Consider the following 44,703-nt stretch of genomic DNA (forward strand, 5'->3'; position numbering starts at 1 on the left):
TCAGGTTCACGAGGTTCTCGGCAAATACGCTCAGGACCAGGGCTACCAGCGCCTGTTCCTGCTGGCCCCGAACTATCAGGCCGGCAAGGATTCGCTGGCCGGATTCAAGCATTCCTACAAGGGCGAGGTGGTCAACGAGATCTACACGCCGCTCGGCCAGCTCGATTTCTCGGCCGAGCTCGCGCAGATAGCCGCAGAGCAGCCGGACGCCGTCTTCACCTTCATGCCGGGCGGCATGGGCGTGACCCTCGTCAAGCAGTATCGGCAGGCCGGGCTCGACAACATTCCGTTCCTGTCCGCCTTCACCGTCGACGAAACGACGCTGCCCGCCCAGCAGGATGCGGCCGTCGGGTTCTACGGCGGCGCCAACTGGGCGCCGGACATGGACAACGAGCAGTCGAAGGCCTTCGTCGCCGCCTATGAGGAAAAATACGGCAGTGTGCCCGGCACCTACGCCATGCAGGCCTACGATGCCGCGCAGCTGATCGACAGCGCGGTCAAGGCCGCCGGCAAGCTCGACGACAAGGATGCCTTGCGCTCGGCGCTCGAGGCCGCCGACTTCCAGTCGCTGCGTGGCGATTTCAAGCTCGGCAACAACCACTACCCGATCCAGGACTTCTACCTGGTCAAGGTGGCCAAGCGCGACGACGGCAAATACCAGACTGAGATCGCCGAAAAGATTTTCGACGACTACCAGGACAATTACGCCGCCGAATGCAAGATGCCGTAGCGGACTGCTGCTGAAGCCGGCGGGGGACCAACCCCCGGCCGGCGCCGAGCGGGTGTCGATCTTGACGTCGAGCGCCGCCGTTCTGGACTGGCGGTGCCAGGATGGCATCATGGCCGTTTGCCGCGATGAACGAGCCGCCGAAGGGCACGGATGTTCAACCTTTTCCTTCTCCAGGCGCTGAACGGGATCCAGCTCGGCATCCTCTTGTTCCTCGTCGCCGCCGGGCTGACCCTGATCTTCGGGGTCATGGACCTGATCAATCTCGCGCACGGCGTTCTGTACATGGTCGGCGCCTACCTCGCGGCGACCTTCACCGCCTTCACCGGTGATTTCTTCCTCGGGCTCGCCCTTGCCCTGCCGGCGACGCTCGCCTTCGGTATCGTTCTGGAATTCCTGATCTTCCGACGTCTCTACGACCGCGATCATCTCGATCAGGTGCTCGCCACCTTCGGGCTCATCCTGATCCTCAATGAGAGCGTGAAGATCATTTGGGGCGCGGCACCGATGAGCGTGCCGATCCCCGATATCCTTTCCGGCTCGATCCCGCTCATCGGCAATATGCGGTATCCGTTCTTCCGGGTGGCCATCATCGCGTCCGGTCTCCTCACTGCGCTTGGCCTTTATCTGATGGTCAATCACACGCGGATCGGCATGCTGCTCAGGGCCGGCGCCACCAACGGGCCGATGGTCTCGGCGCTCGGCGTCGATATCGGCCGGCTGTTCATGCTCATCTTCGGCCTCGGGGCGATGCTGGCGGGCTTTGCCGGTGCCATGGTCGCGCCGATCCTTTCCGTCGAGCCCGGCATGGGCGACAGCGTCCTGATCCTGACTTTCGTCGTCATCGTTATAGGCGGCGTCGGCTCGGTTCGCGGCGCCTTCGTCGCGGCGATCCTCGTCGGCCTGGTCGACACGCTCGGCCGCACCTTCGGGCCGATCCTGTTGCGCAGCCTGATGGATCCGTCGGCCGCCTCGCAGACCGGTCGAACCCTGGCGCCGATGCTGATCTACATCCTGATGGCGGCGGTACTGTTCTTCCGGCCCTCCGGTCTGTTCCCGGCCAAGGGGGCGGCGCAATGACCACGGGCCTGTCGGACGCCGCCGCCTCCACTTCGCGGGTCGACATCGGCCCCATCCGTCGCCCGTTTTTCGGGCGCCATGGCGCCAGCGTCGCGGCCGCCGTCATCTTCGCCGCTCTCGGGCTCTTGCCGTTGCTGGCCTGGGTGCTCGGCGATCCTTTCCTGCTCGTCACCGCCACCCGCCTGACGATTTTCGCCATCGCGGCGCTCTCGCTCGATCTCGTCCTCGGCTACGGCGCGATGGTTTCTTTCGGCCATGCGGCCTTCATCGGTCTGGGTGCCTATTCTGTCGCGATCCTCGCGGCGAACGGCATCGAGGACATTTTTCTTCAGACGCTCGCCGCCATCCTGGCTTGCGCGTTCTTCGCCCTGATCACCGGGGCGATCTCGCTGCGGACCAAGGGCGTCTATTTCATCATGATCACCCTCGCCTTCGGCCAGATGGCATATTTCTTCATGGTCTCGCTGTCGGCCTATGGCGGCGATGACGGCATCACTCTCTCCAACCGTTCAACGCTGTTCGGTACGGATGTGTTGGAGAGCGATCTCGTCCTTTTCTACGGCGCCCTCGGCTTCCTAATTCTCGCTTTTATCAGCCTGAGGGCGCTGGTCGCCTCACGTTTCGGCCGGGTGCTCCGCGGCACGCGCGACAATCGGCTTCGCATGCAGGCGATCGGCTTCGCACCCTTCCCTTATCAGCTGACCGCCTATGTCATCGCGGGCGCGATCGCCGGCGTCGCCGGGGTCTTTCTCGCCAACCAGGCGGAGTTCGTGTCGCCCGCCTACATGAGCTGGCAGCGCTCCGGCGAGCTCATCGTCATGGTCGTGCTCGGCGGCATGGGCACCCTGATTGGCGCGATCGCCGGGGCGATCGCCTTCCTGCTGCTCGAGGACTGGCTGGCGCAATTCTCCGAGCACTGGAAGCTTTGGCTCGGCATCCTTCTGGTTCTCATGGTCCTCTTCACCCGAGGCGGGATCGCCGGCCTCGGTCGTCGGCTTTTCGGGAGAGCGGGACCATGAGCGCGCCGCTGCTCGAACTCCGCAATCTCAGAAAAAGCTTCGGCGCCCTCGCCGTCACCGACGATGTCAGCCTTGACGTCGCACCTGGCGAACTCCACGCAATCATTGGGCCGAACGGCGCCGGCAAGACGACGCTGATCCATCAGCTCTCCGGCAGTCTGCGCAGCAATTCCGGCACGGTCCGCTTCGCCGGCGAGGACATCACCCGCCTGTCCATGGTCGAGCGGGTGCGCCGCGGGCTCGCGCGATCCTTCCAGATCACCTCGATCCTGGACGGCTTCAGCGTCCTGGAGAACACCGCGATGGCCGTGCAGGCGCGGACGGGCTCAAGCTTCCGCTTCTTTGCGCCGGCGGCGCGCGAAAGGCGGCTGAACGACGAGGCGATGGCGGCGCTTGCGCGCGTCCGGCTGGACGACCGGGCCGACCGCCGGGCGGGCAGCCTGTCGCACGGCGAGAAGCGGCAGCTCGAAATCGCGATCGCGCTCGCCACGGGAGCGCGCCTGCTCTTGCTCGACGAGCCGCTCGCCGGCACCGGCCACGAGGAATCGGCCATTCTCGTCGACCTGATGCGGGAGCTGAAAGCCACCCATACGCTGGTGCTGATCGAGCACGACATGGAGGCCGTCTTCGCGCTCGCCGATCGGGTGAGCGTGCTCGTCTACGGCCGGCTGATCGCCACCGGCGCGGCCGAGGAGGTGCGCGCGGACGCCGAAGTCCGCAATGCCTATCTCGGCGAAGAGGAGGCGACCTGATGCTGGCGATCGAGGCGCTGGAAAGCGGCTATGGCGACTCCCGCGTCCTGTTCGGGATGGAGTTTTCGGTCGCCGCCGGCGAGGCCGTCACGCTGCTCGGCCGCAACGGCATGGGCAAGACCACGACCGTCAAATCGCTGTTCGGGCTCTTGAAGCCGCGCGGCGGCAGAATTCTCATCGACGGCGACGACGTCACCGGGTGCCCGCCCCACGTCATCGCCAAGCACGGCCTTGGCCTGGTGCCGGAAGGGCGACAGATCTTTCCGACGCTGTCGGTCGAGGAGAACCTCGTGGCCACCCACCGCGCCGGTACGGGGCCCGCCGAATGGACGCTGACCAAAATTTACCGGCTGTTCCCACGCCTTCAGGAACGTCGGCGCAATATGGGCAATCAGTTGTCCGGCGGCGAACAGCAGATGCTGGCGATCGGTCGCGCGCTGATGACCAATCCTCGCCTCGTCGTCCTCGACGAAGCGACGGAGGGCCTGGCTCCGCTCATCCGCGAGGAGATCTGGACCTGCCTCGCCGCCATCAAGGATGCCGGGGCGGCGATCCTCGTCATCGACAAGAACGTCGATGCGCTCGCCCGTTTTGCCGACCGTCACGTCGTTATCGAGAAGGGCCGCGTCGCCTGGACCGGAACGACGAACGAACTCAGATCGACACCGGGGATCAAGGACCGGTTCCTGCACGTCTGAGACCAACCAACACGCGATGTCGAAGGGAGATATGCGATGACGATCATGACCGCCGGGGTGACAAAGGCCGACGAAGGCATCGACGGCATCCGCTGGAACATTCTCGGCCAGACCTACATCCCGAAGCAGCACTGCGAGAGTTCGCTGTCCTGGCACGCGACGTTTCCGGTCGGCACCTTCGTGCCGCCGCATATCCATCCGACCCAGGATGAGTTCATCTACATGTTTCAGGGCCGGCTGGATCTGGTCCTCGATGGCCAGGAGACCTTCGCCCAGCCGGGCGATACGATCCGCCTGCCACGCGGCATACCGCACGGTATCTTCAACCGCAGCGATGCCGACGTGAAGTGCCTCTTCTGGGTTTCGCCGGCGCGCCGGCTCTACGATCTTTTCTGGGCGCTGCACAATCTCGGGCCGGAGGCAGATCCGGCCGAAGTCGTGGCGATCTCCGCCAAGCACGAAGTGGATTTCCTGCCGCCGCCGGATGCCGAGTGATCCACACGGCCGAGGGACTGGAGGACAGACCATGAAAGTGATCATCGTCGGGGCCGGCATCGGCGGTCTGACCGCCGCGCTGATGCTGCACAAGCGCGGCATCCGGGCCGAGGTCTACGAGCAGTCTTCCGAAGTTCGCGAAGTGGGGGTCGGGATCAACACCCTCCCCCATGCGATCCGGGAACTCGCCGAGGTCGGGCTGCTGCCGGCGCTCGACAAGGTCGGCATCCGCACCCGCGAGCTCGTCTACTACAACCGCCAAGGCCAGGAGGTCTGGCGCGAGCCGCGCGGCACCGACGCCGGCCACCCCGTGCCGCAATTCTCGATCCATCGCGGAAAACTGCAGAAGGTCATCCACGACGCCGTGATCGAACGGCTGGGGCCGGACGCGGTGAAGACCGGGCTGAGCCTTTCGGGGTTCATGCAGGACGAAGGCGGCGTGACCGCGCATTTCACCGACGCGGTGAAGGGCGACGCGGGAACGACGGTGCGGGGAGACATCCTCGTTTGCGCCGACGGCATCCACTCGGCCGGCCGCCGTCACTTCTACCCTGACGAGGGAGCGCCTTGCTGGAACGGCGTTCTGATGTGGCGCGGCGCGACCGAATCGACCGCGTGGGGCGACGGTCGGACGATGGCGATCGGCGGCGGCATGGGCGCCAAATTCGTGCTCTATCCCATCGCCGAACTCGGCGGCGGCAAGCAGCTGATGAACTGGGTCGTCAACGTCAAGATGGCCGACGGCAAGACCTCGCCGCCGCCGCCGGAAAGCTGGTCCCGTCCGGCACTGCGCTCGCTGGTGCTGCCCTACGCCAAGCGCTTCACCATTCCCGATTTCGATGTCGCGGCGCTCGTCGAGGCGACGCCGCAAGCATTCGAATATCCGATGTGCGACCGCGACCCCCTCCCCCGCTGGACCTTCGGGCGGATTACGCTGCTCGGTGACGCGGCCCATCCGATGTATCCGGTCGGCTCCAACGGCGCCTCGCAGGCAATCCTCGACGCCCGCTCCCTCGCCGACGCCCTGCATCGCGCCGAGCACCCCTGCCAAGCCCTGTGGGAATACGAACGGGACCGGCTGCCGACGACCGCCGAGGTGGTGCAACTCAACCGAAAAGGCGGCCCCGAGCGGGTCATCGACGAAGTCGAGAAGCTGGCGCCGGGTGGCTTCGATCACGTCGATGCCGTGCTGACCCGCGCCGAACGCCAGGCAATCGTCAGCTTCTATGCGGGCAAGGCCGGCTTTGCCGCCCAATCGAGTGGTCAGGCGGAGCGCAAGGCCGCCAACGCCTGAGACAAGTTCTCCAAGGGGAGGACGAGTCATTCACGATGCTGATTGCAAGTGCGATTTATTAGTTTAATGTTAAAATAGTTTCTGGATGCAGGATGATCCCGTGACCATCGAACGAAGGCCCCGACATATCCTCGTCACCGGCGCCTCACGCGGCATCGGGCGGACGATCGCCGGGCGCTTTGTCGCTTCGGGCGATACGGTGACAGTGCTGGCACGCTCTCACGATGGGGCCGAAAAGGTTTGCGCCGAACTCGGAGCCGCGGCCGCCGTCGCGGCGGATGTCACCGATGCCTCGGCCTTGGAAGAGGCGCTCGGCATGGCGGCCAAACGCTCTGGCCCCATCCACATCCTGGTCAACAACGCTGGTGGAGCCGAGACAGCCCCGGTCTCCCGGCTCGACGTCGACCAGCTCCGGCGGATGATGGCGTTGAATGTCGAGCCGGTGCTTACCGCCATACGCTCGGTATTGCCGCCCATGAAGGAGCGCGGCGTCGGCCGGATCGTCACGATTGCCTCGACCGCTGGGCTCAAGGGTTATCCCTATGTCGGCGCCTATTGCGCCGCCAAACATGCCGTCGTCGGACTCACCCGGGCGCTGGCATTGGAACTCGCGCCGACGGGCATAACCGTCAACGCCGTGTGTCCGGGTTACACGGACACCGACCGCGTATCAGGGTCGCTCGATCGGCTGGAGCAGAAGACCGGGCGCGCGCGCGCCGACCTTCTCGCCGAATTCACCGGCGCCAATCCTCTCGGTCGGCTGATCCGCCCAGATGAGGTGGCCGATTGTGTGCATTGGCTGGCTGGCGCCGGCGCCTCGGCCATCACCGGCCAGGCGATCACGGTCGCGGGAGGTGAGCTGTGAGCAATGCCAGACGCGAGACGGTGGACCCAATCGATGCCGAATCCAAGGTGCGTGAAAGTCCGCAATACCACCGCGCCGAATTGCGCCTCTGGCTGCGGCTCCTGACCTGCGCCAATCTGATCGAGGCCAGGATCCGCAAACGGCTGCGCGAGGAGTTCGACACCACGCTTCCGCGCTTCGATCTGATGGCGCAGCTCGAGCGCTCGCCGGACGGCATTCTCTTGGGCGAGCTGTCCCGCCGGATGATGGTCTCCAACGGCAATGTGACAGGGCTCGTCGATCGTCTTGTCCAGGAAGACCTCATCGAACGTCAGGTCTCCGAGACCGATCGCCGTGCGGTCCGTGTTCGCCTGACAGCCAAGGGACGATCGGTTTTCGCGACGATGGCGGAGGCGCATGGCAACTGGATCGCCGAGATGCTCGGGGAACTCGCTCCGACCGAACAGGAGGCGCTCTGGAACCAGCTGGGCGATCTGAAGGCCTCCGTCCGCAAAGCGGGCAACAGCGCACGGACGCCGACCATCCGCGGAGAGACATCATGAAACGCCAGAACGCGGTCGCCGCGCCACTCGCCGACTTCGCGCCGGAGCATTTCCGCCTGTCGATCGAGGGCGGGATCGCGACGGTGATGCTGAACCGGCCGGATCGGAAGAATCCGCTGACCTTCGAGAGTTATGCCGAGCTGCGCGACACCTTCCACGCGCTGCGCTTCGACGACACGGTGACGGCCGTCGTGCTCACCGGCGCCGGCGGCAATTTCTCCAGCGGCGGCGACGTTTTCGAGATCATCGAGCCGCTGACCAAGATGGGTGCGTCGGAGCTCCACGCCTTCACGACGATGACCGGCGATCTGGTCAAGGAGATGCGGGCTTGCCCGCAACCGGTGATCAGTGCGGTCGAGGGTGTGTGCGCCGGCGCCGGTGCGATCATGGCCATGGCGTCGGATATGCGGGTCGGAGCGGCGGGCGCCAGGGTCGCGTTCCTGTTCAACCGCGTCGGCCTTGCCGGCTGCGACATGGGCGCCTGCGCGATCCTGCCGCGCATCGTCGGCCAGGGCCGCGCCTCCGAGCTTCTTTACACCGGCCGCTTCATGAGCGCCGAAGAGGGCGAGCGCTGGGGGTTCTTCAACCGCCTTACCGACAAGGGCGGCGCACTCGATGCTGCCATGGAGATGGCCGAAGCGCTGACCGAGGGGCCCACCTACGCCAATTCGGTGACCAAGCGCATGCTGCAGATGGAATGGGCGATGGGTGTCGACGAGGCCATCGACGCCGAGGCGATCGCCCAGGCGCTGTGCATGAAGACCGGCGATTTTCGCCGCGCCTTCGAGGCCTTCGCCGAGAAGCGGCGGCCGGTCTTCCAGGGAAACTGAAACGATGGCGGACAAGAGCTTCCTCGCCTGGCCGTTCTTCGAGGAGCGCCACCGCCGGCTGGCGGACGATGTCGAGCGCTGGGCCGCAGATAAAATCGCCGCTCTCGCCGATCATCACGACATCGACGCCAGCTGCCGCCGGCTGGTCGAGGCGATGGGCGCGGCTGGCTTCCTCGTTCATGCTGCGCCGGAGGATGGTCGTTTCGACGTCCGCAGCCTGTGCATCCTGCGCGAGACCTTCGCGCGTCACGACGGCCTGGCCGATTTCGCCTTCGCCATGCAGGGGCTCGGCACCGGGGCCCTGACCCTCTCCGGGTCCGACGAGCTGAAGCGGCGCGTTCTGCCGGGCGTGCGCGCCGGCGAGACGATCGCGGCATTCGCCCTGACCGAGCCCGAGGCGGGGTCGGATGTTGCCCAGATCGCGCTTAAGGCCACGCCCACCGACGGCGATATGATCAGGCTCGACGGCGAGAAGACCTGGATCTCCAATGGCGGCATCGCCGATCATTACGTGGTCTTCGCTCGCACCGGCGAGGCGCCGGGCGCGAAGGGGCTTTCGGCCTTTTCCGTGCCTGCCGACACGCCCGGCCTCGTCATTGCCGAGCGGCTGGAGACGATCGCGCCGCATCCACTCGCGCTGCTGCGTTTCAAAGATTGCCGGATACCGGCGGCGAACCGCATCGGCAAGGGCGGCGAAGGCTTCAAGATCGCCATGGCGACGCTCGACGTGTTCCGCTCGACGGTCGGCGCCGCGGCGCTCGGCTTCGCCCGCCGCGCTCTCGACGCAACGCTGGACCGGGCGCGCACCCGTCAACTTTTCGGCGGGCCGCTCGCTGATCTGCCGCTCACCCAGACCGCATTGGCGGAAATGGCGACGGCCATCGATACCTCCGCCCTCCTCGTTTACCGCGCCGCCTGGACTCGCGATGCCGGCGCGCCGCGGATCACGCGCGAAGCGGCGATGGCCAAGATGGTGGCGACCGAAAGCGCCCAGAAGGTCATCGACCGTGCCGTACAGATCCACGGCGCCGAAGGGGTGCGTTCCGGGTCGGTTCCCGAGACGCTCTATCGCGAGATCCGCGCGCTGCGAATCTATGAAGGCGCCACGGAGGTCCAGAAACTCATCATCGCCCGCCAACTCCTGTCGCAAGTCGCTTGAGGAGAACGCTATGACCGACACGTGCCACGTCGATACCTATGTCCTCGACAATTTGCCGCCACCTCACCTGATGCCGGACTTCATCACCCTCGATCGTCTCGGCTATCCGGCGCGGCTGAACGCCACGGTCGAACTCGTCGACAGGCACGTCGCCGAGGGCCGAGGCGAACGCGTCGCGCTGATAGGCCCGGACGTCTCCTGGACCTATGTCGAACTGGCCCGGATGATCGACCGGATGGCCAATGTGCTGGTCGGCAAGCTCGGCCTCGTCCCCGGCAACAGGGTGCTGCTTCGCTCGGCCAACAATCCGACGCTGGTGGCGCTGTATATGGCGGTCATCAAGGCCGGCGGTGTGGTCGTGGCCACGATGCCGCTCCTGAGGGCAAAGGAACTCGTCAAGATTATCGACAAGGCCGAGATCGGATTGGCTTTTTGCGATGCATCGCTGATCGCCGAGATGGATAAAGCCGCCGTCGCGTCGCCTGTGCTCGCCCGCGTCGTAACGTGGTCCGGAACTGCCGACGGGGAGTTGCGCGAGCTGATCGAGGACGTTTCCGACCGGTTCGAAGCGCCGGCGACACGGGCGGACGACCCCTGCCTTCTCGGCTTCACATCGGGAACCACCGGTCTGCCCAAGGCGACAGTCCACTATCACCGGGATCTCCTCGTCATTTGCGACGGCTATGCAAAAGAGGTGTTGCGGGCGAATGCGGACGACGTCTTCATCGGCTCTCCTCCCCTCGCCTTTACCTTCGGCCTCGGCGGACTGGTTCTGTTCCCGTTCCGGATCGGCGCGACGGCCGTGCTGATCGAAAAGGCCGCACCGCCGGATCTCGCCAAGGCGATCGGCGATTATCGCGCGACCGTCTGCTTCACCGCCCCGACCGCCTATCGCGTGATTGCCGCCAAGAGCGGCGAGTTCGATCTGTCGTCCTTACGCAAATGCGTTTCGGCGGGCGAAACATTGCCACCGCCAACCTATTGGGCGTGGCTGGAAGCGACCGGACTCAAGCTGATGGACGGGATCGGCGCGACCGAAATGCTGCATATCTTCATCGCCGCGCGCGAAGACGAGATCCGGCCGGGCGCCACCGGCAAGCCGGTTCCAGGTTACGAAGCGCGGGTGATCGACGCCGATGGCAAGCGCTGCCCGACCGGCACGCCCGGCCAGCTCGCGGTGCGCGGGCCGATCGGCTGCCGCTACCTCTCCGACGACCGTCAGACGGCGTATGTGAGGAATGGCTGGAACATCACCGGCGACACCTATGTCGAGGACGCGGACGGCTATTTCTGGTTCAAGGCGCGCGACGACGACATGATCGTGTCCTCGGGCTACAACATTGCCGGGCCGGAGGTGGAAGCCTCCCTCCTCGCCCATCCGGCCATCGCGGAAGCCGGAGTCGTCGGCGCCCCGGACGCGGATCGCGGCTGCATCGTCAAAGCCTATGTGCGGCTGGCGGAGGGCCACACCGGCGACGACGCCTTGGTCGAAGCGCTGCAAAACCATGTGAAGCAGGACCTGGCACCCTTCAAATACCCCCGGTCGATTGTTTTCGTCGAGGCGCTGCCGAAGACCGAATCGGGCAAACTGCAACGCTTCGCGCTACGCCAACAGGCTCAGCGGGAAGCCAGCCAGGGAGAAATGGCGTGAACCTGACCCGTCCGGTCGTCGGCGAGGCCGCGACATCCGATCGCCCGACCGCCGGGAGTGGTCTCACCGCTTTGCAACCAGCGGGTTGGCCGACGCCAAAAGGCTACGCCAACGGCGTGATGGGACGGGGCAACATGGTCCTGACCGGCGGGCTGATCGGCTGGGACGAAAATAAGGAATTCCCCGAGGGTTTCGTCGACCAGGTCGAGCGGACCCTGACGAACGTGCTCGCAGTCGTGGCGGAAGCCGGGGGTGGACCCGAGCACATCGCGCGGCTGACATGGTATGTCAGGAGCATTCCAACCTACCGCGCTTCGCTGGCCGAACTTGGGCCCGTCTATCGCCGGGTCATGGGCCGCCACTATCCGGCGATGGCGCTGGTCGAGGTCTCCGATCTGGTCGAGCCAAAGGCGCTGGTCGAGATCGAGGCCACTGCCATCGTGCCGGACTGACGAAGGATCGAAACGCGCCATGATGCAATCTTTCCGGCGGCAGGATACGGGCCCATTGACCGACTTCGACGCGGCCTACGCCAACAGTGCCGCGATTGCCGGATCGCAGTCCTATCCGCCGCGATGGGCCGCCGCCGCCGCCGCCTTCCGCGAGTATCTCGCCCTGGATGGACGCGCCCAGCTCGATTGCGTCTATGGCAACGCGCCCCGCAACCGCTACGATCTGTTTCTCCCGGACACGGCTCCGAGCGGTCTCGTCGTCTTCGTCCATGGCGGCTACTGGAAAGCGTTCGACAAATCGCTTTGGTCGCACCTAGCAGAAGGGGCGCTGCAGCGCGGCCATGCGGTCGCGATGCCGAGCTATACGCTTTGCCCCGAAGCGACAATTGGCGCGATCACGCGCGAAATCGGCGCGTTCCTCGATCACGTCGCCGGCGAAATCTCCGGGCCGATCCGCCTTTCCGGTCATTCCGCAGGTGGCCATCTCGTCTCGCGCATGCTCTGCACCGACGCGCCGATCGCGCGCGCCACCGCCGATCGTATCGACCGGACGGTTTCGATCAGCGGCGTTCACGATCTTCGCCCGTTGCTCGCGACCGGCATGAACGACACCCTGCGGCTCGATCTTGCCGAGGCGCGGACCGAAAGCCCGGCGCTTCTCGAACCGCGTACGAATATCGACATCACCTGTGTGGTCGGTGGGGACGAACTCGACGAATTTCGCCGCCAGAACGCGCTGCTCGCCAATGTCTGGCATGGCTTCGGCGTACGGACGCGAGCGATCGAACGGCCAGGAAAGCATCATTTCGACGTCATCGACGGACTCCGCGATCCGGCGGGTGAAATCGTCGCGATCTTGACGGGCACCCCGAACTCCTGAAACCGTCATGCACAGACAGATGAACCCATCGCCGCATATGCGGCAGGAGACTTCATGAAAGCGATCTTCGTCCAGTTCAAATGCCGGCCCGGCATGGCCTACAAGGTCGCCGACAGCCTAATCCAGGAAGTCCCGGAAATTTCGGAGGTCTATTCGACCTCCGGTCATTACGACCTGATCGCCAAGTTTTATCTGGCCGACGAGCAGGACATTGGTCATTTCGTCACCGAACGGCTGCAGGTAACCGAGGGCGTCGCCGACACGTTCACGCTGGTTGCCTTCAAGGCTTTCGGCTGAGGCGCCGGCCACAGCCCGCCCCTACTCCGCCGCCTCCCGTTTCTCTTCCTCCGCCCGAGCATCGGCACCATGCGGTCGCGGCCTTGCCTTGCGCCGGGTCTCGATGTCCTGCTCGCGTTTCTTGGCAAGTTCGCGATGCGCCTGGTCGCGTCCGGCGAGATACTGCTTCGGCCAGTGCTGGTTGCGCGCGTCGTACCAGGCCGCGGCATCGCGTGTGAAATACGGGTTCCACAGGTGCGGACGACCCAGTGCGACGAGATCGGCGCGGCGCGTGTGCAGGATCGTGTTGACCTGGGCCGGCTCGGTGATCGCCCCGACGGCCATCACCGCCAGTTTCGGCACGTTGCGGATCGCCTCGGCGAACTGGACCTGAAACATGCGGCCATAGACCGGCTTCTGGTCGGCGACCGTCTGCCCGGCCGAGACGTCGATCAGGTCGCAGCCGGCCTCGGCGAAGGCTTTGGAGATCGCGATGCTGTCGGCCTCCTCGATACCCCCCACCTGCCAGTCGGTCGCGGAAATGCGCACCGACATCGGCTTATGCGCCGGCCACACGGCGCGCATCGCCTCGAACACCTCCAGCGGATAGCGCAACCGGTTCCGGATTTCCCCGCCATATTCGTCCTGGCGGGTGTTGGTTAGCGGCGACAGGAAAGAGGCCAGCAGATAGCCGTGGGCGCAATGGAGTTCGACCATGTCGAAGCCGGCCCGTTCCGCCCGCTCCGTCGCCTGAACGAAATCCTCGCGGATGCGGTCCATCGTGACGCGGTCGAGCTCCGCCGGGACCTGGCTGACACCCTCGAAATAAGGGATCGGCGAGGCCGAATAGATCGGCCAGTTCTTCGTTTCGTCCGCGAGCGGCCGGTCCATCTGCTCCCAGCCCAGCTGGGTCGAACCCTTGCGGCCGGCATGGCCGAGCTGCATCACCATCTTCGTCGTGGTGTTGGCGTGGACGAAGTCGACGATCCGCTTCCATTCGGCCTCGTGCCGGTCGGTCCACAATCCAGCGCAGCCCGGCGTGATCCGCGCGTCGGCCGAGGGACAGGTCATTTCGGTGAAGACGAGGCCCGGACCACCGAGCGCGTGCGAGGTATAGTGGACGAAGTGCCAATCGGTCGGATTGCCGTTCGCGTCGGCCGAATATTGCGCCATCGGCGACATCACCACGCGGTTCGCGATCTCCATGTCGCGGAGGCGGAATTTGGTGAACATCGGCGTCGGCCGGCTATCACGGTAATCGTCACCGGTCTCACGGTAGAGCTGCTCGTAGAAGGCGGTATCGACCTGCTCGACGAAGCGCGGATCGCGGACGATCAGGTTGTCGTAGGTGATCGCCTTCGCCCGGCACATGACGACCATCGAGAACTGTTCCGGGCTCATGTCCCAGGATCGGTTCATGTGCTCGAACCAGGCGAGCGAGACGTCGGCATTGTGCTGGATGATCTGGCAGGGCGTGCGCCGCTCCGCGTCATAGGCCGCAAAGGCGTCCTCGACGCTCGTCTCGCCATGTTCCACGACAGCGTCGGACAATGCGATCGCGCATTCCATCGCGAGCTTGGTGCCCGAGCCGATGGAAAAATGCGCCGAGGCCTTGGCGTCGCCCAGAAGCACGATGTTCTCGTGCGACCAGCGATGGCAGAAGATGCGGGGGAACCGGCGCCACTGCGACCGGTTGAGCAGCAGGCCGTGCCCATCCAGATCTTCCTCGTACAGCGCTTCGAGCCTGGCGCGGGACTCTTCCTCGTCGCTCTCCGAGAAGCCGTGGCCCTGAAAGCAGGCCTCGTCCATCTCGAACACCCAGGTCGAGCGGCCCGGTTCGTACTGATAGCAATGGGCGCAGACGATGCCGTGTTCGGTTTCGCGGAAGAAATAGTTGAACTCGTCCATCGGCCGGGTCGAGCCCATCCAGCAGAAGCGGTTGGACTTGATCGTTACCTCGGGCTGGAAGGCCTCGCGAAAATGCTCGCGAATGCGCGAGTTCACCCCATCCGCGGCGACGATGACGTCGGAATCGGCGAAGCGGGTGGCGATGTCCTCCGGTGCGACTGCCTCGGAAAAGTGCAGCTCCACCCCCTCCTCCCGGCAGCGCTGCTGCAAGATGGCGAGCAGCTTCATCCGCGAGATGCCGGCAAAGCCGTTGCCGGAACAGCGCATTTCGGTGCCCTGCTTGTGGATGGCGACGTCGTCCCAATAGGCGAATTCGACGCGGATGCGATCGAAGGATTGGCGGTCCCGCGACAGGAACTCGTGCAGCGTCTCGTCGGAGAACACCACGCCGAAGCCGAACGTGTCGTCGGCGCGGTTCTGCTCGTAGATCTCGACCGACCAGTCCGGCCGCCGCTTCTTGGTCAGGAGGGCGAAATAGAGGCCGCCAGGACCGCCACCGACCACGGTGATACGCATGGGCTCTCTCCTGTCGGGTCGAACGGATCGTCGCACAAGATATTTTATAATTAAACTATATCATTGCAAGTTCCGACTTCGGCGCGCTTCCCCACGGTGGGGAGTCATCGAAACTGACATTACGCCGCCTGGCGATACCTATCCGCTCGGCATCGATCAGCGTTCGCCGCGTCGGTATGGCTGCATTAGAGCTTGCGGCACCCGCGCCCGCCGGGCCATCACCACTAGCGCCACGATCGATAAAACGTAGGGGATCATCAAAAAGAGCTGATAGGGCACCGCATTGCCGATGACCGTCTGAAGCCGAAGCTGGTAGGCGTCGAACAGGGCGAAGAGGATTGCGCCCAGAAGCGCCCGCCCAGGCCGCCAGGATGCGAAGACGACCAGCGCGATCGCCACCCAGCCGCGGCCCTGTACCATGGTCGGAAAGAAGCTGTTGAAGGCCGACAGCGTCAGGAACGACCCACCGAGGCCCATCAGCGCGCTGCCCGCGACGACAGCGCCGATCCGTATCTTGATTGGATCGAGCCCCTGAGCCTCCGCCGCGTGTGGATTCTCGCCGGTCATGCGAATGGCGAGGCCGAGCGGCGTACGCGCCAGTATGTACGCGAGCAACAGCGCGAGGAGGATCGCGAGATAGGTCGGCGCCGTCTGGTTGAACAGCGTCGAGCCGAGCAGCGGCAGTTCGGACAGCATCGGAAAATTGATCGGCTGGAATGGCGCGATGGTCGGCGGGGTCCCCTGGACCGGCACGACCAGCCGGAAGACGAAGTAGGCGAGACTCGAAGCAAACAGCGTGATGCCGAGTCCAGTAACGTGTTGCGACAAGCCGAGGGGAACCGTCATCAAGGCGTGGAGCAGCCCGAACATCGCGCCGCCGAGCGATGCGGCGAGGAGCCCGAACCAAAGGCTGCCGCCCTGGAACACCGCCAGCCAGCCGATCATCGCGCCGAAGGTCATGATACCTTCGATGCCGAGATTGAGAACGCCTGCCCGCTCGCACAGGAGCGCGCCGAGCGTGCCGAAAATCAGCGGCGTGGCGATGCGCAGGACGGCCGCCCAAAGGCCGGCCGACGCGAAGATGTCCAATGCCTCGCTCATCGGCGGATCCGGTAGCCGGTGAAGAACAACGCCACCAGCATGGTCAGCAACGACAGCGCCACGGTGACGTCGGCGATGAAGCTCGGTACGCCGAGCGCGCGGCTCATGCCGTCCGAGCCGACGAACATCGTTGCCGCGAACAGGGCCGCGGCGACGACGCCGAGCGGATGAAGATTGGCCAGCATCGCCACGACGATGCCAGCATAGCCGTAGCCCGGCGACAGATCCGTCGTCACATAGCCTTTCACGCCCATCACCTCGATCGCTCCGGCCAGACCCGCCAGACCGCCGGACCAGCAGGCGACCTTGACCAGTGTCGCGCCGAGCGGCACACCGGCGAAACGCGCCGCCGACGGATTGAGGCCGACCGCGCGCGCCTCCATGCCGAACACGGTGCGGGATTGAACGATGAACACGATGACGGCGGCGATGACGGCGAACACCAGGCCGATATGCAGACGGGAGCGCTCGACCAGCTTCGGCAGCAGCGCGTCGCCGACAACCGGCACGGACTGCGGCCAGCCGAAGGCGAGCGGATCCTTCAGCGGCCCCTCGATCATCATCGAGACGAACAACAGGACGATGAAGTTCAACAGCAGCGTCGTCACCACCTCGTCGACGCCAAAGCGCAAGCGGAGCGCCAGCGGTAGCAGCAAGAGGATCATCCCCGCCGCCGCGCCGACCAGCATCAAGGCCGGGACGAGCGCATAGCCCGGCAGCGCGAGCCCTTGTTGCGAACCGAACGCCGCCGCGGCGAGCGCGCCGGCATAGAACTGACCTTCGGCACCGATATTCCAGACCCGTGCCCGGAACGCGACGGCGACCGCAAGGCCGGTCAGGATCAGCGGTGTCGTTCGCGTCAGCGTCTCGGTCGCGGCCAGCCGCGAGCCGAACGCCGAAACCAGAATCCGCTGATAGGCTTCCAACACCGGCGCGCCGGCCAGCGCGATCAGGATGCCGGACAGGCCCAGCGCGACCAGGATCGCGACGACCGGTGCCGTGACGACGAGACCGATCGAGCGATGTTCCCTGCGCTCCAGACGCATCAGGCGGCCTTCCCCCATTCGCCGGCCATCATCAGCCCGAGGCGGCGGGCGTCGATCGCGTCCGTCGCGACCGGATCGGACAGACGTCCCTTAACGATCGCCTGAACTCGGTCGGCAAGCGCCAGCACCTCGTCGAGATCTACCGATATGAGCAAAACGGCCGTGCCCGCCCGCCGTGCCGCCAGTATCTCCTCATGGACGGCGGCGATGGCACCTTCGTCGAGGCCGCGGGTCGGCTGGGCGGCCAGAAGGATTTTCGGCGCCGTCGCCAGATTGCGGCCGAAGATCAGCTTCTGCATGTTGCCGCCCGACAGAAGCCGCGTCCTTGTGTCGCTGGTTCCGCCGCGAACATCGAAGCGTTCGATGACGCCGGCGCAAAAAGCTTTTGCCGCATCGCGCCGGACGAAACCGAAGCGGGAGAAGCGCGGTTGGCGGACACGTTCCAGCACGGCGTTTTCCCACAGCGCGAAATCACCGATCATGCCCTCGCTGTTGCGGTCTTCCGGAATGCGGCCAATGCCGAGGGATACCAGCCGCCGCGGGTTCTCCCGTCCGCGGCGGACGCCAAACATCGTCAGCTTGCCCTTGTTGGCGTGGACCAGGCCGGACACGAGATGGGCCAGGGTGGTCTGGCCATTGCCCGAGACGCCGATGATCCCGAGCGTCTCGCCGGCCCGCAGCGTGAAGCCGCAATCGACGAGCCGGCGCACGCCGTCGACCCTTACCGCGATCCCCTCGGCGGTCAGCATCACCTCCCCTGGCGCTCCTGCTTCGCGGACAGGCCGGGAGACCCGGCGGCCGACCATCAGCTCGGCCAGCTCGTTCTTGGAGGTGTCCCTCGCCGCCCGCTCGGCCACCACGCGGCCAGCGCGCAGCACGACGACCCGGTCCGCCGCGGCCAGAACCTCGTGCAGCTTGTGCGAGATGAAGATCAGCGACAGCCCTTCGGCCGCCATGACACGTAGGATCTCGAACAAGCGCTGCGCCTCGGGCTGGGTCAGCACCGCGGTCGGCTCGTCGAGGATCAGGATACGGGCGTCGTTATAGAGTGCCTTGAGGATTTCGACGCGCTGCTGCTCGCCGACGGACAGATCGCCGACCCTGGCGTCGAGATCGACATCGAGGCCGAAGCGTTCCGCCAGAGCGGTCAGCTTGTCACGGGCGGCGCCGGCCCGCGAGCGCCAGCCGAACAGGCTTTCGGTGCCGGTCATGACATTTTCAAGCACGGTCAGATTGGGCGCCAGGGTGAAATGCTGATGCACCATGCCGACGCCCGCGTCGATCGCCGCGCGCTTTTCCTCCATCGGGTCGACCGCGTCTGCCGGCACCATCGATTTTTCAAAGACGATGTCGTTGCCGCCTTCCTTCATCAAGCTGAAGGGGGTGTAGTTCTTGCCGGTCGGATTGCCGGCCTGCATGTCGGCGATGGCGGCGTCGAGGATCGGCCGGAAATACCACATGGCGTTGGCGAAGACCGTGTCGGGGTAGCGCGGCGTATAGTCGATCAGCGATCCGATCGCCTTGATGCCGCGCTCCTTCGCCGCGTCCGCGGTACCAATCCGCTCGCCGAACAGGATATCGGCGCCGGCGTCGATCTGCGCCAGGCCCGCCTCGCGCGCCTTCGGCGGATCGAAGAACGTGCCGATGAAGCCGATGAGATGCTTGGCGTCGGGTCGAACGGCGTCGACCCCGGCCCGGAAACCGTTGATCAGCATATTCACCTCGGGGATCGGGATTGCCCCGACCGAGCCGAAGATGCCGCTCTCGCTCATCTTGCCGGCCAGCATCCCGGCGAGATAGGCGGCCTCGTGGTTCCATGTGCCGAAGGTGCCGAAATTGTCGCCGGCCGGGCCGCCGCTCGACCCCATCAGGAACGCCGTGTCAGGATAGTCGGCCGCCACCTGGCGTGCCTCGGATTCGACCGCGTAGGACTCGCCGACGATCAGCTTGGCGCCTTGCTCGGCGTATTCGCGCATGGCGCGGGCGTAGTCGGTGCCGCCGACCCCCTCGGAGAAGACATAGTCGATGGCGCCGTCCCTGGCCGCTTCCTGAAGCGCCTGATGGAGACGCGAATTCCAGGCGTTCTCTACCGGCGAGGCATGCAGGCCGGCGACTTTCAGCGGCGCCTGCGCGAAGGCGCGCGGTAGAAGCAGTCCAGTGCCGACCGCGGCGCTTGCAAGCAGAAAACCGCGCCGTCCGATCGTCCCGATTTTAGTCATGCCTTCTCCCTCCAGCGGTGCCACCATGGCTCATATCGGGGCAATCTGAGGGGCTGCCCAATTCATTGTCAACCGCGATCATCGCGTATCAAGTGATCAATGGGCGTCGCGTTCGGCTTGCGGCGCATAGGCGGCGGCATCGACAATCGCGTCGCGGCCGTCGAGGAACAATCGGCACACCCGCGGCTCCGATCGCGCGATGATCCGCCCGCGACGCACGACCGCCAGCCGATGCGCCTTGAGGCGGATGGCCTCGATCGGATCTTGCGCCTGCAACACAACGAAATCGGCGTTGTCGCCCACAGCGAGGCCGTAACCGTCGAGCCCCATGACCCGAGCGGAGTTGATGGTGACCGCTTCGAAGCAGGCGCGCATGGCCTTGCGCGACGTCATTTGGCCGACATGGATGGCCATGTGCGCGACTTCGAGCATGTCGCCGGAGCCGAGCGAGTACCAGGGGTCCATTACGCAGTCGTGGCCGAAGGCGACGTTGATCCCGGCGGCCATCAGTTCCGGCACGCGGGTCATGCCGCGGCGCTTGGGATAGTTGTCATGGCGACCCTGCAGCGTGATGTTGATCAGCGGGTTCGGAATGACATGCATTCCGGCGTCGAGGATCAAGGGGATCAGCTTCGAGACGTAGTAATTGTCCATCGAATGCATGGAGGTGAGGTGCGAGCCAGTGACTCGCCCTTGCAGCCCGTGCCGGATGGTTTCGGCCGCCAGGGTCTCGACATGGCGCGACAGCGGGTCATCGGATTCGTCGCAATGCATGTCGACAGGAAGGCCGCGCTCGGCCGCGATCCGGCAGAGCGCGACGACCGAGGCGGCACCTTCCGCCATCGTCCGCTCGAAATGCGGGATGCCGCCAACGATATCGACGCCCATGTCGAGGGCGCGGGCGAGCGCGTCGGCAGCGCCGGACGCGCGCAGATAGCCATCCTGCGGAAAGGCAACGAGCTGTAGATCGAGATACGGCCTCACGCGGTCCTTGACCTCGAGCAGCGCTTCGACGGTGACGAGGCGCGGATCGCTGACGTCGACATGGCTGCGGATGGCGAGCAGGCCTTGCGCGACCGCGAGATCGCAGTAGCGGAGCGCCCGCTCGACCAGGGCCTCGCGGGTCAGGAGCGGCTTCAACTCGCCCCACAGCGCGATGCCCTCCAGCAGCGTCCCGGACCGGTTCATCCGGGGCAGCCCGAGCGATAGGGTCGCGTCCATGTGGAAATGCGGATCGACGAAGGGCGGCGAGACTAAGCGATTGGAGGCGTCGATGGTCTCTCTGGCTTCGGCGCCGATGCCGCGCTCCACAGCCGCGATCCGGCCATCGCGGACTGCGATGTCGATCCCGGTCCGGCCATCGGGCAAATTGGCGTTGGTGACGATGAGGTCGAACATCGAATCGCTCCAGCGCGCGGGGGGTCAGTCCTGGCGACGTCGTCGCGGCATAGGCAGGGCGTCCGGACCGGGACGCCCTCGCGCAGGAATTGCAGCGACGGCGTCCTCGGCCCGGGAGCAAACAGCTAGATCGTCAAGACGGTCGCGCCGGTGGTTTTCCGTGCCTCGAGATCGCGGTGCGCCTGCGCCGCTTCCGAGACTGGGTAGGTCTGACCGATGGTGATTTTCACCACGCCTGATTCGATGACGTCGAACAGTGCCTTGGCCGAGGCGTCGAGTTCATCGCGATTGGTGTTGTAGCCGAACAGGCTCGGCCGGGTCGCGTAGAGCGATCCCTTCTGGTTGAGAATGCCGAGGTCGATATCCGGCAGTTTGCCGGAGGACTGGCCGAAGGCGACCCACAGACCGCGATTCTTCAGGCAATCGAGGCTGCCCGGAAAGGTATCCTTGCCGACCGAATCGTAGACAACGTCGCATTTACGACCGTCGGTGATCTCCCGCACCCGCTCGACGAAATCCTCTTCGCGGTAGTTGATCACATGGTCGTAGCCATTCTCGCGGGCGAGCTTGCATTTTTCCGGCGTGCCGGCGGTGCCGATGACGGTCGCGCCGAGATGCTTGGCCCATTGTCCGGCGATCAGCCCGACCCCGCCGGCTGCGGCATGAAACAGAAGAACGGTCTCAGGCCCCACCTTGAAGGTCCGCCGCAGGAGATATTCCGCCGTCATGCCCTTCAGCATGACCGCCGCGGCGGTCTTGAAGTCGATCGAATCGGGCAGCTTCACGGCCTTGTCCGCCTCGGTGACGAGCCGTTCGGCGTAACTGCCGGTAACGCCGTTATAGGCGACGCGGTCGCCCACCTGGAAGCGGTCGACCCCCTCCCCGACTTCGGCGACGACCCCCGCGCCCTCCTTGCCGAGAACGAAGGGCATCGTCGGCGACTTGTAGACGCCGGTGCGGAAATAGACGTCGATGAAGTTAAGGCCGGCGGCCTTCTGATCGACCAGGATCTGGCCGGGACCCGGCCGACCCGGATCGTGATCCTCCCACTTCAGGACCTCCGGGCCACCCACTTCGTGAACGACGATCGCCTTGCTCATGCTTCACTCCCGTTATTCTCAGATCACAATGAAATCGGATCGTTCGCTCCGGTGTCATCGTGATCGAATCCACTAAGTCGGCGCGGAATGCGCGCGGGAAGCCGGTTCCCACTCTTCTTCATTCCGCGCTAGTCGTGTGACACGCCCCGCAGCCGGTCGATGATCTGAAGGACGCCGCCGATGGCGAACAGATAGAGGCCGGAGGCGACAAGTCCCCATTCGACCCACCAGGGCGAGGCGAAATTCATGAACAGTGCCGCGAGCCCCAACACCGACCAGACGGCGAAAACGCCGAGATTGACCGGGCGCAACCGCTCGACGCGCACAGGGTGCAGAAACTTGATCGGCAGGAACGTCGCCACGGAGCAGAACGCCACGAAGGCGAAGGCGGTCCACTCGTTTGGCTGGATGGCGAAAAACGTGAAGATGACCATGTTCCAGGCGACCGGAAATCCGCGAAAGAAATTGTCCTTCGTCTTCATGCGCAGATCGGCATAGTAGATCGCGCTGGATATGACGATCAGCGCCGCGGCGACGAACGACCATGGCCGGCCGATCATGCCCGAGAGATAGAGCGCGACGGCGGGAATCATGACAAAGGTCGCATAGTCGATGATCGAATCGAGGAGATCGCCCGACCAGTTCGGCAGTACGCGCTTGATCTCGATCCGGCGAGCCAGAGGGCCATCGATGCCGTCGACGAACAGCGCGAATCCCAACCAGCCGAACATCGCCACCCAGCGCTGTTCGGCCGCCGCAATGACCGACATGAACGCGAGAAACGCCCCGCTGGCGGTCAAGAGATGCACGCCGAAGGCACGCCACTTATCGAAGGCGCTGACTGCGTCTGTCATGAATCCCCACGCTGCGCCGTTGCATTTTGCCGCCCCTCGGCAAACCACCATTGCCATCCGCTGTAACCGGCGTATGTCGGGATTCCAAGTGAAACGAGCGACATCGTTCGCAGTTTCGGACCATTTCACTGGACAAGCCGGCGGGAGATTGTGCAATTGGCAACAGAGCGTAGAGAGATCGCCGTCGTTGGAGGCGGATTGGCGGGAACGGCCACCGCGCTGGCTTTTGCCGACCGCGGCTTCGACACCGTCCTGATCGCGCCGAAATCGACGCCGGATGCGCGCAGCACCGCGCTTCTAGGCGATTCCGTCGCGTTTTTGGCCAACCTCGGCGTCATCGATCGGCTCGGCGCCAAAGCGGCCCCTCTGGCAGTGATGCGGCTCATCGACGACACCAGGCACCTGTTTCGTGCGCCGGTCGTGGAGTTTCGCGCCAGCGAGATCGGCTTGGCTTCGTTCGGTTACAATGTTCTCAATTCCGATCTCCAGGCGGCGCTGAACGCCGGCGTCGCGGAGGCGCAAAGGCTGGAGGTTCGCGAGACGGCGGCGCGGGGCTTCACGATCGATGGCGACCGCGCCGTGGTGACGCTCCAGGACGGTGGGAGCTATCGCGTCGGTCTGGTCGTTGCGGCGGACGGACGGCGCTCGCCGATGCGCGAGGCGGCCGGCATCGGCGTGCGGCAATGGATCTATCCGCAGAGCGCCATCGTCTTCAACTTTCGCCATCGCATCGATCATCATTCCGTCTCGACGGAATTCCATACGCGGGCCGGCCCGTTCACGCAGGTGCCGCTGCCCGGCCGGCGTTCATCGCTCGTTTGGGTCGAGGAGCCCAACCTCGCCGAGCTCTACGTCGATCTAAAGCTGGACCGTCTCGCGCGCACGGTCGAAGACAAGATGCATTCGATCCTCGGCTCGGTTGAAATCGAGGAACCGATCCAGCGTTTTCCGCTGTCCGGCGCTTCGGTCGACCGGATGACCGGCGAACGACTCGCTCTCGTCGGGGAAGCCGGCCATGCATTTCCGCCGATCGGTGCACAAGGGCTCAATCTCGGCTTGCGCGACTGCGAGGCAATCGTCCGGTTAGCCAGTGAGAGCCGCGGAGATCCGGGTCAGCGGACCACCCTGTCGCGTTACGAAGCGGCCCGACGCGCGGACGTCCGCTCGCGCACCCTAGGCGTCGATCTTCTCAACCGCTCGCTTCTTGCCGACTTCCTGCCCACGCAGCTCACGCGGACCGTGGGACTGGCCGCGATGCGAAGTGTTCCGCTCCTGCGTCAGTTTGCCATGCGCGAAGGTTTGTCGCCCGGCGCGGGCCTGACCGGAGTGCCCCGATCAATACGCGAAGGGATCGGCCGGAACGATCCCTGAGGAGATCAGGAAGAGTAACAGCGTGACCGAGGCGACGGACACCACCGTCGTGACCAGGACCGAAGCCGAGGCGCGTTCGACCCACACGCCGTATTGCTGCGCGATGACGAAGACATTGGTGGCCGTCGGCAGGCTGGCGAGCAGGATCGCGCTCTTCACCCAGACCGGATCGAAGTTACCGAACAGTCCCAGCAGCAGCCACACGGCGAGCGGATGCAGCACGAGTTTGATCGGCACGATATAGCCAAGTTCCACCGGCACCCGTTTCAATGGCCGCAGCGCCAGCGTCACCCCCATCGCGAACAAAGCGCAGGGCGCCGCCGCGTTGGCGAGAAGCTGGAGGAAGCGGTCCACCGGCTCCGGCGGCGTGGCCCCGAGGATCGCGGCAGCGACCCCCAGGGCGGTCGCGATGATAAACGGATGCGTGACGATCTTGACCACCACGCCGAGCGCGATTTTCGCCGGCGATCCCTTGCGATCGCCGCCCAGCGCCATCATCAGCGGCGCCATGGTGAAATGCAGGGTGTTGTCGAAACAAAAGATCAGTGCCACCGGAACCGCGGCTTCCGGGCCGATGGCGACAAGCGCCAGTCCCGGCCCCATATAGCCGATATTGCCATAGGCCCCGGCGAGCCCCTGAATCGTGGCGACGGGAATGTCGCCCCGCGTTCTCGCCAGTGCCACCGCGAAGCCCAGGGCGAAGATGAGGAAGGTCGCCAGTGTCGTCGCAACGATGAAACCGCCGCTGGCGAGCTTTTCGACCGGGGTTTTCGACAAAAGCTGGAAGAACAGCGCCGGTAGCGCGATATAGATGATGAAGACGTTGAGCCAAGCGAGCCCGTCCACCGGATGACGGACGATCCGGCCCGTGACGAATCCGAGCGCGATCAGGCCGAAGAACGGCGAGATCAGCCCGACGATCGCGATCAACGGGCAGTCCGGGGCATGAGGGGAAGCGTCATCGGCTTGCGGTTCGTCGGCGGCTGCGACCGACGCGCTTGCGTTGTCGCTTCGAGATTGGCTATTGCCGGTCCCATAAGGGAGTCGTGAATTTGATGCAAACTGCCCGCTTCTTCATCGGACAAGTCGTCTGCCACCGCATGTATCCGTTCCGCGGTGTCATCTTCGACGTGGATCCGGAATTCGACAACACCGAGGAATGGTATAATTCAATCCCCGAAGAAGTGCGGCCTCGCAAGGACCAGCCGTTCTACCATCTCTTCGCCGAGAACGCGGAGAGCGAATATATCGCCTACGTCTCGGAGCAAAATCTCCTGCCCGACGAGACCGGGATTCCGGTTCGCCACCCCCAGATCGGCGAGATCTTCGACGGCCCCGTCGACGGCGCGTACCGACTGAAAGGCGCCCACCGAAATTGAACGCAACTCGGTTATGCTGCGGGCGACAAACGAACGGCGGCTGAGGCCGCCGTTGCATTTATCGAGAATGCCGATCCAAGAGGCGCATCGCCTACTGCGCGGCAGGATTTGCCTCACCGGTATTGTCCTTGGCGGCTTTCTGGGCCTCCTCGAACTTCTTGCGCCGTTCCTCGGCCTGCTTCTGCAGCGCTTCGTCCAGCTCCTTCTGGCGCTGCGCTAGTTCAGGCTGAGCCTTCGGAGCACCATCATAGGCCTGGGTAAAGCCGGACAGGCTGACCGGGATCGGGTTCGCCTGGCGCTGGAAGTTGATCGAGGTCACCGTCATCTGCTTGCCCCGCTTCATCGAGGCGACCATGGCATCGGTCAATTCCGCCTCGGCGATACAGCGGTCCGTGAAGCAGACCGAATAATTCAGAGTCTGCGGCTTTTCGTCGTCGACCTTCATCTGAACACCAGCCGGAATGACCCGGCCGGTCGGCACGACGGCCTGGATAACCTTCTGGTTCACCTTGCCCTTGACGTCGATCAGATTGACCGCGGTGAGCAGTTGGCGCGTGGCGGCGATGATCGTGTATTGCGTGTTGCAGATCTCATTTTCGCCCTGCGTCGAGCAGACCTTGAACCATTCTGCGGGGATCGCCTGGCCTTGGGCCGGAGCGGCAGGCTGCGCCTGGCCGGCGGCGGGATTGGCGTCCTGGGCGTTCGCCCCAAAAACGCCGACGGCAAGCGTCGCGAGCCCGACCAGCCCGGCGGCGAGCAGCGTGGTGAAAGCGTTCGACAAACGGTGCGTCACAGGCCTCAATTCCTCTCGGCATAAACAAAATCGGGAAACAGCGTTCCTTAACGGCCAACGACCTGTTTCGCAAATGCGGCCGTTTGAAGACCCTCGATCCACATCCACGCGCTTCACGATGGTATGCAAAGCAAGGCTTTACGGTTAGAATCCCATCCAAGATACGTCAATCGGGAGCCTGTTGATCCGCATGCGGAGCATTCCTTCAGCCGATGGTCGCGCGGGCTTCACGGTCGCGGTTGCGATCGCCATTCTCACAACATTGTCCGGATCTGTCCTGGCCGAACCCCAGCATGCCATCGCCATGCAGGGCGAGCCGGCCCTGCCGTCGGATTTCGAGCGTCTGCCCTACGTCAATCCTGACGCCCCGCAGGGAGGCACGATGCGCTATGGCGTCTACGGGAGCTTTGACAATCTCAACCCGGTGATCGTGCGCGGCGCGCTTACCACGGCGCGGGGCATCTGGTTCGACAAGGAGTTCGGCAATCTGGTCTTCGAGCCTTTGATGCAGCGTTCGGCGGACGAACCCTTCACCATGTACGGGCTCCTTGCCGAAACCGTGGAAACCGATGCCGAGCGCAGTTTCGTGGAATTCCAGCTCAATCCGGCGGCGAAATTTTCCGATGGCGAGCCGGTCCGGCCGGAGGACGTGCTGTTCACCGTGGAGATGCTGCGCGCGCACGGCCGGCCGATGTACGCCAACTGGCTCAGGCCGGCGGTCAAGATCGAAAAGGCCGGCGCAAATGGCGTTCGCTTCACCTTCGACGAGACCGCTGACCGGGAAACCCCGCTCCTTATTTCGGGGCTCCCGGTGCTGCCCGCCCACGCCTTCGACCGCGCGACGTTCGAGCAGACCACGCTGACGCCGGTGATCGGCTCGGGCCCGTACCTGATCGACAAGGTCGAGCCCGGCCAGCGCATCACCTACAAGAAGAATCCCGACTACTGGGGCCGCGATCTGCCAATCAAGCAGGGGATCGACAACTACGACACCATCGTGATCGAGTATTTTCGCGACTCCAACGCGCAGTTCGAGGCCTTCAAGAAGGGCCTGACCTACGTCTATCCGGATGGCGACCCGAACCACTGGCGGACGGCCTACGACTTTCCGGCGGTAACGAACGGCGATGTCGTGAAGGAGACCTTCACCTCCGGTGCGCCGTCGAACATGCTGGCCTTCGTGTTCAACACGCGCCGGCCGGTCTTTCAGGATCGCGCAGTCCGGAAGGCGCTGTCGATGCTGTTCGACTTCGAATGGGCCAACCGCAACCTGTATTACGACGCCTACAAACGGACGGGCAGCTTCTTCCAGAATTCGGAGCTGTCCAGCGCCGGCAAACCCGCCTCCAAGGCCGAGAAGGCTCTGCTGGCGGACTATGCCGATCAGATTGATCCAGACGTCATGGACGGAACCTATGCGCCACCGGTCACCGACGGCAGCGGCGGCGACCGCAAGGTACTCCAGGGCGCGGCCAAGGCTTTCCAGGAAGCCGGCTACCGCTTCGAAGGGCGCTCGCTCGTCGGTCCCGACGGGAAGCCGCTGTCGTTCGAGATTCTGGTGCAATCGCCGGAGCAGGAACGGATCGGCCTCGCCTACAAGCGGACCCTCGACCGCATCGGCGTCCAGACGACGATCCGGCAGGTCGACGACGCCCAGTATCAGGCGCGCAAATCAGCTTATGACTTCGACATGATCATCGCGACCTACAGCGCCTCGCTGTCGCCAGGCGCCGAGCAGGTATATCGCTGGGGATCGATTTCGCGGGACCTGAACGGGACGTTCAATTTCGCCGGCGTCGCTGATCCGGCCCTCGACAGACTGATCAACGAGATCGTGTCGGCACGCAGCCGCGAGGCGTTCGTCGATGCGGTGCGCGCCTACGACCGGGTGCTGATTTCCGGACACTATGTCGTGCCGCTTTTCCATCTGCCGGAGCAGTGGCTAGCCCGGTGGAAGTTCATCAAGCATCCCGAAACGACGCCGCTCTATGGCTATCAGCTGCCCGCGTTCTGGAAGGCGCCCGACGCGAAGTAGCGCATCGTTGGCGGCGAGCGGTCTTTATCACTCTTCGCTGGAGGCCCCTGGGGCCGGCGGCGTCCTCTTGGTGGTATCGGTGTCCGGCGACGTTGCGGCGTCGACCGGATTATCCGCACCGACGGCGGCGTCGGTCCCGGTCTCCGACACTGTCGTCTGCGCCGGGGCGGCTGGAACCGCTACGGCCAACTGCATGGGCAAGAGCCGTCCGACCTTGTCGGACAGCCCGATGATGGTCTTGGCGAGAAGCTTGCCGACCTTTCCTTCCACCGTGCAGACCAGCGTATCGAGGTCGCCATTCGCTGTCCGCCCGCCCTTGCACGATACTGCGTCGTCGAGCCGAACCTTGTCGGGCGACAGGCCGAGATAGTCGAGAACCGCGCCATTGGTGCTCGGTTGGCACCCCATCCGGAAATCGAGACCGACGCTGGTGGGCGTCGACGAAAAACGCGTCACCCGATGGCGGCTCTGGTCCCAGCGAAGATTGGTGTCGATCGGGATGAAGGCGGGTATTGGCAGGCCGACAAGTGCCGACACCGTGCGCAGATCGAACTGGAGTGGCCGGCAAATGTCAGCGGCGTTCAACCTGTCCTCGATCGCTACCAGCGTTGCGAGATCAGCATCGACAAGTTGCTCGCCAACGCGGTTCTGGGCATGCGCGTTGGATGCGACCGCGAGGGATACACCGATCGCGGCGAGAAGGCGCTGCCTAGAGAGCGAGAGGAGATTTTTGATCATCCCTGCGCTTTCGCCCGCCCAGACGGCCAAATTGTGGGAGGGGTTTCGGGAATCCGATGCCCGTCGCCGCTCCGTCACGCCGCCTTTTTCTGCACCTCGTCGGCGAAGCGCGCCAGTTGGGTCGCCACCGTCGCCGCGCCGTTGAGCCGCTTGTCCGCCGTCGGCCAGTCGCGGATGAGGACGACCGACTGATCGGCGCGGATCTTCGCCGACGCGCCCTGCTCGGCGATGTAGCGGACGAGCGCGCCAGGGTTGGGGAAGGTCTTGTCCCGAAAGGTGATGACGATGCCCTTCGGCCCGGCGTCGAGCTTTTCGATATTGGCCTTGCGGCACAGCGACTTGATGAAGACGACCTTGAGGAGATGTTCGACCTCGGGCGGCATCGGCCCGAAGCGGTCGATGAGCTCGGCGCCGAAGGCGTCGATCTCCCGCGCGTCGGAGAGGTCCGCCAGCCGCCGGTAGAGCGTCATGCGCAACTGCAGGTCGGGCACGTACGCCTCCGGGATCATCACCGCGGTGCCCAGCGCGATCTGCGGCGACCACTGGCCGTCGCTCTCCAGCTCCTCGCCCTTCATCTCCGCCACCGCCTCCTCCAGCATCTGCTGGTAGAGTTCGAAGCCGACCTCCTTGACGTGGCCGGACTGCTCGTCGCCGAGCAGATTGCCGGCGCCGCGCTGGTCGAGATCGTGGGAGGCGAGCTGGAAGCCGGCGCCGAGCGTATCGAGCGATTGCAGGACCTTGAGCCGGCGGTCGGCGCCCTTGGTCGGTGTCTTGTTCGCCGGGATGGTGAGCAGCGCGTAGGCGCGCACCTTGGAGCGGCCGACGCGGCCGCGAAGCTGGTAGAGCTGCGACAGTCCGAACATGTCGGCCCGGTGGACGATCATCGTATTGGCCGATGGAATATCGAGACCGGATTCGACGATCGTCGTCGACAGCAGCACGTCATACTGCCCCTCGTAAAAGGCGTTCATGATGTCGTCGAGTTCACCCGCCGCCATCTGGCCGTGGGCTATCGCCACTTTCAGTTCCGGCACGTCCGAGTCGAGAAACGCTTTTACGTCGGCCAGATCGGAGACGCGCGGACACACATAGAAGCTCTGCCCGCCGCGATAGCGCTCGCGCAGCAAGGTTTCGCGCACCACCAGCGGATCGAAGGGCGACACGAAGGTGCGCACCGCCATGCGGTCGACCGGCGCGGTGGTGATCAGCGACAGTTCGCGGACGCCGGTCAGCGCCAGTTGCAGGGTGCGCGGGATCGGCGTCGCCGAGAGGGTCAGAACATGGACGTCGGACTTCAGCTCTTTCAACCGCTCCTTGTGCTTGACGCCGAAATGCTGCTCCTCATCGATGATCAGCAACCCCAGATTCTTGAAGCTGATGGCCTTGCCGAGCAGCGCGTGGGTGCCGACGACGATATCGACGGTGCCCTCGGCGACGCCCTTCTTGGTCGCCGCGAGTTCCTTCGACGTCACCAGTCGCGAAGCCTGCGACACGGTGAGCGGCAGGCCGCGGAAGCGTTCCGCGAAAGTCTTGAAGTGCTGGCGGGCCAGCAGCGTCGTCGGCACGACGACGGCGACCTGCAGGCCGTTCATCGCCGCGATGAAGGCCGAGCGCATCGCCCCCTCGGTCTTGCCGAAGCCGACGTCGCCGCAGATCAACCGGTCCATCGGTCGCCCGAGCGCCAGATCGTCGGCCACCGCGTCGATGGCGTTCATCTGGTCCTCGGTTTCCTCATAGGGGAACCTTGCAGCAAATTCGTCGGTGAGCCCTTCCGGCGGCACCAGCTTCGGCGCGCCACGCATCTGCCGCGCGGCGGCGATGCGGATCAGCCCGTCCGCCATGTCGAGCAGGCGCTTCTTCAGCTTGGCCTTGCGGGCCTGCCAGGCGCCGCCGCCGAGCTTGTCGAGCATCGCTTCGGAGCCCTCGCCGCCATAGCGCGACAACAGCTCGATGTTCTCCACCGGCAGGAACAGCCGATCCTCGCCGGCATAGCGCAGTTCCAGGCAATCATGCGGCGCGCCCGCCGCCTCGATCGTCTTCAGGCCGACGAAGCGGCCTATGCCGTGATCGACATGGACGACGATGTCGCCCTCGTCGAGACCGGAGACCTCGGCGATGAAATTCTTGGCGCGCTTCTTGCGGCCCCGCCGCACCAGCCTGTCGCCGAGAATGTCCTGTTCGCCGACGACGGCGAGATGGGGAGTCTCGAAACCTGCCTCGATACCGAGGACGGCCGTCACGACGAGGTTCTTGGGGGCTTCGTTCAGCTTCTTGAGGCTGTCGACGGGCTTCAGGCCTTCGAGGCCGTGTTCCTCGACGACCTGGCTCAGGCGCTCGCGCGAGCCCTCGCTCCAGGCCGCCAGCAGCACGCGTCTGCCGTCGGCGCGCAGCCGACCGATATGATCGACCGCCGCCTGAAAGACATTGACGTCACCGCTGGCGCGCTCCGCCGCGAAATTGCGACCCCGGCTAATGTCGAGATTGAAGACGTCGTGATTGGCGGCGTCGCTCGCGCCATAAGCCGACAGGCGGATCGGGTCGGCGACGGCGAGACCGCCCGCCAGTTCGTCGTCCGACAGATAAAGATCGTCCGGATCGACCGGATGGTAGGGAATGGCCTCCCCGCTTGCCTCGCCGGCATTGCGTCTGCGCGATTCGTAATGATCGCCGATCGTCTCGCGTCGCTCGCCAACCGCTTCGAGCGCCAGATGGTCGAGGACCATCGGAAAGCCGTGGCAATAGTCGAACAGCGTGTCGAGCTTGTCGTAGAACAGAGGCAGCCAGTGCTCCATCCCGGAGAAGCGCTTGCCCTCGCTGATCGAGCTGTAGAGCGCGTCGTTGCGCTGCGCCGCGCCGAAGCGCTTGACGTAATTGGTGCGGAAGCGGCTGACCGTCTCCTCGCGCAAGGTGATCTCGGAGACCGGCGCGAGTTCGAAGCTCTGCAATTGCCGGGTCGTGCGCTGGGTCGCGGGATCGAAGCCGCGGATCGTCTCCAGCGTATCGCCGAAGAAGTCGAGGCGCACCGGCTCCTCCTCGCCGGGCGCGAAGAGATCGAGAATGCCGCCGCGCACCGCGAACTCACCGCGCTCGCGCACCGTCGCGACCCGCTCGAAACCGCCGCGCTGCAGGGCGCGCACGATGTCTTCCATGGCGATGCGATTGCCGGCCCTCGCGGCAATCGTCTCTTCGCCGAGCACTTCGGCCGGCGGCATCTTCTGGAGCAGCGCGTTCGCCGTCGTGAGAACCAGCGCGCGGTGCGGCTCGCGTTGCAACTGCCCGAGCGCGGCCATTGCCGACAGCCGGCGCGCCGCGACTTCGCCCGAGGGCCCGACCCGGTCGTAGGGCAGGCAGTCCCAACCGGGAAGCGTCAGCACCGGAAGCTCGGGCGCGACGAATTTAAGGGCGTCTTCCAGTTCGCCGATCCGGTTGCCGTCGCGCATGACGAAGACCACCGGTTTCTTGCCGCCGCGAAGGCGTGCGATGTCGGCGAGCAGAAACGCCTCGTAGCCGTCGAGGACGTTGCCGATCTCAAGGCCCGCGCCTTTCGTCAGCGCTTTTTTCAAGGGCTCTGGCAGACTCATGGCCGAGGCTCCTCCCCCGCCCGGTGAAAGTCCCGTATCCGCCTAAATACGTCCGTGTCGAAATTCGCCGGCGTTGCCGTTTCCCCGGTCAGCCACTGAAAGAGATCGCGGTCGGGCGCTTCCATCAGCTGCTCGTAGTCGTGGAGCTCGGCGTCGGTCAGCCGGTCGATCTCGGCGTCGGCGAAACGGCCGAGCACCAGATCCATTTCGCGAATGCCCCGATGCCAGGACCGGAACAACGCCTTGCGGCGGCGGACGTCGAGATCGCTCGAGGAGCGCTGCATACCAGTCATATCGAACCTGTCGTGTGAGTGAGGCTTCTATATAGGGTGCGACCGGCCCTGTCAGCCTTGCCATCGGCGCGCATCCGACTAAACCTCGCCGACGATGCGCCCTTCGATCCTCGACCCGCTGTTTGCCCCCGTGACGACGCTGGAAGGCGTGGGACCGAAGGTCGCAACCCAGTTCCAGACGCTGCTGGTTGGAGCCGGCGAGACCGTGCGCGTCCGCGACCTCCTGTTCCACCTTCCGACCGGTGTGATCGACCGGCGCAAGCGCGCTGAGATCGCGACCGCGCCGGAGGGCGGGATCGTGACGCTGACGGTTCGCATCGACCGCCACCAGGCGCCCGGACGGGCGGCGAAATCGGCGCCCTACAAGGTGTTCGCCCAGGACGCGACCGGTGAGATCGCCCTCACCTATTTCCGCGGCCAGTCCGGCTGGTTGGAAAAGCTCCTGCCAATCGGCGAGATGATGATCGTGTCCGGTCGGGTCGAGTGGTTCAACGGCCGCCCGTCAATGGTGCATCCCGACTTCGTGGCGTCGGTCGACGAAGCCGAATCGCTATCCCTAGTCGAACCAGTCTATCCGATGACCGCCGGGCTCTCGCCGAAAATACTGCGCAAGGCGATCGCCCAGGCGGTGGAGCGCGTCCCGGCTGTGTCCGAATGGATCGATCCCTCGATCGTCGCCAAGCATGGCTTTCCGGATTTCGGAGCGGCGCTGAAGCGCCTGCACGATCCGGCGGACGAGCGCTATCTGGCGCCCGACGGCGCCGCCTTCAGCCGGCTCTCCTATGACGAGTTCCTGGCCAGCCAATTGGCCCTGGCGCTCTCGCGGCAACGCATGAAGAAGGCGCGGGGTCGCCCGCTCACCGGCTCCGGGGCGCTTGCAGCGCGGCTTCGGGCAGCGCTTCCTTTCGTTCTCACCGATGCCCAGCAAGGTGTCATCGCCGAGATCCTCGCGGACATGGCGGACGCGGACCGGATGCTGCGCCTGCTGCAGGGCGATGTCGGCGCCGGCAAGACGGTGGTTGCGCTGATGGCGATGGCGACGGCGGCCGAGGCCGGGGCGCAATCGGCGCTGCTTGCCCCGACCGAAATTCTGGCGCGCCAGCATTTCGATAGCCTCTCGAAGCTTTGCGAGGCGGCCGGGCTGAACATCACCCTGCTCACCGGCCGCGATACCGGCAAGGCGCGGGCGGCCAAGCTGGAGGCGATCGCTTCAGGCGAGGCGCAAATCGTCGTCGGCACCCACGCGCTGTTTCAGGAGAGTGTCGATTATCGCGACCGCGGCCTTGTCGTCGTCGACGAGCAGCATCGCTTCGGCGTCCACCAGCGGCTGAGCCTGACCGGCAAGGGCCGCGCGGCGGATCTTCTGGTAATGACCGCGACGCCGATCCCGCGCACCCTCGTCCTCGCCGCTTTCGGCGACATGGACGTCTCGCGGCTCGAAGGCAAACCCGCCGGGCGCAAGCCGATCACCACCGTTGCCGTGCCGATGGAGCGGCTGGACGAGATCGTCGATCGCGCCGGCCGGGCGATGGCGGCGGGCGACCGGCTCTACTGGGTCTGTCCGCTGGTCGAGGAATCGGAAAAGAGCGACCTGATGGCGGCCGAGGAGCGGTTTCGCCAGCTCAAGGGTCTGTTCGGGGACATGGTCGGGCTCGTCCATGGCCGCATGAGCGGCGAGGAGAAGGACGCCGCCATGGCCGCCTTCAAGGCCGGGCGCACCAAACTCGTCGTCGCGACGACCGTCATCGAAGTCGGAGTCGACGTGCCCGACGCCTCGATCATCGTCATCGAGCACGCCGAGCGCTTCGGCCTGTCGCAACTGCACCAGCTGCGCGGCCGGGTCGGACGCGGCGAGAAGGCCTCGTTCTGCGTGCTTTTATACCGCGCGCCGCTTGGCGAGACGGCGGCGGCCCGCATCGCGGTGATGCGCGAGACCGAAGATGGCTTCCGCATCGCCGAAGAGGACCTGAAGCTGCGCGGCGAAGGCGATCTCCTCGGCACGCAGCAGTCGGGCATGCCGTTTTTCCGCATCGCCTCGATGGAACATCACGCCCATCTGATGGAGATCGCCCGCGACGATGCACGGTTGATCCTCGCGACCGACGGCGAACTGAAATCCGAGCGCGGCGAAGCGCTGCGCACGCTGCTCTATCTGTTCGGCAAGGACGAGGCAGTGCGGCTGCTGCGCTCCGGCTAGAGCATCGGTTGTCGCTACTCGGCCGGCTCGGCCGGCCGCTCGGCCCGCTTTTCGCGCTCGGCGACCACGCGCGAGGCTTTCGCCATGCTCACCGGCTTGCCCGGGCGGACAACATCGTCCGGGGACACCAGCCCCGCCGAAATGACCAGCCTCAGCGCCGCCTCAATGCTCATATCGAGCACCCGCACGTCCTCCCGCGGCACGAAAAGCAGGTATCCCGAGGTGGGGTTGGGCGTCGGCGGCAGGAATACGGCGAGCATTTCCTCGCCCTGGTCGGAGAGCGTCGTCGCGATCTCGCCGCGCGCCGTCGTCGCCACGAAGACGAGACACCAAACGCCCTTGCGCGGATATTCCATCAAGGCGGCGGTCTTGAACGAGGAGGAGCGGTCGGCAAGGACGGTTTCGAAGATCTGCTTGAGCGCCGTATAGACGGAGCGAACCAGCGGTGTCCGGCTGAGCAGATGCTCGCTCCACCTGACTACGGTGCGGCCGATGAAATTGGCGGTCAGGAAGCCGACCACTGTGATCAGCACCAGCGCCACGATCAGGCCGAAACCCGGGACGGCGAAGGGCAGATAGGAATCGGGAAGATACTGGACCGGGATATAGGGCTTCACCCAGCCGTCGACCCAGCCCATGAACGACCAGGTGATCCACGCCGTGATCGCCAGCGGCGCACAGACGATGAACCCGGTCAGGAAATAATTGCGCAGACGAGCCATGGCCGCCAATGATCCCCGGCGCCGCCGTAGCGCGTTCGAAAGGCGTCAAGCACGCCCGGCGATTGAAACATCACGATCCGCCGCGGCAATTGCAAGATGATTTTCGCAATTGCGAAGAAGGGGGCCCGGCTATTCGACGGTGACCGACTTCGCCAGATTGCGCGGCTGATCCACATCGGTGCCCATCTGGATGGCGGTGTGATAGGCGAGCAATTGCAAGGGGATCGCATAGACGATCGGGGTCAGGATTTCCGGCATGTCGGGCAGGACGATCATCTCGGCGCCCTCGACGGCGCCGCTGGCCGCGCCCTTGGCGTCGGTGACAAGGATGATCTCGCCGCCGCGCGCCGCGACTTCCTGCATGTTGGAGACCGTCTTTTCGAAACTCCGGTCGTGGGGCGCGATGACGACGACCGGCATGGTTTCGTCGATCAGGGCGATCGGCCCATGCTTCAGTTCTCCGGCCGCGTAGCCTTCGGCGTGGATATAGCTGATTTCCTTGAGCTTCAGAGCGCCCTCGAGCGCAAGCGGGAAGGAGAAGCCACGTCCGAGGAACAGCGCATGCCGCTTCGTCGCCATGTCTCGCGAGAGCACTTCGATCCGGTCTTCCAGCCGGATCGCCTCGTTGGTCAGTCGCGGCGCCTCGGCCAGAATGCGGGTGAGTTCGAGTTCGCGCTCGGGCGAAATCACACCCCGGTCGACGCCCGCCTTGATCGCCAGCGCGGCGAGCGCCATCAACTGGCAGGTGAAGGCTTTGGTCGACGCGACACCGATCTCGGGACCGGCCAGCGTCGGCAGGACGAAATCGGATTCACGCGCGATGGTCGATTCCTGGACATTGACCACCGCGGCGGTCTGGAGACCCTCCGCCTTGGCGTAGCGGAGCGAGGCCAGCGTGTCCGCCGTCTCGCCGGACTGCGAGACGAACAGCGCCAGATCGACGTCGCCGAGCGGGCTTTCGCGGTAGCGAAATTCCGACGCTACATCAAGGTCGCAGGGAATCCGGGCATAACGTTCGAAGTAGTAACGGCCGACCAGGGCGGCATAGTAGCCGGTGCCGCAGGCCGATAGCGCCATGCGGTTGACCTTGGCGAAATCGAGCGACTGGCCGTTCGGAATCCGCGTCCGGCCGGTGGTCATGTCGACGAAAGCGCCGAGAGTGTGGGACAGCACCTCCGGTTGCTCGTAGATCTCCTTCTGCATGAAATGCCGGTGGTTGCCCTTGTCGACATAGAACGCCTTGCCGACCGCCCGCCGGATCTCGCGTGTCACGGGCCGAGCGTGCTCGTCGAAGATCTCTACCCCATCATGAGTGAGGACGACGAAATCGCCCTCCTCCAGATAACGGACCGTGTCGGTGAAGGGCGACAGCGCAATGGCGTCGGAACCAAGGAACATTTCGCCTTCGCCCTCGCCGACCGCGAGCGGGCTGCCGCGGCGGGCGCCGATGAGGATGTCCTCGTTGCCGTTGAACAGGAAACCGAGCGAGAAGGCGCCCTCCAGGCGGCCCAAAACGGCATGGACCGCGTCCTTCGGCGAAAGGCCGCGCGCGAGTTCGCGCGTCACCAGATGGGCAACCGTCTCGGTGTCGGTCTGGCTTTCGAAGGTGACGCCCTCGGCTTCGAGCTCTGCCTTCAGGTCGCGGTAATTCTCGATGATCCCGTTATGGACGACGGCGAGCGCCTTCGTCGCATGCGGATGGGCATTCGGCTCGGTCGGCGCGCCATGGGTTGCCCAGCGGGTGTGGCCGATCCCGATGCTGCCCCTCAGCGGCGCGTCCTCGAGACGCTTGGCCAGGTTGACGAGCTTGCCCTCGGCCCTGCGACGGGTGAGCACGCCGGCCTCGAGTGTCGCGATACCGGCCGAATCATAGCCCCGGTATTCCAAGCGCTTTAGTGCGTCCACGAGTCGATCCGCGACTGGTTGGCGACTGATGATGCCGATGATTCCGCACATGGGATGGTCCTTGAATGTGTCGCTCGAACGAAACGGCGGGACGACGATATGGACGAGGTTCTAGCGCCCGCGCCCTTTTGCCGGGATTCACGTTTCGTGTCGCGAGATTACGCCGGGTCGGGACGCTTGGCGGCGGACTTGGCCTTCGCCGCCGCATTGCGTTCGGTGATCTGACGGCCGCGATCGGGCTTGGTCACCTGTCGCCCCCGCGCGATGGCGAGTGCCCCGTCCGGTACATCCTCCGTCACCACGCTGCCGGTCCCGATATAGGCGCCGTGTCCGATCCGCACCGGCGCCACGAGTGCCGAATTCGATCCGATGAAGGCGCCGTCGCCGATCTCGGTGACGTGCTTCAGCGCGCCGTCGTAATTGCAGGTGATCGTGCCCGCGCCGATATTGGCTTTGCCGCCAACGATCGAATCGCCGACATAGCTGAGATGATTGACCTTCGCGCCGGCGGCGAACTGGGCGTTCTTCACCTCGCAGAAATTGCCGACCTTGGTGTTTTCCGCGAGCCGCGTGCCGGGGCGCAAACGCGCGAACGGACCGATCGACGCTCCCTCGCCGATCGCCGCCCCCTCGATATGGGAGAAGGCGTGGATGACGGCGCCGGCGGCCACCGTAACGCCCGGACCGAATACGACATTCGGTTCCACGAACGCGTCGGCGGCGATCTGCGTGTCATGGGCAAAGAACACGCTCGCCGGGTCCATGAGCGTAACACCGTCGAGCATCGCCTTCCGACGCCGCGCGGATTGCCAGAGTGCTTCGACCGCGGCGAGTTCCAGTCGCGAGTTGACGCCGAGCACCTCGTCGGCATCGGCTTCGATAGCCTTGACGCTGCGACCGGCGCGGCGGGCGATCTCGACCAGATCGGTCAGGTAATATTCGCCCTTGGCGTTGTCATTGCCGATCGCGTCGAGCATGTCGAGGGCGCGTGCGCCGGCGAACGCCATGACGCCGGCGTTGCAGAAGTCGACGGCGCGTTCGGCCTCGCTGGCGTCCTTTTCCTCGCGGATCGCGATAAGCTCGCTGTCCGCTTCGATCAGCCGGCCGTAGCCGGTCGGGTTGGTGGGACGAAAGCCGACAACGCAGATTTCGGCACCGTCCGCCAGCGCGGCCCGGGCCCGTGCCAAGGTTTGCGGCCGAATCAGCGGCGTGTCGCCGAACAGCACGAGGACGTCGTCGCAACCTTCGGCAAGCCCGGCGCGCGCGGCCAGCACGGCGTGTGCCGTGCCCAGCCGCTCGGTCTGCGGATAGGTCGCGACGTCGGCGATATCCTGGCGGACGGCCGCCTCGACGGCCTCGCCGTCACGCCCGACCACGACCCCGACGCGGTCCGAGCCGGCATCTCGCGCCGCACGCGCGACGTGCCGGATCATCTCCAGGCCGGCGACCGCGTGCAGCACCTTGGATTTGGACGATTTCATCCGGGTGCCCTCGCCGGCAGCCAGGATGATCGACAGGCAGCTTCTCGCCATCGGCAACTCGCAAAAATCACATCAAGACGGCGAGGCCTTAGCACAGGCTGAATCAAAAGGGAGGTGCTGGCCTCGATCAACCGATGGTCTGAAGCACCGGGAAATTCTCCAGCAGCCAGAACGACATCGCCTGCATGCTGCCGGTGAGGAACAGGACACCGGTGACGACAAGCAGTCCGCCCATCGCCTTTTCCACCGTTGCGAGATGCGCCTTGAAGCCGTTCATCCAGCGGAAGAAGGCGCCGGAGAAGGTCGCCGCGAGGATGAACGGAACGCCGAGGCCGGCGGAGTAGAAGCTGAGCATCAGAGCTCCCTCCCCGACCGTGCCCTTGGCCCCGGCCAACCCTAGAATTGCCCCGAGCACCGGCCCGATGCAGGGCGTCCAGCCAAAGGCGAAGGCGAGCCCCATCAGATAGGCGCCGACCACGCTGCGCGGTTTGTCGGGGGCGGTCAGCCGGGCTTCCTTCGACAGAAAGGACAGGCGGAATACGCCAAGGAAATTCAAACCCATGATGATGATCGCGACGCCGGCGACGATGCCGAGCCAATCGAGATTTTGCCGAAGAACCTGTCCGATCGTGCTGGCGCCGGCGCCGAGCGCCACGAACACGGTCGAAAAGCCGAGCACGAAGACGAGCGAGGTCGCGATCAGCCGCGTATAGCGGGTCGAGCCGAGCTGCGGCCCGGCGCGCAATTCGTCGGCCGAAACGCCCGCCATGTAGCACAGATAGGGCGGCACCAGCGGCAGGACGCAGGGCGACAGGAACGAAAGCGCTCCCGCAAAGACGGCTGTCGGGTAGGAAAGTTCGGCGAGCAAGGATGCCTCGGTTCTATCGCATTGATCCGATTCGCGGGTCGCTCCGCACCGACCGGCGTCACCGCGCGCGAAACAGCCGGTTGGGGGCGACGATCTGAGACGCGGACCGTCGGCCGGGTCTTAATGGCCCGAACGTCGCGCGGCAAATCGCAAATCCGTCACCGTGAGCGGCGATTTCCGGTTGACCGGCATATGCCGCCTTTCTATGTTCCGCCCGTTCCCGCCGGGTCGCTCGCGTCCCGGCGGTTCGAGCGCGTAGCTCAGTTGGTAGAGCAACGGACTTTTAATCTGTAGGTCCAGGGTTCGAGTCCCTGCGCGCTCACCAAAATCTTCAATAGATGCGATCATATAACTGTTGATGTGCTGCGGACCTTTGTCTGAAGGCCGCTCAGGGCCCGGCTGGGCCCCAGACATTCAACGCGCATGGATAAGCGGAGGTGCCTCCGCGAGGGCTCGACCACGCCCGCCGGTCACAGACTCGGCATCAACGAGGTCGACGACGACATTTGGCTCATCAGCTTCATGCGCTACGATCTGGGATGCATCGACCTGGAGCAGAACCTTGCGACCCATCGACAACCCGTTCGGCACGAGCTTGTCACCCATGTCTCAGATACGATCCATTACCCATGTCTCCGGGCTGTACCATCGGGATCTGGTCGGAGCGAGAGGATTCGAACCTCCGACCCCCTGAACCCCATTCAGGTGCGCTACCAGGCTGCGCTACGCTCCGACTGCCGACTGTCCTAGTTAATCCGGGCAATCCGCGCAACAGGCAAATGCGGTTCAGCGCACTCGTGACGGTGGGAAGCGCCATTTCCGCTTCCGATTGAACCGGCGGCACCTCCAGTGCCGACCGGATCGCCTTCGCGGTGACCTCGTCCCGCACGCCAATCGAGCGATCCACGGATACCGGGCACGGCGGCCTGTCGCGGCCGGATCCATCGCCGCTTCTGGCAATTCAGAAACGTCGGAACGCGCGGACGCCGCGATCAGTCCGGTCGACGTCACCGCACCTGATCGAGAAGCCGTTTGCATTCCAGCAACTGCAGAATCACATCGTCGAGCTCACCGGCGCTCTCGCGTGGAAGTGTTCCGCCGCGGTGGCCAGCTTCGGTGTCGGCGTCGCGATGCCGTTTCAGCAACCCGGCAAAGGGTTTGGCCGTTCCCTCCGCCGGGGCGTCCGGCTTGGCGGCCTCTTCCCGGGATTCGGGCGCAATGAGATCGATATCATCGAGATGGAGCTCGTCCTTTGCCCCCGCATTCGCCGAACTCTGCCGCCCGGCCTGAATCTGCTCGAGAGCCGCGAGGTCGCCCGAACCGATCGCAACGACGAAGCGGGCACCGTTTTCCTTCAGGATACGCTGCACGCCCTTGATCGTGAAACCCTTGACGTAGAGGAGATACTGGATGCCCTTGAGAAGCTCGACATCGTCCGGCCGATAGTAGCGCCGACCGCCGCCCCGCTTCATCGGCTTGATCTGCGGGAACCGGGTTTCCCAGAAACGCAGGACATGCTGCGGCAGGTCGAGATCGCCAGCGACCTCGCTGATCGTGCGCAAGGCGTCGACGCTCTTTTCCGTCATGGCGCTGACCAATCGAGCCTAGGGCGCCATGCGCCCATCCAGACGCATGAAGGCCGCTCTAGCCTTTGATTGAGTATCGAAATGATCCCGGAACCGGATTCCATTTTCGGTCCGATGCTCCAAACCACGTTACTCGGCGGCTTTCAGCATCTCGACACGATCCGCTCTCGGAAGCCGTTCGCCATGCGCCCCCAATATCCGGTCCTTCAGAACGTTCGAAGGCTTGAACACCGCGACCCGCCGGGGGGAGATCGGAACTTCCTCCCCCGTCTTCGGGTTGCGCCCGACGCGTTCGTTCTTCTTGCGGACCAGGAACGATCCGAAAGAAGAAATCTTGACCGATTCCCCGCTGGCGATGGTCGAGCAGATCTCCTCGAGGACCATTTCGACAAGTTGCGCCGACTCCGTCCTGGACAAACCGATCTTCCTGAAAACCGCCTCGGCGAGGTCGGCCCTGGTGAGGGTTTTGTCTCCCATTCATGTCCCCTAATTTTCTGGAAGACCATCGGACACAGATCGCTGGTCGGGGCCCTTACGTACGGCCACACTCTAGCGAAAACGTTATCTGAATCAAGGCTTGATATCTACCAGCGGATCAAGACCGCGCCCCAGGTGAAGCCGCCGCCCATGGCCTCCAGAAGCACGAGATCGCCACGCTTGATCCGACCGTCGCGGACCGCCACGTCGAGAGCGAGCGGGATCGATGCGGCGGACGTGTTGCCGTGCCGATCGACGGTCACCACCACTTTTTCCGGCGCGATACCGAGCTTTTTCGCCGAGGCGTCGATAATCCGCCGATTCGCCTGATGGGGAACGAACCAGTCGATGTCATCCGCCGTGACCGCTGCCGCCGCGAATGAGTCCTCGATCACATCGGTGATCATGCCGACCGCGTGCTTGAAAACCTCGCGGCCTTCCATGCGCAGTTTGCCGATCGTCCCGGTGGTCGAGGGGCCACCATCGACGTAAAGCTTCGACTGATGCGAGCCGTTCGAGCGCAGCCGCGAAACGATGATGCCGCCATCCTCGCCCGTCGCGGCTCCTTCGGTCGCTTCGAGCACAAGGGCTCCGGCGCCGTCGCCAAACAGAACGCAGGTCGACCGGTCCTCCCAGTCGAGAATGCGCGAAAAGGTCTCCGCACCGATGACCAGCGCCCGGCGGGCCATGCCGCTCTTGAGGTAGAGATCGGCGGTGGTCAGCGCATAGACGAAGCCGCTGCAGACAGCCTGAAGGTCGAAGGCGAAGCCGTGTGCGATGCCAAGTCGATGCTGAAGCTGAACCGCGGAGGCAGGAAACGTGTTGTTGGGGGTCGCGGTCGCCAGCACGATCAGGTCGATATCGGCGGGTTCGAGACCGGATGCCGCGATAGCTCGGCGCGCCGCCTCCTCGGCGAGGGACACGGTGGTCTCGTGCTCACCGGCGATGTGGCGTGCCACGATGCCTGTGCGCTGGCGGATCCATTCGTCGGAGGTCTCGACGATGCCTTCGAAATCCTGGTTGCGCATGACCCGTTCGGGCAAGGCCGAACCGGTCCCGCGCACGACGGATCTGATCTGGTTTGTCATTGCAGGTTGCTTTCCGGAATTTCGGCGGCTTCCTCGGAAACACGCAAATAGAAGCTCTTGAGGTCCGCCTCGATCTTTTCGCGCAGACCATTGCGTGCCATCGCGTGGGCCAGATCGATCGCCGCCGCGATCCCTTCGGCATCGGTGCCCCCGTGGCTTTTGATGACGATGCCGTTAAGGCCGAGGAACACGCCGCCATTGGCCTTGCGGGGATCCATCTTGTCGCGAAGCCGTTCGAAGGCGCTTCTGGCGAGAATGTACCCGGCCTTGGCAAGCCAGGTCTGCGACATGGCGGCGCGCAGATAGGCGCCGATCTGCTTGGCGGTTCCCTCGGCCGTCTTCAGCGCGATGTTGCCGGTAAAGCCTTCGGTTACGACGACATCCACGGTGCCCTTGCCGAGGTCGTCGCCTTCGACAAATCCGCGATAGTCGATGCCCGACAGCGGCGTCTCCTTGAGGAAACGGCCGGCCTCGCGAATCTCATCCTGGCCCTTGACCTCCTCGACGCCGATATTGAGCAAGCCCACGGTCGGGCGTTCCACGCCGAAGAGAGCCCGCGCCATGGCGCCGCCCATCATCGAGAAATCGATGAGCTGCTGCGCGTCGGCGCCGATCGTCGCGCCGACGTCGAGGACGATGCTGTCGCCGCGAAGGGTCGGCCATATGGCGGCGATCGCCGGTCGCTCGATATTGGCCATCGTGCGCAGACAGAACTTGGCCATGGCCATCAGCGCGCCAGTGTTTCCGGCCGAGACAGCGACATCGGCCTCACGCGTCTTCACCGCCTCGATCGCCCGCCACATCGAGGATTTGTACCGGCCCTGCCGGAGCGCCTGCGAGGGTTTGTCGTCCATCCGTATCGACACATCGCAGTGATGGAAAGTCGATGCGGCCGACAGCTCCGGATCCGCATCGAGATGCGGCAGGACGAGGTCGCTTTCGCCGAACAGGACGAAGCGCGTGTCGGGGTGACGCTTCAGCGCGATCGCCGCACCGGCAAGAACCACGGCCGGCCCATGATCGCCGCCCATGGCGTCGATCGAGATCGTGATGCCGGTCTTTGAATTCAAGGTCTCTCGCTTTCCTGCAGTGCACCCGGACGGCGCGGCGCGAAGATATCCGTTTGCGCGCGAACGGCAACCGTCGATTTTTTTTTCAATCCTTGTCCTCGCCGTTACGCTGAACCAGTGTTGCCAAGGTCTGGAAGGCTGACGGGGGACCGGAATCGGAATCAGGATCCGGATCGACACGATCGAAGACCGCGTCCGCCTCGCGCGGATACGGATCCAGCGCCAGCGCCAGGGCCTCCATCAGATAAGGACCGAGG

40 protein-coding genes and 2 tRNA genes are annotated in these 44,703 nt (G+C 64.8%); 20 read left to right on the forward strand and 22 right to left on the reverse strand.

Annotation, left to right across the window (positions count from 1 at the left end; genetic code table 11):
- The 15 genes from MJ956_RS10580 to MJ956_RS10650 all read left to right on the forward strand — a co-directional run.
- Positions 1 to 730: ABC transporter substrate-binding protein (locus tag MJ956_RS10580; RefSeq protein WP_253964434.1), on the forward strand; the 730-nt coding region annotated here is incomplete at its 5' end.
- Between the two features lie 150 nt (positions 731 to 880).
- On the forward strand, positions 881 to 1,807 hold the full coding sequence (locus MJ956_RS10585; RefSeq protein ID WP_253964435.1) for a branched-chain amino acid ABC transporter permease: 927 nt from the start codon (positions 881 to 883) through the stop codon (positions 1,805 to 1,807).
- On the forward strand, positions 1,804 to 2,826 hold the full coding sequence (locus MJ956_RS10590; protein WP_253964436.1) for a branched-chain amino acid ABC transporter permease: 1,023 nt from the start codon (positions 1,804 to 1,806) through the stop codon (positions 2,824 to 2,826). The genes MJ956_RS10585 and MJ956_RS10590 overlap by 4 nt, the downstream gene beginning before the upstream one ends.
- A complete protein-coding gene (locus MJ956_RS10595; protein WP_253964437.1) occupies positions 2,823 to 3,578 on the forward strand; it encodes an ABC transporter ATP-binding protein in 756 nt (251 codons plus the stop codon). The genes MJ956_RS10590 and MJ956_RS10595 overlap by 4 nt, the downstream gene beginning before the upstream one ends.
- Entirely contained in the window at positions 3,578 to 4,276 is a 699-nt protein-coding gene (locus MJ956_RS10600; RefSeq protein WP_253964438.1) for an ABC transporter ATP-binding protein, read from the forward strand. Before MJ956_RS10595 ends, MJ956_RS10600 begins: the two co-directional genes overlap by 1 nt.
- Positions 4,277 to 4,312: 36 nt before the next feature.
- Positions 4,313 to 4,771: a cupin domain-containing protein gene (locus tag MJ956_RS10605; protein WP_253964439.1), complete on the forward strand. Its 459-nt coding sequence runs from the start codon at positions 4,313 to 4,315 to the stop codon at positions 4,769 to 4,771.
- A gap of 31 nt (positions 4,772 to 4,802) precedes the next feature.
- A complete protein-coding gene (locus tag MJ956_RS10610; RefSeq protein WP_253964440.1) occupies positions 4,803 to 6,065 on the forward strand; it encodes a flavin-dependent oxidoreductase in 1,263 nt (420 codons plus the stop codon).
- Positions 6,066 to 6,150: 85 nt separating this feature from the next.
- A complete protein-coding gene (locus tag MJ956_RS10615) occupies positions 6,151 to 6,930 on the forward strand; it encodes an SDR family NAD(P)-dependent oxidoreductase (RefSeq protein ID WP_253964441.1) in 780 nt (259 codons plus the stop codon).
- Positions 6,927 to 7,472, forward strand: a complete 546-nt coding sequence (locus tag MJ956_RS10620) for a MarR family winged helix-turn-helix transcriptional regulator (protein WP_253964442.1) — start codon at positions 6,927 to 6,929, stop codon at positions 7,470 to 7,472. Before MJ956_RS10615 ends, MJ956_RS10620 begins: the two co-directional genes overlap by 4 nt.
- Positions 7,469 to 8,302, forward strand: a complete 834-nt coding sequence (locus MJ956_RS10625) for an enoyl-CoA hydratase family protein (RefSeq protein WP_253964443.1) — start codon at positions 7,469 to 7,471, stop codon at positions 8,300 to 8,302. The genes MJ956_RS10620 and MJ956_RS10625 overlap by 4 nt, the downstream gene beginning before the upstream one ends.
- A gap of 4 nt (positions 8,303 to 8,306) precedes the next feature.
- Positions 8,307 to 9,461 (forward strand): acyl-CoA dehydrogenase family protein, encoded by a 1,155-nt coding sequence (locus tag MJ956_RS10630; RefSeq protein ID WP_253964444.1) that lies wholly within the window; start codon positions 8,307 to 8,309, stop codon positions 9,459 to 9,461.
- A gap of 10 nt (positions 9,462 to 9,471) precedes the next feature.
- The gene (locus tag MJ956_RS10635) at positions 9,472 to 11,112 is read left to right on the forward strand and encodes an AMP-binding protein (RefSeq protein ID WP_253964445.1); all 1,641 of its coding nucleotides are present in this window, start codon (positions 9,472 to 9,474) and stop codon (positions 11,110 to 11,112) included.
- 2 nt (positions 11,113 to 11,114) lie between these two features.
- Positions 11,115 to 11,564 carry a RidA family protein gene (locus MJ956_RS10640; protein ID WP_256477828.1) on the forward strand — a complete coding sequence of 150 codons (450 nt, stop codon included), beginning with the start codon at positions 11,115 to 11,117 and terminating at the stop codon, positions 11,562 to 11,564.
- Positions 11,565 to 11,619: 55 nt separating this feature from the next.
- On the forward strand, positions 11,620 to 12,444 hold the full coding sequence (locus tag MJ956_RS10645; RefSeq protein WP_253964447.1) for an alpha/beta hydrolase: 825 nt from the start codon (positions 11,620 to 11,622) through the stop codon (positions 12,442 to 12,444).
- 54 nt (positions 12,445 to 12,498) lie between these two features.
- Positions 12,499 to 12,741: an Lrp/AsnC family transcriptional regulator gene (locus MJ956_RS10650; protein WP_253964448.1), complete on the forward strand. Its 243-nt coding sequence runs from the start codon at positions 12,499 to 12,501 to the stop codon at positions 12,739 to 12,741.
- A 21-nt stretch (positions 12,742 to 12,762) separates the two neighbouring features.
- Here the strand turns inward: MJ956_RS10650 and MJ956_RS10655 are convergent, their stop codons facing one another.
- The 7 genes from MJ956_RS10655 to pcsA form a co-directional block, all read right to left on the reverse strand.
- On the reverse strand, positions 12,763 to 15,144 hold the full coding sequence (locus MJ956_RS10655) for an oxidoreductase (protein ID WP_253964449.1): 2,382 nt from the start codon (positions 15,142 to 15,144) through the stop codon (positions 12,763 to 12,765).
- Positions 15,145 to 15,300: 156 nt separating this feature from the next.
- Entirely contained in the window at positions 15,301 to 16,245 is a 945-nt protein-coding gene (locus tag MJ956_RS10660) for an ABC transporter permease (protein ID WP_253964450.1), read from the reverse strand.
- Positions 16,242 to 17,291 carry an ABC transporter permease gene (locus MJ956_RS10665; RefSeq protein WP_253964451.1) on the reverse strand — a complete coding sequence of 350 codons (1,050 nt, stop codon included), beginning with the start codon at positions 17,289 to 17,291 and terminating at the stop codon, positions 16,242 to 16,244. Before MJ956_RS10665 ends, MJ956_RS10660 begins: the two co-directional genes overlap by 4 nt.
- On the reverse strand, positions 17,291 to 19,537 hold the full coding sequence (locus tag MJ956_RS18995; RefSeq protein WP_423724835.1) for an ATP-binding cassette domain-containing protein: 2,247 nt from the start codon (positions 19,535 to 19,537) through the stop codon (positions 17,291 to 17,293). The genes MJ956_RS10665 and MJ956_RS18995 overlap by 1 nt, the downstream gene beginning before the upstream one ends.
- Before the next feature lie 69 nt (positions 19,538 to 19,606).
- Positions 19,607 to 20,908, reverse strand: coding sequence for an amidohydrolase family protein (locus MJ956_RS10680; protein WP_253964452.1), 1,302 nt, complete (start codon positions 20,906 to 20,908; stop codon positions 19,607 to 19,609).
- Between the two features lie 125 nt (positions 20,909 to 21,033).
- On the reverse strand, positions 21,034 to 22,008 hold the full coding sequence (locus MJ956_RS10685; RefSeq protein ID WP_253964453.1) for a quinone oxidoreductase family protein: 975 nt from the start codon (positions 22,006 to 22,008) through the stop codon (positions 21,034 to 21,036).
- A gap of 128 nt (positions 22,009 to 22,136) precedes the next feature.
- Positions 22,137 to 22,862 carry a phosphatidylcholine synthase gene (gene pcsA, locus MJ956_RS10690; RefSeq protein ID WP_206453882.1) on the reverse strand — a complete coding sequence of 242 codons (726 nt, stop codon included), beginning with the start codon at positions 22,860 to 22,862 and terminating at the stop codon, positions 22,137 to 22,139.
- A gap of 156 nt (positions 22,863 to 23,018) precedes the next feature.
- Between pcsA and MJ956_RS10695 the strand changes: the two genes are divergently transcribed.
- Positions 23,019 to 24,233, forward strand: a complete 1,215-nt coding sequence (locus MJ956_RS10695; RefSeq protein WP_253964454.1) for a UbiH/UbiF family hydroxylase — start codon at positions 23,019 to 23,021, stop codon at positions 24,231 to 24,233.
- On the opposite strand, the gene MJ956_RS10700 is transcribed toward MJ956_RS10695, so the two are convergent.
- A complete protein-coding gene (locus MJ956_RS10700) occupies positions 24,198 to 25,163 on the reverse strand; it encodes an AEC family transporter (protein ID WP_253964455.1) in 966 nt (321 codons plus the stop codon). The genes MJ956_RS10695 and MJ956_RS10700 overlap by 36 nt on opposite strands.
- Before the next feature lie 125 nt (positions 25,164 to 25,288).
- Between MJ956_RS10700 and hspQ the strand changes: the two genes are divergently transcribed.
- Positions 25,289 to 25,612, forward strand: coding sequence for a heat shock protein HspQ (gene hspQ / locus MJ956_RS10705; RefSeq protein WP_253964456.1), 324 nt, complete (start codon positions 25,289 to 25,291; stop codon positions 25,610 to 25,612).
- A gap of 91 nt (positions 25,613 to 25,703) precedes the next feature.
- Here the strand turns inward: hspQ and MJ956_RS10710 are convergent, their stop codons facing one another.
- Entirely contained in the window at positions 25,704 to 26,405 is a 702-nt protein-coding gene (locus MJ956_RS10710; RefSeq protein WP_253964457.1) for an invasion associated locus B family protein, read from the reverse strand.
- A 190-nt stretch (positions 26,406 to 26,595) separates the two neighbouring features.
- Between MJ956_RS10710 and MJ956_RS10715 the strand changes: the two genes are divergently transcribed.
- Positions 26,596 to 28,440: an extracellular solute-binding protein gene (locus MJ956_RS10715; RefSeq protein WP_253964458.1), complete on the forward strand. Its 1,845-nt coding sequence runs from the start codon at positions 26,596 to 26,598 to the stop codon at positions 28,438 to 28,440.
- 27 nt (positions 28,441 to 28,467) lie between these two features.
- Here MJ956_RS10715 and MJ956_RS10720 read toward each other — a convergent pair whose 3' ends face one another.
- The 3 genes from MJ956_RS10720 to MJ956_RS10730 form a co-directional block, all read right to left on the reverse strand.
- Positions 28,468 to 29,178 (reverse strand): hypothetical protein, encoded by a 711-nt coding sequence (locus MJ956_RS10720; protein ID WP_253964459.1) that lies wholly within the window; start codon positions 29,176 to 29,178, stop codon positions 28,468 to 28,470.
- A 74-nt stretch (positions 29,179 to 29,252) separates the two neighbouring features.
- On the reverse strand, positions 29,253 to 32,759 hold the full coding sequence (gene mfd / locus MJ956_RS10725; RefSeq protein WP_253964460.1) for a transcription-repair coupling factor: 3,507 nt from the start codon (positions 32,757 to 32,759) through the stop codon (positions 29,253 to 29,255).
- The gene (locus tag MJ956_RS10730) at positions 32,756 to 33,052 is read right to left on the reverse strand and encodes an FAD assembly factor SdhE (protein ID WP_253964461.1); all 297 of its coding nucleotides are present in this window, start codon (positions 33,050 to 33,052) and stop codon (positions 32,756 to 32,758) included. The genes mfd and MJ956_RS10730 overlap by 4 nt, the downstream gene beginning before the upstream one ends.
- A 94-nt stretch (positions 33,053 to 33,146) precedes the next feature.
- On the opposite strand from MJ956_RS10730, the gene recG reads away from it, so the two are divergent.
- Positions 33,147 to 35,249 (forward strand): ATP-dependent DNA helicase RecG, encoded by a 2,103-nt coding sequence (gene recG, locus MJ956_RS10735; RefSeq protein ID WP_253964462.1) that lies wholly within the window; start codon positions 33,147 to 33,149, stop codon positions 35,247 to 35,249.
- Positions 35,250 to 35,263: 14 nt separating this feature from the next.
- On the opposite strand, the gene MJ956_RS10740 is transcribed toward recG, so the two are convergent.
- The 4 genes from MJ956_RS10740 to MJ956_RS10755 form a co-directional block, all read right to left on the reverse strand.
- On the reverse strand, positions 35,264 to 35,971 hold the full coding sequence (locus tag MJ956_RS10740) for a DUF502 domain-containing protein (RefSeq protein WP_253964463.1): 708 nt from the start codon (positions 35,969 to 35,971) through the stop codon (positions 35,264 to 35,266).
- A 129-nt stretch (positions 35,972 to 36,100) separates the two neighbouring features.
- On the reverse strand, positions 36,101 to 37,927 hold the full coding sequence (gene glmS, locus MJ956_RS10745) for a glutamine--fructose-6-phosphate transaminase (isomerizing) (RefSeq protein WP_253964464.1): 1,827 nt from the start codon (positions 37,925 to 37,927) through the stop codon (positions 36,101 to 36,103).
- A gap of 107 nt (positions 37,928 to 38,034) precedes the next feature.
- A complete protein-coding gene (gene glmU / locus MJ956_RS10750; RefSeq protein ID WP_253964465.1) occupies positions 38,035 to 39,408 on the reverse strand; it encodes a bifunctional UDP-N-acetylglucosamine diphosphorylase/glucosamine-1-phosphate N-acetyltransferase GlmU in 1,374 nt (457 codons plus the stop codon).
- A gap of 76 nt (positions 39,409 to 39,484) precedes the next feature.
- A complete protein-coding gene (locus MJ956_RS10755; protein WP_253964466.1) occupies positions 39,485 to 40,225 on the reverse strand; it encodes a cytochrome c biogenesis CcdA family protein in 741 nt (246 codons plus the stop codon).
- Positions 40,226 to 40,474: 249 nt separating this feature from the next.
- Here MJ956_RS10755 and MJ956_RS10760 point away from each other — a divergent pair.
- Positions 40,475 to 40,550 (forward strand) — tRNA-Lys (locus MJ956_RS10760).
- Between the two features lie 89 nt (positions 40,551 to 40,639).
- On the opposite strand, the gene MJ956_RS10765 is transcribed toward MJ956_RS10760, so the two are convergent.
- From MJ956_RS10765 to plsX, 6 genes are all read right to left on the reverse strand, one after another.
- Positions 40,640 to 40,831: a hypothetical protein gene (locus MJ956_RS10765; protein WP_253964467.1), complete on the reverse strand. Its 192-nt coding sequence runs from the start codon at positions 40,829 to 40,831 to the stop codon at positions 40,640 to 40,642.
- 50 nt (positions 40,832 to 40,881) lie between these two features.
- Positions 40,882 to 40,958: transfer RNA gene (locus MJ956_RS10770), tRNA-Pro, on the reverse strand.
- Between the two features lie 274 nt (positions 40,959 to 41,232).
- On the reverse strand, positions 41,233 to 41,811 hold the full coding sequence (locus tag MJ956_RS10775) for a MerR family transcriptional regulator (protein WP_253964468.1): 579 nt from the start codon (positions 41,809 to 41,811) through the stop codon (positions 41,233 to 41,235).
- A 129-nt stretch (positions 41,812 to 41,940) separates the two neighbouring features.
- Complete coding sequence (locus tag MJ956_RS10780) at positions 41,941 to 42,288, reverse strand: integration host factor subunit alpha (protein ID WP_253964469.1); 348 nt, start codon at positions 42,286 to 42,288, stop codon at positions 41,941 to 41,943.
- Positions 42,289 to 42,395: 107 nt separating this feature from the next.
- A complete protein-coding gene (locus MJ956_RS10785; RefSeq protein ID WP_253964470.1) occupies positions 42,396 to 43,376 on the reverse strand; it encodes a beta-ketoacyl-ACP synthase III in 981 nt (326 codons plus the stop codon).
- Positions 43,373 to 44,446: a phosphate acyltransferase PlsX gene (gene plsX / locus MJ956_RS10790; RefSeq protein ID WP_256477825.1), complete on the reverse strand. Its 1,074-nt coding sequence runs from the start codon at positions 44,444 to 44,446 to the stop codon at positions 43,373 to 43,375. The genes MJ956_RS10785 and plsX overlap by 4 nt, the downstream gene beginning before the upstream one ends.
- Positions 44,447 to 44,703: the final 257 nt, after the last annotated feature.

The organism is Aurantimonas marianensis (assembly GCF_024195285.1).
GTDB lineage: Bacteria > Pseudomonadota > Alphaproteobacteria > Rhizobiales > Rhizobiaceae > Aurantimonas > Aurantimonas marianensis.

Coding starts and splice junctions, on each gene's coding strand:
- MJ956_RS10585 (WP_253964435.1), top strand. CDS start 881: ATGTTCAACCTTTTCCTTCTCCAGGCGCTGAACGGGATCCAGCTCGGC.
- MJ956_RS10590 (WP_253964436.1), top strand. CDS start 1,804: ATGACCACGGGCCTGTCGGACGCCGCCGCCTCCACTTCGCGGGTCGAC.
- MJ956_RS10595 (WP_253964437.1), top strand. CDS start 2,823: ATGAGCGCGCCGCTGCTCGAACTCCGCAATCTCAGAAAAAGCTTCGGC.
- MJ956_RS10600 (WP_253964438.1), top strand. CDS start 3,578: ATGCTGGCGATCGAGGCGCTGGAAAGCGGCTATGGCGACTCCCGCGTC.
- MJ956_RS10605 (WP_253964439.1), top strand. CDS start 4,313: ATGACGATCATGACCGCCGGGGTGACAAAGGCCGACGAAGGCATCGAC.
- MJ956_RS10610 (WP_253964440.1), top strand. CDS start 4,803: ATGAAAGTGATCATCGTCGGGGCCGGCATCGGCGGTCTGACCGCCGCG.
- MJ956_RS10615 (WP_253964441.1), top strand. CDS start 6,151: ATGCAGGATGATCCCGTGACCATCGAACGAAGGCCCCGACATATCCTC.
- MJ956_RS10625 (WP_253964443.1), top strand. CDS start 7,469: ATGAAACGCCAGAACGCGGTCGCCGCGCCACTCGCCGACTTCGCGCCG.
- MJ956_RS10630 (WP_253964444.1), top strand. CDS start 8,307: ATGGCGGACAAGAGCTTCCTCGCCTGGCCGTTCTTCGAGGAGCGCCAC.
- MJ956_RS10635 (WP_253964445.1), top strand. CDS start 9,472: ATGACCGACACGTGCCACGTCGATACCTATGTCCTCGACAATTTGCCG.
- MJ956_RS10650 (WP_253964448.1), top strand. CDS start 12,499: ATGAAAGCGATCTTCGTCCAGTTCAAATGCCGGCCCGGCATGGCCTAC.
- MJ956_RS10655 (WP_253964449.1), bottom strand. CDS start 15,144: ATGCGTATCACCGTGGTCGGTGGCGGTCCTGGCGGCCTCTATTTCGCC.
- MJ956_RS10660 (WP_253964450.1), bottom strand. CDS start 16,245: ATGAGCGAGGCATTGGACATCTTCGCGTCGGCCGGCCTTTGGGCGGCC.
- MJ956_RS10665 (WP_253964451.1), bottom strand. CDS start 17,291: ATGCGTCTGGAGCGCAGGGAACATCGCTCGATCGGTCTCGTCGTCACG.
- MJ956_RS18995 (WP_423724835.1), bottom strand. CDS start 19,537: ATGGTGGCACCGCTGGAGGGAGAAGGCATGACTAAAATCGGGACGATC.
- MJ956_RS10680 (WP_253964452.1), bottom strand. CDS start 20,908: ATGTTCGACCTCATCGTCACCAACGCCAATTTGCCCGATGGCCGGACC.
- MJ956_RS10685 (WP_253964453.1), bottom strand. CDS start 22,008: ATGAGCAAGGCGATCGTCGTTCACGAAGTGGGTGGCCCGGAGGTCCTG.
- pcsA (WP_206453882.1), bottom strand. CDS start 22,862: ATGACAGACGCAGTCAGCGCCTTCGATAAGTGGCGTGCCTTCGGCGTG.
- hspQ (WP_253964456.1), top strand. CDS start 25,289: ATGCAAACTGCCCGCTTCTTCATCGGACAAGTCGTCTGCCACCGCATG.
- MJ956_RS10715 (WP_253964458.1), top strand. CDS start 26,596: ATGCGGAGCATTCCTTCAGCCGATGGTCGCGCGGGCTTCACGGTCGCG.
- MJ956_RS10720 (WP_253964459.1), bottom strand. CDS start 29,178: ATGATCAAAAATCTCCTCTCGCTCTCTAGGCAGCGCCTTCTCGCCGCG.
- mfd (WP_253964460.1), bottom strand. CDS start 32,759: ATGAGTCTGCCAGAGCCCTTGAAAAAAGCGCTGACGAAAGGCGCGGGC.
- MJ956_RS10730 (WP_253964461.1), bottom strand. CDS start 33,052: ATGACTGGTATGCAGCGCTCCTCGAGCGATCTCGACGTCCGCCGCCGC.
- recG (WP_253964462.1), top strand. CDS start 33,147: ATGCGCCCTTCGATCCTCGACCCGCTGTTTGCCCCCGTGACGACGCTG.
- MJ956_RS10740 (WP_253964463.1), bottom strand. CDS start 35,971: ATGGCTCGTCTGCGCAATTATTTCCTGACCGGGTTCATCGTCTGTGCG.
- glmS (WP_253964464.1), bottom strand. CDS start 37,927: ATGTGCGGAATCATCGGCATCATCAGTCGCCAACCAGTCGCGGATCGA.
- glmU (WP_253964465.1), bottom strand. CDS start 39,408: ATGGCGAGAAGCTGCCTGTCGATCATCCTGGCTGCCGGCGAGGGCACC.
- MJ956_RS10765 (WP_253964467.1), bottom strand. CDS start 40,831: ATGGGTGACAAGCTCGTGCCGAACGGGTTGTCGATGGGTCGCAAGGTT.
- MJ956_RS10775 (WP_253964468.1), bottom strand. CDS start 41,811: ATGACGGAAAAGAGCGTCGACGCCTTGCGCACGATCAGCGAGGTCGCT.
- MJ956_RS10780 (WP_253964469.1), bottom strand. CDS start 42,288: ATGGGAGACAAAACCCTCACCAGGGCCGACCTCGCCGAGGCGGTTTTC.
- MJ956_RS10785 (WP_253964470.1), bottom strand. CDS start 43,376: ATGACAAACCAGATCAGATCCGTCGTGCGCGGGACCGGTTCGGCCTTG.